Origin of the sequence: Blastopirellula retiformator (assembly GCF_007859755.1) — a bacterium.
GTDB classification, from domain to species: Bacteria; Planctomycetota; Planctomycetia; order Pirellulales; family Pirellulaceae; genus Blastopirellula; species Blastopirellula retiformator.
Genome location: NZ_SJPF01000002.1, coordinates 576,715 through 634,385, shown reverse-complemented (window position 1 = coordinate 634,385; position 57,671 = coordinate 576,715). Strand labels below are relative to the sequence as shown.

47 protein-coding genes, 1 tRNA gene and 1 other RNA gene (2 of these 49 only partly in view) are annotated in these 57,671 nt (G+C 58.7%); 34 read left to right on the top strand and 15 right to left on the bottom strand.

Features of this window, described 5'->3' with window-relative positions; genetic code table 11:
• The 5 genes from Enr8_RS09930 to fliG form a co-directional block, all read left to right on the top strand.
• On the top strand, positions 1 to 629 hold the 3' portion of the coding sequence (locus Enr8_RS09930; protein WP_146430969.1) for an alpha/beta fold hydrolase. The gene continues 253 nt to the left of window position 1, outside the view; the window shows 629 of its 882 coding nt (coding positions 254-882); its start codon lies beyond the left edge, outside the window; its stop codon occupies positions 627 to 629.
• Positions 626 to 1,507: a triphosphoribosyl-dephospho-CoA synthase gene (locus Enr8_RS09925; RefSeq protein WP_146430967.1), complete on the top strand. Its 882-nt coding sequence runs from the start codon at positions 626 to 628 to the stop codon at positions 1,505 to 1,507. The genes Enr8_RS09930 and Enr8_RS09925 overlap by 4 nt, the downstream gene beginning before the upstream one ends.
• Before the next feature lie 24 nt (positions 1,508 to 1,531).
• Entirely contained in the window at positions 1,532 to 2,023 is a 492-nt protein-coding gene (locus Enr8_RS09920) for a 6-pyruvoyl trahydropterin synthase family protein (RefSeq protein ID WP_146430965.1), read from the top strand.
• A 213-nt stretch (positions 2,024 to 2,236) separates the two neighbouring features.
• Entirely contained in the window at positions 2,237 to 2,716 is a 480-nt protein-coding gene (locus tag Enr8_RS09915) for a chemotaxis protein CheX (protein WP_146430964.1), read from the top strand.
• A 98-nt stretch (positions 2,717 to 2,814) separates the two neighbouring features.
• Positions 2,815 to 3,843 carry a flagellar motor switch protein FliG gene (fliG, locus tag Enr8_RS09910; protein ID WP_146430963.1) on the top strand — a complete coding sequence of 343 codons (1,029 nt, stop codon included), beginning with the start codon at positions 2,815 to 2,817 and terminating at the stop codon, positions 3,841 to 3,843.
• Here fliG and Enr8_RS26605 read toward each other — a convergent pair.
• The 3 genes from Enr8_RS26605 to Enr8_RS09895 all read right to left on the bottom strand — a co-directional run bounded on the left by Enr8_RS26605 (position 3,725) and on the right by Enr8_RS09895 (position 7,051).
• The gene (locus Enr8_RS26605; protein ID WP_390620171.1) at positions 3,725 to 4,009 is read right to left on the bottom strand and encodes a hypothetical protein; all 285 of its coding nucleotides are present in this window, start codon (positions 4,007 to 4,009) and stop codon (positions 3,725 to 3,727) included. The genes fliG and Enr8_RS26605 overlap by 119 nt on opposite strands.
• A gap of 197 nt (positions 4,010 to 4,206) precedes the next feature.
• A complete protein-coding gene (locus Enr8_RS09900) occupies positions 4,207 to 5,244 on the bottom strand; it encodes an HAD family hydrolase (RefSeq protein WP_146430960.1) in 1,038 nt (345 codons plus the stop codon).
• 163 nt (positions 5,245 to 5,407) lie between these two features.
• Complete coding sequence (locus Enr8_RS09895) at positions 5,408 to 7,051, bottom strand: arylsulfatase (RefSeq protein ID WP_146430958.1); 1,644 nt, start codon at positions 7,049 to 7,051, stop codon at positions 5,408 to 5,410.
• A 427-nt stretch (positions 7,052 to 7,478) separates the two neighbouring features.
• On the opposite strand from Enr8_RS09895, the gene Enr8_RS09890 reads away from it, so the two are divergent.
• On the top strand, positions 7,479 to 7,841 hold the full coding sequence (locus tag Enr8_RS09890) for a SpoIIAA family protein (RefSeq protein ID WP_146430957.1): 363 nt from the start codon (positions 7,479 to 7,481) through the stop codon (positions 7,839 to 7,841).
• Between the two features lie 268 nt (positions 7,842 to 8,109).
• Positions 8,110 to 9,234: a hypothetical protein gene (locus Enr8_RS09885; RefSeq protein WP_146430955.1), complete on the top strand. Its 1,125-nt coding sequence runs from the start codon at positions 8,110 to 8,112 to the stop codon at positions 9,232 to 9,234.
• Between the two features lie 13 nt (positions 9,235 to 9,247).
• Here Enr8_RS09885 and Enr8_RS09880 read toward each other — a convergent pair whose 3' ends face one another.
• A complete protein-coding gene (locus Enr8_RS09880) occupies positions 9,248 to 10,261 on the bottom strand; it encodes a hypothetical protein (protein ID WP_146430954.1) in 1,014 nt (337 codons plus the stop codon).
• A gap of 77 nt (positions 10,262 to 10,338) precedes the next feature.
• Here Enr8_RS09880 and ffs point away from each other — a divergent pair.
• The 5 genes from ffs (at position 10,339) to rpoN (ending at position 15,027) form a co-directional block, all read left to right on the top strand.
• An RNA gene (gene ffs, locus Enr8_RS09875) (signal recognition particle sRNA small type) lies at positions 10,339 to 10,435 on the top strand.
• A 186-nt stretch (positions 10,436 to 10,621) separates the two neighbouring features.
• A complete protein-coding gene (dnaX, locus tag Enr8_RS09870) occupies positions 10,622 to 12,451 on the top strand; it encodes a DNA polymerase III subunit gamma/tau (protein ID WP_146430952.1) in 1,830 nt (609 codons plus the stop codon).
• A gap of 52 nt (positions 12,452 to 12,503) precedes the next feature.
• On the top strand, positions 12,504 to 12,869 hold the full coding sequence (locus Enr8_RS09865) for a YbaB/EbfC family nucleoid-associated protein (protein ID WP_146430950.1): 366 nt from the start codon (positions 12,504 to 12,506) through the stop codon (positions 12,867 to 12,869).
• Between the two features lie 31 nt (positions 12,870 to 12,900).
• Positions 12,901 to 13,500 (top strand): recombination mediator RecR, encoded by a 600-nt coding sequence (recR, locus tag Enr8_RS09860; RefSeq protein ID WP_146430948.1) that lies wholly within the window; start codon positions 12,901 to 12,903, stop codon positions 13,498 to 13,500.
• A gap of 42 nt (positions 13,501 to 13,542) precedes the next feature.
• Entirely contained in the window at positions 13,543 to 15,027 is a 1,485-nt protein-coding gene (gene rpoN / locus Enr8_RS09855) for an RNA polymerase factor sigma-54 (protein ID WP_146430945.1), read from the top strand.
• An 827-nt stretch (positions 15,028 to 15,854) separates the two neighbouring features.
• On the opposite strand, the gene Enr8_RS09850 is transcribed toward rpoN, so the two are convergent.
• Positions 15,855 to 16,940, bottom strand: coding sequence for a glycosyltransferase family 2 protein (locus Enr8_RS09850; RefSeq protein WP_146430943.1), 1,086 nt, complete (start codon positions 16,938 to 16,940; stop codon positions 15,855 to 15,857).
• A gap of 234 nt (positions 16,941 to 17,174) precedes the next feature.
• Here Enr8_RS09850 and rfbB point away from each other — a divergent pair, with 234 nt between their 5' ends.
• The 3 genes from rfbB to rfbC are packed head-to-tail and all read left to right on the top strand — an operon-like array spanning position 17,175 to position 19,740.
• The gene (gene rfbB / locus Enr8_RS09845; RefSeq protein WP_146430941.1) at positions 17,175 to 18,245 is read left to right on the top strand and encodes a dTDP-glucose 4,6-dehydratase; all 1,071 of its coding nucleotides are present in this window, start codon (positions 17,175 to 17,177) and stop codon (positions 18,243 to 18,245) included.
• 20 nt (positions 18,246 to 18,265) lie between these two features.
• Complete coding sequence (gene rfbA / locus Enr8_RS09840) at positions 18,266 to 19,195, top strand: glucose-1-phosphate thymidylyltransferase RfbA (protein WP_146430939.1); 930 nt, start codon at positions 18,266 to 18,268, stop codon at positions 19,193 to 19,195.
• Positions 19,192 to 19,740 carry a dTDP-4-dehydrorhamnose 3,5-epimerase gene (rfbC, locus tag Enr8_RS09835; RefSeq protein WP_146430937.1) on the top strand — a complete coding sequence of 183 codons (549 nt, stop codon included), beginning with the start codon at positions 19,192 to 19,194 and terminating at the stop codon, positions 19,738 to 19,740. The genes rfbA and rfbC overlap by 4 nt, the downstream gene beginning before the upstream one ends.
• On the opposite strand, the gene rfbD is transcribed toward rfbC, so the two are convergent.
• Positions 19,737 to 20,591, bottom strand: a complete 855-nt coding sequence (gene rfbD / locus Enr8_RS09830) for a dTDP-4-dehydrorhamnose reductase (protein WP_146430935.1) — start codon at positions 20,589 to 20,591, stop codon at positions 19,737 to 19,739. The two genes, rfbC and rfbD, sit on opposite strands and share 4 nt — an antisense overlap.
• Before the next feature lie 264 nt (positions 20,592 to 20,855).
• On the opposite strand from rfbD, the gene Enr8_RS09825 reads away from it, so the two are divergent.
• The 10 genes from Enr8_RS09825 to Enr8_RS09780 all read left to right on the top strand — a co-directional run bounded on the left by Enr8_RS09825 (position 20,856) and on the right by Enr8_RS09780 (position 33,127).
• Positions 20,856 to 21,827 (top strand): ABC transporter permease, encoded by a 972-nt coding sequence (locus tag Enr8_RS09825; protein WP_146430933.1) that lies wholly within the window; start codon positions 20,856 to 20,858, stop codon positions 21,825 to 21,827.
• 4 nt (positions 21,828 to 21,831) lie between these two features.
• The gene (locus tag Enr8_RS09820; RefSeq protein ID WP_146430931.1) at positions 21,832 to 23,196 is read left to right on the top strand and encodes an ABC transporter ATP-binding protein; all 1,365 of its coding nucleotides are present in this window, start codon (positions 21,832 to 21,834) and stop codon (positions 23,194 to 23,196) included.
• A 2-nt stretch (positions 23,197 to 23,198) separates the two neighbouring features.
• The gene (locus Enr8_RS09815; protein ID WP_146430929.1) at positions 23,199 to 24,365 is read left to right on the top strand and encodes a DegT/DnrJ/EryC1/StrS family aminotransferase; all 1,167 of its coding nucleotides are present in this window, start codon (positions 23,199 to 23,201) and stop codon (positions 24,363 to 24,365) included.
• On the top strand, positions 24,362 to 25,432 hold the full coding sequence (locus Enr8_RS09810) for a methionyl-tRNA formyltransferase (RefSeq protein ID WP_146430927.1): 1,071 nt from the start codon (positions 24,362 to 24,364) through the stop codon (positions 25,430 to 25,432). The genes Enr8_RS09815 and Enr8_RS09810 overlap by 4 nt, the downstream gene beginning before the upstream one ends.
• Positions 25,433 to 25,483: 51 nt before the next feature.
• Positions 25,484 to 26,524, top strand: coding sequence for a Gfo/Idh/MocA family protein (locus tag Enr8_RS09805; protein WP_146430925.1), 1,041 nt, complete (start codon positions 25,484 to 25,486; stop codon positions 26,522 to 26,524).
• A 682-nt stretch (positions 26,525 to 27,206) separates the two neighbouring features.
• On the top strand, positions 27,207 to 27,458 hold the full coding sequence (locus Enr8_RS09800) for a hypothetical protein (protein WP_146430923.1): 252 nt from the start codon (positions 27,207 to 27,209) through the stop codon (positions 27,456 to 27,458).
• 98 nt (positions 27,459 to 27,556) lie between these two features.
• A complete protein-coding gene (locus tag Enr8_RS09795; RefSeq protein ID WP_146430921.1) occupies positions 27,557 to 28,324 on the top strand; it encodes a class I SAM-dependent methyltransferase in 768 nt (255 codons plus the stop codon).
• On the top strand, positions 28,317 to 29,462 hold the full coding sequence (locus tag Enr8_RS09790) for a glycosyltransferase (RefSeq protein WP_146430919.1): 1,146 nt from the start codon (positions 28,317 to 28,319) through the stop codon (positions 29,460 to 29,462). Before Enr8_RS09795 ends, Enr8_RS09790 begins: the two co-directional genes overlap by 8 nt.
• Positions 29,463 to 29,562: 100 nt before the next feature.
• Complete coding sequence (locus Enr8_RS09785) at positions 29,563 to 30,921, top strand: glycosyltransferase family 4 protein (protein WP_146430917.1); 1,359 nt, start codon at positions 29,563 to 29,565, stop codon at positions 30,919 to 30,921.
• A 43-nt stretch (positions 30,922 to 30,964) separates the two neighbouring features.
• Positions 30,965 to 33,127, top strand: coding sequence for a glycosyltransferase family 2 protein (locus Enr8_RS09780; protein ID WP_146430915.1), 2,163 nt, complete (start codon positions 30,965 to 30,967; stop codon positions 33,125 to 33,127).
• A gap of 22 nt (positions 33,128 to 33,149) precedes the next feature.
• Here the strand turns inward: Enr8_RS09780 and Enr8_RS09775 are convergent, their stop codons facing one another.
• The 5 genes from Enr8_RS09775 to clcA form a co-directional block, all read right to left on the bottom strand.
• Positions 33,150 to 33,596, bottom strand: a complete 447-nt coding sequence (locus Enr8_RS09775) for an RpiB/LacA/LacB family sugar-phosphate isomerase (RefSeq protein ID WP_146430913.1) — start codon at positions 33,594 to 33,596, stop codon at positions 33,150 to 33,152.
• A gap of 4 nt (positions 33,597 to 33,600) precedes the next feature.
• Entirely contained in the window at positions 33,601 to 34,293 is a 693-nt protein-coding gene (gene rpe / locus Enr8_RS09770; protein ID WP_146430911.1) for a ribulose-phosphate 3-epimerase, read from the bottom strand.
• 49 nt (positions 34,294 to 34,342) lie between these two features.
• On the bottom strand, positions 34,343 to 35,884 hold the full coding sequence (gene malQ, locus Enr8_RS09765; protein WP_246120053.1) for a 4-alpha-glucanotransferase: 1,542 nt from the start codon (positions 35,882 to 35,884) through the stop codon (positions 34,343 to 34,345).
• 135 nt (positions 35,885 to 36,019) lie between these two features.
• A complete protein-coding gene (pgm, locus tag Enr8_RS09760) occupies positions 36,020 to 37,666 on the bottom strand; it encodes a phosphoglucomutase (alpha-D-glucose-1,6-bisphosphate-dependent) (RefSeq protein ID WP_146430909.1) in 1,647 nt (548 codons plus the stop codon).
• A 122-nt stretch (positions 37,667 to 37,788) separates the two neighbouring features.
• The gene (gene clcA, locus Enr8_RS09755) at positions 37,789 to 39,180 is read right to left on the bottom strand and encodes a H(+)/Cl(-) exchange transporter ClcA (RefSeq protein ID WP_146430907.1); all 1,392 of its coding nucleotides are present in this window, start codon (positions 39,178 to 39,180) and stop codon (positions 37,789 to 37,791) included.
• Between the two features lie 314 nt (positions 39,181 to 39,494).
• Between clcA and Enr8_RS09750 the strand changes: the two genes are divergently transcribed.
• Positions 39,495 to 39,827, top strand: a complete 333-nt coding sequence (locus Enr8_RS09750) for a hypothetical protein (RefSeq protein WP_146430905.1) — start codon at positions 39,495 to 39,497, stop codon at positions 39,825 to 39,827.
• Positions 39,828 to 40,046: 219 nt separating this feature from the next.
• Complete coding sequence (locus Enr8_RS09745) at positions 40,047 to 41,081, top strand: alpha/beta hydrolase family protein (protein WP_146430903.1); 1,035 nt, start codon at positions 40,047 to 40,049, stop codon at positions 41,079 to 41,081.
• A 143-nt stretch (positions 41,082 to 41,224) separates the two neighbouring features.
• Here Enr8_RS09745 and Enr8_RS09740 read toward each other — a convergent pair.
• Positions 41,225 to 41,299 (bottom strand) — tRNA-Pro (locus Enr8_RS09740).
• 265 nt (positions 41,300 to 41,564) lie between these two features.
• Between Enr8_RS09740 and Enr8_RS09735 the strand changes: the two genes are divergently transcribed.
• Positions 41,565 to 45,371, top strand: a complete 3,807-nt coding sequence (locus tag Enr8_RS09735) for a hydantoinase B/oxoprolinase family protein (protein WP_146430900.1) — start codon at positions 41,565 to 41,567, stop codon at positions 45,369 to 45,371.
• A 2-nt stretch (positions 45,372 to 45,373) separates the two neighbouring features.
• On the opposite strand, the gene Enr8_RS09730 is transcribed toward Enr8_RS09735, so the two are convergent.
• Complete coding sequence (locus Enr8_RS09730) at positions 45,374 to 45,700, bottom strand: ArsR/SmtB family transcription factor (protein ID WP_146430898.1); 327 nt, start codon at positions 45,698 to 45,700, stop codon at positions 45,374 to 45,376.
• Between the two features lie 825 nt (positions 45,701 to 46,525).
• Here Enr8_RS09730 and Enr8_RS09725 point away from each other — a divergent pair.
• Together Enr8_RS09725 and Enr8_RS09720 are read left to right on the top strand one after the other, a co-directional pair.
• Positions 46,526 to 49,600, top strand: a complete 3,075-nt coding sequence (locus tag Enr8_RS09725) for a DUF1553 domain-containing protein (protein WP_146430896.1) — start codon at positions 46,526 to 46,528, stop codon at positions 49,598 to 49,600.
• 32 nt (positions 49,601 to 49,632) lie between these two features.
• Entirely contained in the window at positions 49,633 to 51,033 is a 1,401-nt protein-coding gene (locus Enr8_RS09720) for a DUF1501 domain-containing protein (protein ID WP_146431648.1), read from the top strand.
• A gap of 201 nt (positions 51,034 to 51,234) precedes the next feature.
• Here Enr8_RS09720 and Enr8_RS25355 read toward each other — a convergent pair whose 3' ends face one another.
• The gene (locus Enr8_RS25355; RefSeq protein ID WP_186767544.1) at positions 51,235 to 52,203 is read right to left on the bottom strand and encodes a redoxin domain-containing protein; all 969 of its coding nucleotides are present in this window, start codon (positions 52,201 to 52,203) and stop codon (positions 51,235 to 51,237) included.
• Between the two features lie 96 nt (positions 52,204 to 52,299).
• Entirely contained in the window at positions 52,300 to 53,163 is an 864-nt protein-coding gene (locus tag Enr8_RS09710) for a sigma-70 family RNA polymerase sigma factor (protein WP_146430893.1), read from the bottom strand.
• 200 nt (positions 53,164 to 53,363) lie between these two features.
• On the opposite strand from Enr8_RS09710, the gene Enr8_RS09705 reads away from it, so the two are divergent.
• The 4 genes in view from Enr8_RS09705 to Enr8_RS09690 are tightly spaced (at most 18 nt apart) and all read left to right on the top strand, a layout consistent with a single transcriptional unit that may run on beyond the window.
• Complete coding sequence (locus Enr8_RS09705; protein ID WP_146430891.1) at positions 53,364 to 54,692, top strand: NAD(P)/FAD-dependent oxidoreductase; 1,329 nt, start codon at positions 53,364 to 53,366, stop codon at positions 54,690 to 54,692.
• A complete protein-coding gene (locus Enr8_RS09700; protein WP_222434837.1) occupies positions 54,689 to 55,531 on the top strand; it encodes a DUF1365 domain-containing protein in 843 nt (280 codons plus the stop codon). Before Enr8_RS09705 ends, Enr8_RS09700 begins: the two co-directional genes overlap by 4 nt.
• Before the next feature lie 18 nt (positions 55,532 to 55,549).
• On the top strand, positions 55,550 to 56,827 hold the full coding sequence (locus Enr8_RS09695) for an SAM-dependent methyltransferase (protein WP_146430889.1): 1,278 nt from the start codon (positions 55,550 to 55,552) through the stop codon (positions 56,825 to 56,827).
• Positions 56,752 to 57,671: the 5' portion of an SAM-dependent methyltransferase gene (locus tag Enr8_RS09690; protein ID WP_246120023.1), read on the top strand. 208 nt of this gene lie beyond the right edge of the window; the window shows 920 of its 1,128 coding nt (coding positions 1-920); it begins with the start codon at positions 56,752 to 56,754; the stop codon falls past the right edge of the window. Before Enr8_RS09695 ends, Enr8_RS09690 begins: the two co-directional genes overlap by 76 nt.

Here is a 57,671-nt window from a genome sequence, read left to right as displayed (position 1 = left end):
AGCATATCGACAACCTGACCCGGTTTATCGAGCGGCTCGACCTGCAGCACATCACGCTGGCGGTGCATGACTGGGGCGGCGCGATCGGCCTGGGAGCTGCGGTTCGTCAGCCCGAGCGATTTGAGCGGCTGGTGTTGTTTAACACCGGCGCCTTTCCGCCGCCGTATGTGCCGTGGCGGATTGCGGCGCTGCGGTTTCCGATATTGGGCGAAGCGGCGATGCGGGGGCTGAATGCTTTCGCGCGGCCGGCGATTTCGATGGCGACCGAAAAGCCGGAACGGATGACGCCGGAAGTGGCGGCCGGTTTGCTGGCGCCGTACGACAGCTGGAAGAATCGGGTGGCGATCGCGCGGTTCGTGCAAGACATTCCGCTGACGGCCAAACATCCAACGCACGCGACGCTGCAGCAGATCGAGCATCAACTGCCGAGCCTGGCGAACAAGCCGATCCAGATGATCTGGGGGGCGAGGGACTGGTGTTTTACGCTGGAGTGCATGCGGCGGTTCCAAAGCTATTGGCCCGACGCCGAGTCGCACTCGCTAGAAGACGCCGGGCATTATGTGATCGAAGACGCGCACGAGCGGATCATTCCGCTGATGGAATCCTTTCTAGAACGAACCGCAACATGAGCGAGCACGACATGTCCGACCAGCGGTGGTCCGAGATGACGATCGGCCAGATGGCGACGCTGGCCTGCCTGTTGGAAGTGAACGCCCCGAAGCCGGGCAATGTGCATCGGGGCGCCGACTTCGCCGACTTGGGGTTAAACGACTTTGCCGCCAGCGCGGTGGCGATTGGGCCGGCGTTTGACTTGGCCGGCCGCAGCCGGATTGGCCGCACAATCTTGACGGCGGTGCGCGCGACGCGGCGGTTTGTCGACTCGAATACGAACCTCGGCCTGGTGATGCTGCTCGCGCCGCTGGCGACGGTGTCGGTCAAAGAACTGAACCCGGCCGGAGTCGGCAAATGCCTGGCCGACTTGGACGAAGAGGACGCCGCCGACGTTTACCAGGCAATCGCCATCGCGCGGCCGGGCGGACTAGGAACGGTCGACCAGATGGACGCCGCCGGACCGCCGCCGGCCGATCTGTTGGCGGCGATGAAGCTGGCCGAAGAGCGCGATTTGGTCGCCCGGCAGTATGGCAATGGCTGTGAGCAGGTCTTCGCCGCGGTCCGTTTTCTGACCGATCCGGCGATCGCCAGCTTGCCGCTATCGGACCGCATCGTGCACGCCTATGTTCAGCAAATGGCCGCCTTTCCTGACAGCCTGATCGGGCGGAAATGTGGCGCAGAGGATGCCAAGAAGAGTCAGCTGACGGCAAGCCGTGTGTTGGACGCGGGCTCGCCGATCGACGAAGAGTATTTTCAAGAGCTGCGGAATCTCGACTTCTGGCTGCGGGCCGATGGACATCGCCGCAACCCAGGGACTTCGGCCGACATCATTGGAGCGGCGATCTTCGTCGCGCTGCGTCAGCGGAAAGTCGCGCTGCCGCTACGATCGTCATAACCCACCGCTGCGGAAATCATCGCCATGTCGGAAACCTACTGGGTACGGATCGCCAAAGACAACTTGGTCTTCAGCGCTGGGCACTTCATTACGTTTGGCGGCGGCACGTGCGAACGCGTGCATGGGCATAACTATCGGGTCGAGGCCGAGATCTTCGGCCCGCTGGATGAGAACCACTATGTGGTCGACTTTATCGCCGCTCGCGACGCGCTGGGCGAGATCATCGGCGAGTTGGATCACCGCATGCTGCTGCCGACCGAGCATCCGCAGATCAAGGTCGTCGCGGATGGCAAGGAAGTGACGGCGACTTTTGAGGATCGCCGCTGGGTATTTCCAGAATGCGAATGCGTGTTGCTGCCGGTACCGAATACCACCACCGAACTGCTGGCCCGCTACGTGGGGAGGCGGCTCTTGGATCTGCTGGCAGCCAAAACCGGCGCCCGGCCGCAGCACATTCGGATCGCCATCGACGAGAACTATGGTCAGTGGGGCGTGTGCGAGTTGCGCGGAGAGTAGCGATTATTTCGCGCCGTGAGAGCCGCGGGAGCCTCTACCTACTTGGTGCGGTTGATTGCGGGTAACACGGCGCAACCCCAATTACGGCCATTTCTCGCTTGACGCCGCGTTAGCCGGACCTAGGATTGCTTGGCGCAGATAGGCGTCGAGGCGACACATCCTTCTCGTTGTATCGAGACATTCACGCTCTTCGGTTCGGTAGGAAACCCGACAATGCAGGTCGAATATATTAACCCGTTCATTCGGTCGATGACCAAAACCTTCGACACGATGCTCGGCTGCGAGATCAAGCGCGGCTCCTTGATTCTGGCCTCCGATTTCAAGGCGAACTACGACATCTGCGGCGTGATCGGGCTCTCGGGTCGGGCACAAGGCGTCGTCGTCGTCAATCTATCGCGGGACGTCGCCATGCAGGCGGCCGCCACGATGTTGATGATGGATCCATCGGAAGTGACCGACTTGAACGAAGACGTCATCGACGCAGTGGGCGAAATCGCCAACATGGTCGCCGGCGCCGCCAAGGCCGAACTGGACGAGTTCGAGCTGTCGATCAGCCTGCCGAACGTCGTTGTCGGCGCTCCGCCGGACATTCGCTTCCCGTCGGAAGTGCACGCGATCGCGATCCCGTTTGAGTGCCCCTGGGGCGCGATGTCGATCAAGGTCGGCTTCACCCCGTGCAGCGTGCCGGCATAGCTAGCGTGAGCCGGCGGTTGGCGCGGCACAGTTTTCCTCATCGTTACGATCCGCCGCGACGATAAAAGAGAGCAAGCGCTTTTATCGTAGGGAAGGGCATGCCAAAAGTTCGCGACAACGGGTCTCACCAGACCAACCCCAATCTGCGCAAAGCGGCCATCGTCTTGATGAGCCTGCCGGAGGACGATGCGGCTCAATTGATGGGCCGGATGACTCCCAGCGAAGTCGAGTCGGTCTGTATCGAGATCGCCCATCTCGACCGCCTGACCGGAACCGACCAAGAAGCGGCGATCCTCTCCTTCGCCGAACAGAACCCCAATCAACTTGCTGGCGCCGGCGGCGGTATTGGCCTGGCCAAGAATCTAGTCACCCGGGCGCTGGGCAAAGGCGCCAACGAGACGCTCGACAACGTTCGCCAGTCGGTCGAGTCGATTCCGTTCGGCTTTTTGCGGAAAGTCGACAGCCAGAACTTGCTGACCTTTATCGTCGACGAGCATCCACAGACGATCGCCCTGATCTTGTCCCACTTGCCGGCGTCGTACGGCGCCGAGATCATCTCCGGCCTACCGGCTGACCGCCAACTGTCGGTTATCCGCCGGATCGCCAACATGGGGCAGACCAACCCCGAGGTGATCGAGGAAGTGGAGAAGGGGCTCGAAACGCGGATGGCGAGCGTGATGAGCCAATCGTTTGAGAACGCCGGCGGCGTCCCTACCGTCGCCGAGATCTTGAACGTGACCGATCGTGCGACCGAGCGGGCCTTGCTCGAGCATCTGGCCCAGGAAGATCCCGACCTGGTCGAAGAGATTCGCCGCTTGATGTTCGTCTTCGACGACATCCAGAAGCTGGCCGACAAAGACATGCAATCGGTGCTCAAGAACGTCGAGAGTTCGCAGTGGGCGATGGCTCTCAAGGGCGCCAGCCAAGAGCTGCGAGACAAGGTGGTCGGCAACATGTCGAAGCGGGCCGCCGATATGCTGCTGGAAGAAATGGACTTCCTGGGCGCCGTCAAAGTGTCGGAAGTCGAAGGTGTGCAGCAGCAGATCGTCGATATCGTTCGCCGCCTGGAAGATGCCGGTGAAATCGCCCTATCGGCCGGAGACGAGGAAGAGCAATTGGTGCAGTAGCCGCGCACGCAAGAAAGACGCCGTCGCCCCTGGCGTCTTTCTTGCGTCGCTTGACGGCTGCTTCTTGCTTGTCGAGTTTGACCTTCAGTCGCGGCCACCGTTTTTCGAGGCTCTTGGCGCCTTCTTTGGTGACATTGGTGCTGGAGACGTCCAGGCTCGTGAGCATGAAGATCTCGGTAAAGCCTTCCAGGCCTTGGTCCGAAACCTGCGTGCCGTTCAGGTTCAAGTCGAACAAGAACCCGTGAATCTTCGTGTCGTTGATCTTTGCGATCATCGCATCGTTGAAGTTGGTATTGCTCAAGTCGAGACTCGAAATGCGGTTAACAGTCCGTCGAGAAAATCAACGGACTGTTAAGGGTGGGGCTACTCCTCAAACGTAAAAATCGTCTCCCAATCATCCTTCATGCTGATCACCACCCAGCCGCTTTGCTCCGCTTCTTCCATCAGATCCTGCGGAAAGGCGCCGAACTTGGTGTCGGGCAGGCCGTTGGCCGGGCCGTAGGCGTATTCTCGTTTGGCGTCGTCGTGAAAGACGAGCATCTTCAGGCTCAGCCCTTCGCCGGCGCTGGTCCACTGCAGCATCTCGCGATCGCCGCCGGAGTTGCCGAACGAGGCGATCGGGCGTTTGCCGATGAACTGGTTAATGCCGACCGGTTTACCATCGTGGTCATCAATAAAGTTGATTTCGGGAAGACGCATCAAGACCGGTTTGCCATCTTGCATCTCGAACCTGGTTTTGATCGTCGTTCCGACAACTTGTTCAGGCGGAATGCCATAGCAGTCGAGCGTGATCGGCCGCATGAACTCGATTCCGCCGCCGGAAACGATGAAGGTCCTAAAGCCGTTTGCCCGCAGGTACGCAAGCAATTCGACCATCGGCTTGTAGGTGCATTGCGTGTAAGGCTGATCAAAGCGGGGATGACGATGGGTGGCGAACCACTCTTTGACGACCGCTTCGAAGTCGGTGGTCGTGATGTCGGTATGCGAGGCGAGAATCAACTCGACTAACCCTTTTTTGCCCGATTCGCCCAGGGCCTGCAGGTCGTTCTCCAGTACCGCCTTGTAGGGTTGCTGGTCTTTCCAATCGGGATGCTTGGACGCGAGCGTTTTGACTCGATCGATCGCAAACGCCATTTGCGTGTACATCGGATGCTCGGTCCATAACGTTCCATCGTTGTCGAACGTGGCGATCCGATCGGCCGCCGGCACGAAGTCGGGCGAATGGGGATCGGTCACTTTGGCGACAAAGTCGATAATCGCCTGGCGAGCGGGGGTGTGGTTCCAGGAGGGCAATAAGTGATCTTTTTCGGCGGCTCGCGTGGTCGCCGAACACAGCAGCGTCAGCAAGGCCGCGGCGAACCACGAAAGACGCGAAACGGACGGGGCGTTTCCTCGGATCATCGGTCGTCTCCTCGTACGCAGGCAGGCAGGGCTTGGGGGCAATTACCCAACGAAAACGCCAAAAAGGAACCGTCAGGCCGATCCAGTTGATCGGGCCTGACGGCTGAATCATCATTGTGCGCTTGCTCAACGCAAAACGCACGGAGTTTTTCCGCTGCGGCGACTAGTTGCCGGTCGGCAGCGGGATCGAAATCCCTTGCTTCTGCAGCTTTTCGCGCACGAACTCCAGGTTCTGGTATTCCGAGATCGTGATTGGGCCGGTGTAGACCTCGCTCTGCAGCTTGCGAGGCGGATACTTCGCGTAGGTCTTCATCAGTTTCGAGATCTCTTCGTTGAACGTCACCAACGTCCAGGTCCGTTCGGTGTAGTTGTTCATGAAGACGTCGTACCGCTCTTGCGGATCTTGCCACAGGTCAAATACTTGCGGAACGGTCGCGACGTACTTTTCGGCGCCCTTCCAACCCAGGTTGGTGTCGACCGCCAGTCCGCCGGTCGCCTGGCCGTCGTCGCCGCGAAGGTTGAAGACCGCTTTGTAATTGCCGCTGCGAGCCGCGCCAGGCGTCAGTTCATTTTCGGTGAAATAGAACCACGACTTGCGCGCGCTTTTGCCAGTCCCGGTCAATAGCGGCGTCATATCGTAGCTGTCGAAGTAGATCGGTTTTCCATCACGATCGTTTTCGGGCAGTTTGACGTCGGCCACCGCGGCGAAGGTCGCCATCAGGTCCAATCCGCCGACAATGTCATGGTTTCGGACGCCGGGCTCAATCTTTCCGGGCCAGACGGCGATCGCCGGAACGCGGTTTCCACCTTCTCGGACGGTTCCCTTCGTGCCGCGAAACGGCGTGTAGCCGGAGTCGGGATAGACGTCTTGCCACGCGCCATTGTCGGTGGTGTAAAAAACGAGCGTGTCTTGGTCGAGGTTCAGCTCTTTCAGCTTGTCCATGACATGGCCGATGCGGGCGTCAAGCTCAACAATCGAGTCGGCGTACTTCGACTTCGAGAGCGACTTGTGCTTGTACTCGGGCGCCGGCATATTCGGCTGATGATTCTTCATGAAGTTAATGTTGATGAAGAAGGGCGTGTCGGGGTTCTTGGCCGCATCTTCCAGAAATTTCAGGCCCGACTCTTCGACATACTTGTCCAAAAACGGAATACCGACGACCCCTTTCTCGGGCGTGTCGACATATTGACCGTTGACTTTCCAGTCCTGCTTCGGCGCTTCGCCCGCTTTGCCTGACATCGAACCCTTGGTCACCTTGTTGAACATCTCACGCAGCTCGGCCGGCATGTCGGGGAACCAGGTTGGATCGCCATAAGTGTAGGCGTTGCAGTGATAGAGGAAGCAATGCTCCATCACGTCGTAACCTTGCGCGTTGGGCAATGCGTAGTCCGACTCGCCCAGGTGCCATTTGCCGGTGAAATAGGTCTTGTAGCCAGCTGATTTGAGCACCGATCCAAGCGTCCATTCGGCGGCCGGCAAGCCTCCACCTTGCCCTTGAAACGCGACGGTGGTCATGCCGCTACGATTGGGGATGCGGCCGGTTTGCATCGCCGCACGGCCGGGCGTGCAACTTGGCTGGGCGTAGTACGAAAAGAAGGTCATCCCCTGGGCGGCCATCTTGTCGATGTTGGGCGTCGGCATGCCGCGTCCAACGCCGCCGCCATAGGGGCCAAGATCGCCATAGCCGGTATCGTCCGAGACGATCAACAGAATGTTGGGAGTTTTGGCCTGGACGACGCCTGCGCTTACTACGCATACGGCGAGCAGGGCGAAAAAGATGCGTGACAATGACTGGGGGGTTTTCATATCGATCGATCGCCTCTTGGGAGTGAGGAATGAGAGCAAGGAACCGGAGATTAACGCTAACGCCAGGGAGTCGACTGCACCAAGTTGGGAAAGGTGGCAGCAGGTAGCGGCACAGGCGTCAAAGCTGGTATACCCCGCAATTCGTTGGGAAGCAAACGATCGCTTCGCGATCACCGCAAAAAGCCGATGAAGATTAACGGCAATTGGCCAATCAGACGGGGCATCGGCTTTATTGCGACGCCGCGGCCGGCCGACCCGGGGCTTCGACTGCGCGTTTCCAGCGGAATCGTTCTCGCGCTTGACAACTTCGATTCGTCTGAAGATTCGCGCGGTCATTGACACCGGGCGCTCCGAAGCTGGACAATCAATCGTCAGTTATGTCAAACCTGGAGCGCGGCCGCATTCTTTTTGATCTAGGAGACGGAGCATGGAAAACACATTGGATATCGTCGAAGTCGGCAAACTGGTGCATGTCAAAGCGACCGGCAAGCTGACCAAAGAGTCGTACGAAACGTTCGTGCCGGTGCTCGAACAGCAGATCGCCGAGTTTGGCAAGTTGCGGGTATTGTTCGAGATGCATGACTTCCATGGCTGGACGATGAGCGCCATGTGGGAAGACATGAAGTTCGACTACAAGCACTTCAAAGATATCGAACGCTTGGCGATCGTCGGCGAATCGAAGTGGCAAGAAGGGATGGCGACGTTCTGCAAGCCGTTCACCGCCGCCAAGATCGAATACTTCGACCACACGAAGCTGGAAGAAGCGAAAGCCTGGCTGGCCGAAGACTAACTGCCTGTTGAAAAATGCCATCGTGGCATTTTCCAGCCTCGCCAGGCTCAGAGCATAGCTCTTCGCGGCTCGCAAAATAACGACTTACGTCGTTATTATGGGATCGCATCCGTGCGATCACGCAGTCCGTCGAGAAAATCAACGGACTGCTAAGCGCGTTAGGCAACAGCGCGTAGGGCAGGCCGCGGAGGCCGAGAGCTAGCCGGAACGACCTCAACTGCCGTAGGGTCCGCTGTGCGGACCAAGATCGGCAAATGGATCAGCACCCATGAGAAAGCTGCTCGCCGCCACAGTGACGCCGTTGGCGTCGATCTTCGGCAGCGGCTTTTTGGTGATTGTGCCGATCCTCAGCGGAGCCGTCGGCAGTTACGCGCTGCCGGCGATGGCGATCGTTTGCGTGGTCGCCTATGGCGTTGGCGCGGTGATTCGCTACAACATCGCCAACGCCGAGCCGCAGTTGGAAAAAGGAACCGCGCCGGAGATCACGCGGCGCCTAGAACAGGCGTCCGACCTGGCGCTGGTCGGCGCCTATATCATCTCAGTCTGCTTGTACATCAATATTCTCGCCTCGTTCCTGCTCGGCGGAATCGACGAGCGTTACGATACGCCGCTCAATAATCACCTTATCTCGGTGGCGTTCATCGTCGCGATCGGCGCCATCGGCTATTTCAAAGGCTTAGCGGCGCTGGCGAAACTGGAAAAGCTGGCGCTGGGCGTCACGTTATTGATCATCGTGGCGTTGTTCGTTGGGTTTGGGCTTTGCGATCTGCGAGCGCTTTCCAGTGGGATCACCTGGCCCGATGCGCCGCAGCATAGCTGGTGGGAGATCGTCACCATCGTCGGCGGCACGCTGATCGTCGTGCAGGGATTTGAAACGTCCCGCTATCTGGAAGACCTGTACGACGCGCCGACTCGCATCGCCAGTTGCCGACTGTCGCAGGTCATCTCCACCGTCGTCTATTTGATCTTTATCGCCCTGGCGACGCCGCTGATGCACTTTCTGGGAGATACGGTCAAAGACAATGACCTGATCTTGCTGGCCGGCAAAGCGTCGATGCTGTTACCGCTTCCGGTGGTGATCGCGGCGGTGCTGAGCCAATTTAGCGCCGCGGTCGCCGATACCTTTGGCGGCGCCGGCAATGCCGAAGAAGCGACGCATGGCCACGTCGACTTGAAGCATGCCACGGTGCTGATCTGCGGCGGAGCGATTATTCTCTGCTTTACGCCCACACTGACGATCCTGGCGCTGGCGTCGCGGGCATTTGCGTTTTATTACTGCTTGCAGTGTCTGGTGGCGACCAGCGTCAGTAAGTCGCTGCCGCAGCGGGCTTTCTTTGTGGCGATGGCGGTGGTTTTGGCGTTGATTACGTTGTTTGCCGAGCCGGCAGGGTAGACCTATTGAATTTCTACCGCCTCAGTTCATTCAATTTAGTTCGTATCTTCGCGATCGAAGCGTACCACAACTCTTTGATCTTTGCTTTGCAATCACTCTGCTCAACCAAGAACGCCGTTCGGTTCACGCCGGCCAGCGCCAGTTCGACAATCTCTGGCGGGCATTTTCCGCGAAGCTTTACCACCGCAAACGCCAGTGCGATGATCGATTCGTTGGCGACGTCTAGTCCGATAGGATCGCTGCTCCCCATAGCGTTCACCATCGCGGGATCGGTTACCGTCCAGTCAATCGGCTGAAAGCCCCACTCGTCGAGCAGTCGATCGAGAAAACGCAGGGGATCGGTCGTCCGGTTGCGCTTGTTCCACTTAAGGAAGCTATGCAGCAGATCGGCGCCGGTGTCGTTGCCATGCGGCGCCGTATCGTCGGTGCAGGACCAATAGAACGGATCGTCCAAGATCTCACGGGCACTCGGGTGATAATCATCCCAGTCGATGTCTAGCAATTCCCACGGACTCATCTTGGCCAATTCGGCCCGCCGCTTCTCGTTCGACTCTTGTTCGATCTGCCGCCACTCGTCGACCGAGCCCAGGCCTTCGCAAAGTAAGCGATTGGCGTCTTCCAGAAATCGGACGACATCAAAGTCGTCCGTCTTCTTAAGTCGCTTTTTGATGAGCGGCAGGAACTGGGCGACTTCAGCCGCGGCGTCGTTTAGCATCTGGGCGGCCGGATCTTGCCGCTGGTCCCCGGCAAAGAAGCGGCTGCTGGGAAAAGAGAGTTCAAATCGGTTCGATTTGCGGCGGAACGTCATCCGCGGCAACGTCTTGATCTCCTTATGAAACTCGTCAAAGGATCGCTCTAAGGTCGGGCGAAACATGCGGGTGCGACTCGGAAGCCAGGTAAGCAGATCGAGTTCGTCGATCGCCGGGCCGTAGTCGCCCAGTCGGAGAGACAGCAGCGCCGCAATCGGCGAAAACAGCTTGCTATACCCATAGCTGTCGTACGTTCTGACCAAGATAGTGACTTGCACGAAAAATCCTTTCGGCATTCCCCCCTTTGACTTGCCGGCCCTTTCGCCGTAAGCTGATACGTTCCTCTTCACTGTCGAAGAGTGACCCTCGCAGAGGGGAACCGGGAACCTGGTCAGGCCTTAACTGGAGCAGCCATAACCGGGGTACTCTGGTGCGGGGGTCTCTCCTCGACAGTGTTTTTTTATGGCTGGTTTTTTTATAGCTGGGTTTTCTATTTCCGGGGCAAGGACAGTCTACGGAAGTGGTGGATCGAACCAGCGGTCAGATGGTACCATGCTGGCACTTCTATCGCATGGACATTTTGGCGGCCAAGCGGGGCCGCCTAGCGATTCTCCCCCCTCGAAACCGGCCGCGAGACGATGACGGAAGAAGGAATCGAAAACCCCGAACCTTCTGGCGCCCATGACCAGTATGTGGTCGTCGCCCGCCGCTACCGTCCCCAGTCGTTTGAAGAGCTGGTCGGTCAGCACCAGGTAGCCCAGGCCCTGAAGAACGCCATCGAGCGGGGCCGCGTCGGGCACGCCTACCTATTCACCGGGGCTCGCGGGGTCGGCAAGACTTCGTCGGCCCGTATCTTGGCCAAGGCGCTCAACTGCAAAAAGGGGCCGACGGCGACTCCCTGTAACGAGTGCGATATTTGCCGCAGCGTGACGGTCGGCGAGGATGTCGACGTGCTGGAGATCGATGGCGCTAGCAATCGCGGTATCGAAGAAATCCGACAGTTGCGGTCGAACGTCAATATTCGCCCCAGCCGGTCTCGCTTCAAGATTTACATCATCGACGAAGTTCACATGTTCACCAAAGAGGCCTTCAACGCCCTGTTGAAGACCTTGGAAGAACCGCCCGAGCATGTGAAGTTCATCTTCTGCACGACTGATCCCGAGAAGATCCCGATCACCGTCCTGTCTCGCTGCCAGCGGTTCGACTTCGGCGGCATTCGGATGGACGAAATCGTCGGCCGCTTGGCGTACATCGTCCAGAACGAAGGGGTCAAAGCCGAGCAAGAAGCGCTGCGACTGTTGGCCCGCAAAGCGAACGGCTCGATGCGCGACAGTCAGTCGCTGCTCGAACAGTTGCTCGCCTTTGGCGGAAAAGAGATCACCGTTGCCGATGTCAATCAAATGCTGGGGGCAGCCGGCAGCGAGCAGATCGCCGTCATTATGAACGGCCTGGCTGCCCGCGATGGCGCCGCCGTGCTGGGGCAATTTGATCACGCTTTGACCCGCGGGATCGACCCCGGCCAGCTGATCGAACAATTGCTCGGCTATTTCCGCGACATGATGACCCTGGCGGTTGGCGCCGACGCATCGATTTTGCAAACGGTCTTGCCAGCCGATGCCAAGCAAGAGACCGCCGTCGCCAATAGCTACGGCCTGGCAAATGTCATGGCGGCGGTGCAGATTCTGGATGACGCCCTGGTCCGGATGCAGCGTTCGGCCCATGCCCGGATTTTGGCCGAGATGGCGCTGGTGCGGGTCTGCCAGCTCGAAGATCTGCAGAGCGTCGCCGATCTGGTGGAGACCATCCGCTCGGGAAAGCCGGTGCCGGCTCGGCCGGCAATTCAGGTCGCCGCGGCTAGTCCCGCGTTGCCGACCACGGCAAATTCGGCCGCTGGAGTGGTCGCCCAGCGACCAGCTGAGCCGACCGTCAGCGAAGTTCCGGCCAGTACGCCTGCTCCCGCAGTATTGGCAGTGGCGACCGAGGAGGCGCCGCCGGCGGAAATGCACTCGCGGCAAGAAGAGCCCGCCGAAGCCCCAAAAACAAAGGGTGGGATCGCGTTAACCGATTCGACTGCGAAGAATATCTGGGACCGAGTTCTGTCAGATATGTCGGATCTAGTAGGGGAGTATGCTCGCCCTTACAAATCAGTAGCAACTTCTGGGCCAAACCGGCTAGTCGTTTCATTTTCTGCAGCGTATAATACGCAGGTCGAGTTCTTACGACGGCCAGCGGCGAAGTCGCGGCTGGAAGGATTGCTGACCGATGTGGTCGGCGATACCGTCGTACTGGAGTTCCGCGTGCTGGACGATGTTCCGGTCGCGGCCGCCAAAGAACCGCCGAAAAGAAGTGGGCCCTCATCAGGGCAGATGATTCGAAAAGTGCAGCAGAACCAGTTGGTTCAGCAGGCGATTGAGATGTTCGGAGCGGAAGTCACCAGCGTCCGAGCGCCCGAATCGGGAGGATCTTAGCCGCCTGCCTGACTGAACGCTGCAGCACTTTCCCCCATCAAGGAGAAAAGCGGTGTTCAATCTCGGCAATCTCGGCAACATCGCGGGCATGCTTCGCAGCGCCCAGGAAATGGGCGCCAAGGTCCAAGGTTTGCAAGAGGAGCTGCGTGCGAAGCGGGTCACCGGTTCGGCCGGCGGCGGCATGGTCGAGGTCGAAATGACCGGTACCGGCGAAATGCTCTCGCTGCGGATCGACCCCGATCTTATCGCCCGCGGCGAACAGGAAATCATCGAAGACCTGGTCCCGGCGGCCGTCAATCAGGCCAGCGCCAAGGCGAAGCAGATGCACGCCGATATGATGAAGGCCCTGACCAGCGGGATGAACGTCCCCGGTTTGGACGACGCCCTGGCCAAGATGACCGGCGGGGAAAACCAGTAGAAATAGACGCCTAGGTGAACGGACGCCCCGCATGGTTCAAACGACAGACTCCGTAACGCGATTGGTGGAGGAATTCGCCAAACTTCCCGGCATCGGCCGCAAAAGCGCCGAACGGCTCGCGTACCACATTTTGCGCGTGCACGAGTCGGAAGCGCTGGCGCTGTCCGACGCGATTCGCACGGTCAAGCAAAACGTTCGCTACTGCTCCCAATGTTTTAACCTGGCCGAGTCCGAACTTTGCTCGGTCTGTCAAGACTCGCGACGCGACAAGACGTTGCTCTGCATCGTCGAGCAGCCGCGCGACTTGATGGCGATCGAGCAATCGGGCATGTACCCCGGTTTGTATCACGTACTGTTAGGACGCATCGCTCCGCTGGAAGGCATCGGCCCCGATCAATTGACGATTGACGCGCTGGTCGATCGCGTGCGGGAGGGGACGTTCCGCGAGATCATCATGGCGACCAATCCCACCACCGAAGGAGACGGGACGGCGCTGCATATCTCGAACCTTTTGTCCGAGCTGCCCGTAACGTTAACGCGGCTTGCCCGCGGAATCACCACCGGCAGCATCCTGGAGTTTACGAACAAAGAGATCTTGGCCGACGCGCTTTCAGGGCGTCAAAAGCTATAATTCCCGTTGTTCTTCCGATACTCTTGAAACCTAGAAATTCCTATGCGACTTTCGCTTGGTTTAGAACAGAAGCTGGTCCAGAAGCAAGTTCTGGCGCCCAGGATGATCCAGTCGATGGAGATCCTGCAGCTGCCGGTGATGGCGCTGCAAGAGAAGATCGAACAGGAGATGAACGAAAATCCGTTGCTCGAGGTTCAAGAAGTCGAGCCGGACGGAACCGACGATCCGGTCGAAAAAACAGATAACGATTCGATTGCCGAGACCGAAAAAGAATTCGTCGTTGACGAAAACAAAGACAACGCCGACGATTTTGAGCGTCTGCTCGATCTCAACAACGAGTATCCCGATACGTTTGATGATCGCCCGCAACGTTCGCTCAACCAGATGGAAGACGACGCCAATCGCAAGCATGATGCGCTGGCCAACGTCGCATCGCGCGTCGAAACGCTGCAGGACCATCTTGATACCCAGCTGGGCGAGCTGAATATCGAGCCGGAGCTGCTAGAGCTGGCGATGCGGATCATTTCGTCGCTCGACTCCAACGGCTATCTGACCACGTCGCTGGAAGATTTGCTGCCGCCCGATTCAAGCGAAGAGATGGTGGCCCATGCCCGCGAAGCGCTGGCGATTGTGCAAGCGCTTGACCCGGCCGGCGTCGGCGCACGCGATCTGCGCGAATGCTTGCTGCTGCAGCTGGAGCCGGCGCAACCTTACTTCGACGAACTGCGGACCTTGATCAGCAATCATCTCGAAGACCTCTGCGAGAACCGTCTGCCGCTGATTCAGAAGAAGACCGGTTACACGATCGAACTGATTCAGGACGCCTGGTCGGAACTTCGCAAGCTGAACCCCAAGCCGGGCTCCGCCTACAAAGAAGACTTTGTCCCGAACGTTGTGCCTGACCTGACGCTGGAGATTAGCGATGACGGCGAGTATGGCGTGAAGACCGAAGATGGCGAAGTGCCGCAGCTGCGGATCAGCAACTATTATCGCAAACGCCTGATGGACCCGACGGCGACGGTCGAAGAGAAGGATTTCATCAAGCGGAAGATCAACGCCGCCCAGTGGCTGATCGATTCGATCAACCAACGCAAAAACACGCTGGCCCGCGTCGCTCAGGCGATCGTCGATCACCAGCACGACTTCATCGAAAAGGGGCCGGAGTATATCGAGCCCCTCAAGATGCAGCAGATCGCCGACAAGGTAGGCGTCCACGTGACGACCGTCAGCCGGGCGGTCGACGACAAGTGGATTCAAACTCCCCGCGGCATCTTCCCGCTCAAACGATTCTTCGCCGGCGGCACCACCAACGAAGCTGGTGATGAAGTGACCTGGGATGCGATTCGCCTGAAGCTGCAAGAGATCATCGACAGCGAAGACAAGGCGAAACCGCACAGCGACGACGAACTGGTCACGCTGCTGAAAAACGAAGGCCTGAACGTCGCCCGCCGCACGGTCACCAAGTACCGCAAAAAGATGGGCATCCCCAGCTCGCGGCAACGCCGAGATTGGTCGAAAAAAGGCTGATCGTCGTCGGGGATACAGAGCCAAAAGGGAGCGTGAAACGCTCCCTTTTTTTGTTTGGTAGGGTGCGTCTGGACGCACCACGAACCAGCCGTTCGGGCGGCTTGGCAACGCAACCAGCGCTGCATTTTTGCGTTACCACGCAACAGGCGAAACGTGCGGTTGGGCAGGATCCCGGTGCGTCCCAACGCACCCTACCTGGAAAAAAATTGCTTGCCGAATTGCCTCGATGTTTGGTATAAACATGTACAGGCATGCCGTGGAGATGTTCCATGCGCGTTTCTCAAGGATCGTAGTGACGCCGGCGCGTGGAGACGCGCTGAGATCTTGCCGCCCTGCCGACTTTTCCCCGCATCAGGAAGGGGCAAAAGTCGGTCGCAAGAATCGCGCGAAAACCTTCGCGAGAGAGCGAAGAACGTACGCGCGGTGGCAACCCATGGCGAGACCGCCAGGTTATTGCTGGCGATAGTGGTAAGGAAAACGCCCCACGCATCGCAGCCCGCTGCGAGTGCGCTATCGGTGCGCGCGGATCGGCCATTTCGGGCCCCAAAAGAAAATTCGTCGCGGTCCAGTCCACTACGTTCCGCAAAAAAACAATTCCGACTGGTCCAGTTTTGGGGACGGAGGAAAAAAACGCAACGGTCCAGTCCGAGTAGGGTGCGTCTGGACGCACCACGAACCTGCCACGTGGCTGGTTGGGCGACTCGCGTGGTAACGCAATTTGCGCCGCCACGCGAAAGGCGAAATGAAACGTTGGGGCAGGTTCCCGGTGCGTCCTGACGCACCCTACCCGGAAATAATGAAACGGTCCGGTCCGGCGGTCCAGTCCATCATCGCCGCCGGTTCGACCCGCGCATCAATTCCAGCAACTGTTCCGCATATTGCTCGACCCGGGCGATCACGTCCGCAGCCGGATTGCTGCGTGAAAGAAACAGCCGGCGGTAGATCGGCATCAGCGGCGTCGCCGCCAGTTGCACGGTGCGCTTCGGCGTCCAACCGGCAATTTGCGCGGTTTGGCGGATCAAGCGGGCGCCGAGACGCAATTGGCCAAAGGCGGCGACATTCCAGCCTGACTCGATAATCCGCCAGGCCAAGGCCTCGCGCAGATCCGAATCGGCCAGCAATTCCGGCTGCGGCTGCAGTTGTTCGGCGATGGCCTGCAGCACTTCGGCGAAGCCTAACGTGCTGCGGTGCGACAGATTCTGCCCATGGACGCGGCGCTGGTACAGCGGTTGATCGATCACCACCAGATCGGACCGCGCGGCCAACGAGAGGAGAAAGTGAAAATCGGAGGCGACGACAAACGATTCGCGAACTCCGCCAATCGCCTGCCAGGCGTCGCGGCGAAACGCGAGCCCTGGATAGCCGGCCGCAAACATCCCATGACGTACGCAACTGGCGACCGCGCGGCGACTGGGAAGCGGGTAGACGTCGTCGGCCAACGGTTGCTGACGCCAATGGTGATCGCGGAGGAATCGACCTTGCCCGATCGTGGCCGGATCGTTGGGGGCATGCAGCAAACTGCCCAGCGAAACGATGCACTCGGCCTGGGGCGACAGACGGATCGCTGCGGCGGCTCGCTGCAAGCGGTCGACATGAAAAAGATCGTCCTGGTCGAGCACGGCGATCCAGGGACTGTTGGCAGCTGCGATCGCCAGGTTGGTTGGTCGCGAAGGCCCGCCGCTGTTCGATTCGGTCGAGAGAATCCGGAGCGGCGAGCCATGCGACTCGTTCCAGTCGCGGATTTGAGCGAGCGAGTCGTCGGAGGAGTGATCATCGACGACGATGATTTCTGCGGCGGGGTACGACTGAGCGCGGATCGAATCGAGCGTTTCAAGAACATACGGCGCCCCGTTATAATGCGGCACGATGACCGTGATCGGAATCTCTGCAGCAGTAACGTGTTGCTCAGGCATGCCGAAACGTTCGAGAAGAGTTGAAATGTTATCAAAGAGTTAAGTCGGAATGAATTCTGACGCTTTTGCCGCGGCATCGCTGGGCGAACATGCTCGCGGATCGGCAGGGCTGAGTATACTCAATCGTTTTTGAGCGGCGGTCGTAGTTCAGCAGAACTTCCAGAAAACTTTCCCGCGTTTCGATAGACGCAAAGTTACGAAAACCGACCGGCTAGCAAAGGCGGCCTCACGACTATGAGCAACACGGTACTGGTCACCGGCGGAGCAGGATTCATCGGCAGCTGCCTGGTTCGGCAGTTGGTGCGGGAAGATGGCTTGCAGGTGATCAACCTCGACAAGCTGACCTACGCCGGCAACTTGGATTCGCTCGCCGATCTACAGGAGGACGCCCTGCACTTGCTGGTCGAAGGAGACATCGGCGACGCCGAGCTGGTCACGCGGTTGCTGCGCGAGTATCGGCCGAGTGCAATTTTGAACCTGGCGGCCGAGTCGCACGTCGATCGCTCGATTGATGGCCCGGCCGAATTTGTCGCCACCAACGTCGTCGGCACGTTCACGCTGCTGGAAGCGGCTCGCCAATATTGGAACGAACTCTCCGAGTCGGAAGCGGCCGCGTTCCGCTTTCTGCATGTGTCGACTGATGAGGTGTACGGCTCGCTCGGTAAGACTGGGCTATTTACCGAAACGACGCCTTATTCGCCCAACTCTCCCTACTCGGCGTCGAAAGCGGCGTCCGATCATTTTGTGCGGGCCTACTTTCACACCTATGGGCTGCCGACGCTGACGACCAATTGTTCGAACAACTACGGCCCGCGGCAGTTTCCTGAGAAGCTGATCCCGGTGATGATCCTCAATGCGCTGGAAGGAAAGCCGCTGCCGATCTACGGCGACGGACAGAACGTCCGCGATTGGCTGTACGTCGAAGATCACTGCCGGGCGATTCGCCGCGTCCTGGCGGCCGGCCAAACTGGTGAGGTTTACAACATTGGCGGAAACTGCGAACGGACCAACTTGCAAATCGTCGAGGCGATCTGTGCGGCGCTCGATCGACTTCGCCCTGATCTTCCCCATCGGCCTTGCAAAGATCTGATTACGTATGTGAAGGATCGCCCTGGGCATGATCGACGTTACGCGATTGACGCGGGCAAGATGAAGTCGCAGCTTGGCTGGAGCCCGGCCGAATCGTTTGAAACCGGTCTGGAGAAGACGATTGCGTGGTACTTGGACAATGCGACATGGCTTGAGCGGATCGCCACCGGCGGATATCGCCGTGAGCGGCTCGGCCTGCGTGAGCTGCAGAGTTAGACATAAGCGAAAGTTTGGCGATGGCTGCAAGCGTACATCAAAAGGGGATCATTCTGGCCGGCGGATCGGGCACGCGGCTCTATCCGATCACTCGCGCCGTCAGCAAACAACTGCTGCCGGTCTACGACAAGCCAATGATCTTCTACCCGCTGACGACGTTGATGCTGGCCGGCATTCGCGAGATTCTGGTGATCAGCACGCCGGAGGATATCGGTGGATTCGAACGGTTGCTGGGAGACGGCTCGGAGTGGGGACTGCAAATTCAATATGCTATCCAGCCGAAACCGGAAGGGCTGGCTCAAGCCTTCGTGATCGGACGCGAGTTTGTCGGCGACGATCCCGTAGCGATGGTCCTGGGAGATAACCTGTTTTACGGGCAAGGCTTTCAGCAGATCTTGGCTACGGCAGCCAACCGTGCGGAAGGGGCGACCGTGTTCGGCTATCCGGTTCGTGATCCCCAGCGCTACGGCGTGGTCGAATTTGACGAAGCGGGCCGGGTCATGTCGCTCGAAGAAAAGCCGCAGCGACCCAAGTCGAACTACGCGGTGCCGGGGCTCTATTTCTACGACAATCAAATTGTCGAGATCGCCGCCAATCTGAAACCATCGGCCCGCGGCGAACTGGAAATCACCGACGTGAACCTGGAATACTTGCGGCGGGGGCAGCTGCATGTCGAGTGCTTCTCACGCGGCTTCGCCTGGCTCGATACCGGCACGCACGCTTCGCTAATGGAAGCGTCGAACTTTGTGCAGACGGTGGAGAATCGACAAGGGCTGAAGATCGCCTGCGTTGAAGAGGTCGCCTACAACAAGGGTTTCATTTCGGCCGAGCAGTTGCGGGTCCTGGCGAGTCGCCTGAAAGGGGAGTACGCCAGCTATTTGCTTCATCTGCTGGAGCCGATGATCGGCGGCCGGAAGGTGCAACATGCCAAAGGAGATTGGGCGTCATGAAGATTACCGCCACGGCGATACCCGAGGTCAAGCTGATCGAGCCGCGCGTCTTTCGCGACGAACGGGGCGAGTTCTTCGAGACGTTCCGGGCTGATCGCTATCGCGAAGTGACTTCGGTCGACTTTATGCAAGACAACTGTTCGCGGTCGAAACGGGGCGTGCTGCGGGGGCTGCATTACCAGATCGAAAATCCGCAGGCCAAGCTGGTGACGGTGTTGCACGGCGAGATCTACGATGTGGCGGTCGATATTCGCCAAGGCTCGCCGACGTTTGGCCAGTGGGTCGCCGAGTATCTGAGCGACGAGAACCGCAAGCAGCTTTATCTGCCGGTTGGTTTCGCCCACGGCTTTTGCGTCGTCAGCGAGCGGGCCGAAGTGATCTACAAATGCTCCGACTTCTACAACCCGCAAGGGGAGCGGACGATTCAGTGGGACGACCCGCAATTGGCCGTTGAGTGGCCGATCGGCTCGCCGATCCTCTCGCCGAAAGACGCAGTCGCGCTGTCGTTCGCCGAGGCGCCTTACTTTGAAATGAACGTCGTTTAGCTTTCCAGGCGATCTTGCAGATAGCGCTGTAGCGCATCGCGCCAAGAGGGCATCTCGCTGCCGGTCGTCTGCTGGAATTTATCGAGGCTCAAGACGCTGTAAGCCGGGCGAGGCGCCGCGGCGCCATACTCGGCAGTGGTGATTGGCTCGACATGGACCGAGCGCTGGGTCAGCTGGAAGATGGTGCTGGCCAGCTCTCGCCAAGTGACGCTCTCGCCGTTGGTCACATGAAAGAGCCCGGTCGCTTCACGCTCGACCAACTGCAGAATGGCGGCCGCCACATCGCGGCAATAGCTGGGCGTGCAGTGCTGATCATTGACGACCCGCAGCTCGGATTTGGTCTCGGCCAGGCGGAGCATTGTCTCGACAAAGTTCCGCATCGACGGACCGCCGCCATACAAACCGCAAGTTCGCACGATCAGGTGGCTGGACACGGTCGCCGCGGCTTGCTCGCCTTGTAGCTTTGACTGGGCATAGATGCCGCGGGGCGTCGCCGGCGTTTGCTCGGTTAGCGGTACGCAGGGGCCAGCGTAGCTGTCGAAGACATAGTCGGTACTGATCTGTACCAAACGGGTATTGAACTGACGACAGACGTCGGCGATGGTCGCGACCGCGGCGGCATTGACCTGGAAGCAGACGTTGGCTTCCGCCTCGGCCTTGTCGACCGCGGTATAGGCGGCGCAGTGGACGAGCACGTCCGCGCGAATGTCGGACAGCACGCGGCGAATGGCGTCGTCGTCGGTCAGTTCCATGTCGGACTGGATCAAGGCGACGGCGTCGCCACCGAGCTGCCGCAAGAGCTCGCTGCCGAGTTGGCCGTCGGCGCCGGTAATTGCGATGGTTGATTTCATGCAGCGTACTGTAGCAACTTCCTGGCTGGTAAGGGATATAAGGGAAAGGCGTACGGGGACGCATCGACAGCTCTTCCCGTTAAGAAGCTGTTAAAGCGGTAGCCGCCGCCGTTTGTTGCCCTGGTCTTCGTCAAAACTTCACAGTTATGCGAGTAGAATACGACCTTTCCTTAAGAACTCTTTCCGACATTTGGTGATAGCGCCCTTCCGCCGAAAGCGAAATTGGGGCCGCCAGATTCGGAGGCGACTTCCCTTTTTGCGGCAATGCACAAAGCTCTCGACATCACCGTTTCCCGCGATGACGAAGGGACAATTGAGGACTCTGCGGAAACGAAGAGTTCGATGGTCGCTTCGTCGGACGAGACGCTGGACGCTTCGCCACCGAGCGACGATTCCAAAATCGCAGATGTGGAAGGCCTGGTCTACTTCACGCCTCCCTCGGGTTGGCGGCTGCTCGGCCTGCAAGAGCTGTGGAACTACCGCGAGCTGATCTGGACGCTGGCGGCCCGCGACCTGCAGGTTCGCTATCGCCAGACAGCGGTCGGGGTGATCTGGGCCCTGCTGCAGCCGCTGGCGATGATGACGATCTTTACGGTGATGTTTCGCCTGATGGGCCGCGAGCCGGTCGAGGAGGGCGTTCCGTATGTGGTCGCCGTCTTGTGCGGGCTGCTTCCGTGGCAGTTGTTCGCTTCGACGCTCAGTAGCGCTAGCGGAAGTCTTGTCGCCCACCAAAATTTGATCACTAAGGTTTACTTTCCACGAGCCGTGTTGCCAATCGCCTCGATGGCAGGCGGCGTGGTCGACTTTGCCATCGGGTTTAGCCTGCTGGTGCTGGCGATTGCCTGGTATGGCATCACGCCAAGCTGGACGATGTTGTTGATTCCCGCCTTCAGTTTGCTGGCGCTGATCGCCGCGCTGGCCGCCGGCTTCTGGCTATCGGCGTTGAACGCGATTTATCGGGACATCGGCTACGTGGTGCCGTTTGTGCTGCAGGTTGGGTTCTTCGTCAGCCCGGTCGTTTACGAAACGGACGCGTTGATTCCGCCGTCCTACCGTTTGGTCTACTCGTTGAATCCGATGGTCGGCGTAATCGACGGCCTGCGCTGGGCGGCGCTGGGACACGCGCCGCCGGCAGTGCTGCCGATGTTGATTTCCCTTGGCTGTTTAACCCTTGTGCTATTGGGCGGCCTGGCCTATTTCCGCCAAGTGGAGCGGCATCTCGCCGATCGGATCTAACGCCATGAGCAACATCGCCATCCGAGTCGAGAATCTCGGCAAGCGCTACCGTCGCGGCGCCGACGCCCCGTATCACCGGTTCTCGGAACTGTTGCAGCGTATCCCGTCTGCCGCCATTGGCGCCGCGCGGGGAGTGTTTCAACCTAACAACAAGTCGGGGGCGATTGCCACAGCCGACCGCAGCAACGAGTTCTGGGCCCTCAAGGACGTTTCCTTCGACGTGCAAGAAGGGGAAGTGCTAGGTGTGATCGGCCGCAACGGCGCCGGCAAGAGCACGCTACTGAAGATCCTCTCCCGCATCACCGAACCAACCACCGGCCGCTTCGGCGTCCGCGGCCGTTTAGCGAGCCTGCTGGAAGTCGGCACCGGCTTTCACCCCGAACTAACCGGCCGAGAAAACATCTACCTCAGCGGCACGATCCTCGGCATGAGCCGCGCCGAGATCAAACGCCACTTCGACGAGATCGTCGTCTTCGCGGAGATTGAAGAAGCGCTAGACACCCCGGTAAAACGCTACTCGAGCGGCATGTACGTTCGGCTGGGCTTCGCCATCGCGGCGCATTTGCAGCCGGAGATCTTGATTGTTGACGAAGTGTTGGCGGTGGGTGACGCGGCGTTTCAGAAGAAGTGTCTGGGGAAGATGGGAGACATCGCTCGAACTGGCCAGACGGTCATCTTTGTCAGTCACCTTCTGCCAACCATCCGACAGCTGACAAACCGATGTCTGTTGTTGGAAAGGGGGCGGCTTGTATTCTGCGGCAACACAAGCCAGGCGATTGACCGCTACGTAGAGGGATCGCAGCAGGCGAGCGTCGACACGAACCATCGCAATTCTGAATTCGCTATCTATCGCAGAGATGATCAATGCGGCTTCGAGGTGAGAATCACCTCCGTTGGTATTAGAAAAGTGGGCGGGGATCAAACGGCTATTACGCCCGTCCTCGAATTCGGTGAAGATTTCGAGTTCGTGTGCGAAATTGAGAGTCAAATCGAAACCAAAGCGCGACTTGGATTTAGCATCGCTCGGTCCGACGGTTCCCAAGTTACGCTTGTTTGGTCCCAGGACGCAAACTTTGAACTATCGCTTTGCGCGGGACGGCAAACGGTCTCTTGCCGAGTTAAGGGGCTGCCCCTGGCGCCGGGGAAATATCTTTCGCAGATAGGAATTGCCGATACGGCGATAGGGCGCACCTACGACGTCCTGGTGGACTATCCCTTGTTGGATATTCATTGGCACGCCATTCAGGACGGTTCACTGCACTATCCAAATCGAAGCTGGGGAGGGATTCAATGGTCTGACGTCGAGTGGTCCATTCAAGAAGCAATGCGATGCGACCAGGACGCCGACTGTACAGAAAGTTCTTGCTGATCATGCCCCAACGTGACTACATCGTCTTCGGCCAACCGATACTCGGCGAAGCGGAACTCGCCGAGGTAACCGAAACGCTACGTAGCTGTTGGATCGGCACTGGTCCCCGCACTGCTCGGTTCGAGGCGCAGTTTGCGGAGTATGTCGGGGCGCGTTATGCCGTCGCCGTCAATAGTTGCACGGCGGCCTTGCACCTATCGTTGTTAGCGGCCGGAGTAGGACCTGGCGATGAAGTGATTACTACTCCGCTCACTTTCGCGTCTACCGCGAACGTCATCATTCACTGCGGCGCTACGCCGGTTTTCGTCGATGTCGAACGTTCTACGATGAATATCGACCCCGGCCAAATCGAAAAGGCTATTACGCCGCACACCAAAGCGATTTTGCCGGTTCATTTTGCGGGCAGACCCTGCGACATGTCCGCAATTCGAGAAATAGCGGGTCGCCATGGGGTAACGGTTATTGAGGACGCGGCCCACTGTATCGAAGGCCGATATCGCGATCAAAAGGTTGGATCGATCAGCCCCCTCACATGCTTTAGCTTCTACGTCACGAAGAACATGACGACCGCTGAAGGGGGAATGATCACGACCGACGACGAGCAGTTGGCGGCGACGCTCAAGATGCAAGCGCTCCACGGTCTGTCTCGCGACGCTTGGCGAAGGTTTAGTGACGATGGATATCAACACTACGAGGTAACTTGCCCCGGATATAAGTACAACATGACGGACCTTCAGGCGGCGATCGGGTTGTGCCAACTTCCGAGATTGGAGCCTTGGTTACTGCGTCGCGAGGAAATCTGGCGGCAGTACGATGAAGCGTTCATGAAGCTTCCCTGCCATACACCGGCGCCTGCGGCAGACCACGTCCGTCATGCGCGACACCTGTATACGTTAGTTATCGATACGGAGCGGCTGGGAAAGACCCGGGATCAGGTGATCGCTGATCTTCATCTGCAAGGAATCGGAGTGGGGGTACATTATCGAGCCGTCCATCTGCACCAGTACTATCGCGCACGATTCGGCTACTTGCCCGATCAATTTCCGAATGCAAACTGGATCAGCGAACGGACGGTCTCCTTGCCGTTGTCGGCCAAGCTTTCCAGTGATAGCGTTTCGCGGATTATTAACGCGGTCGCCGAAATATTTGGTGATGAGAGATCGCTATGAATTTGGTACATTCCACAGAAGGATTGCGCTACGTATTGTATGTTAATGATCGCTCTTTGTTCGGAGCGAGCCATCTGCTTCCGATGTTGCAGATGAACTCCGGTCGCCTCGTTGGCGTCTTCCTGCCATCCAAAAAGCGGATGCAGATTTTCAATAACGTTGGCCAGACGATGGCTCCTCAGTCTCGTGGGGTGGTTGATAGAATACGCAATCGGATTTCACTAGTGTTAAGGAAACGGCCGCAAGACGCTCCCAAGCCTCGCATCATGGCGCCAGGTCGGTTCGACGTTGTGACGGTCTGCGAACAGTTCGGAATTCCCGTTCATATAGAGGATGATGTCAATAGCCGATCGTCGTTGAAGACCCTTGCGGCATTGCGTCCCGATGTGGTCGTTTCCGGGGGATACATTCAAGTCTTTTCGGAAGAACTCTTGGGCATTCCGGAACGATTGTCCGTTAATTGTCACCCATCGAGTCTGCCCCGGTACCGCGGCCGCCATCCCCATTATTGGGCGCTTTGGCATGGCGAAGCGTCGACGGGGATTACAGCTCATGTAATGGATGCTCGCGTTGACGCTGGACCAATTGTGCATCATCAGCCGATCAAAATCTTAGACAGCGACTACTACGAACACCTCTACATCAAAATAAATGCGGCGGTGCCAAGCGTCATTCGGGCAATCGACTCCTTTGTTTCCGAATCAAAGGTGGCGCAAGAGGAAGCGTCATCGGCTGATGAATCGTATTTCAGCGAGCCGACTGATGAGCACCGGCGACTGCGATGGCATGAGTTGGACGCTTCGGGAGCAAGGAATCGCATTCGGGCCGGAAGGGCGTTTGTTGAAGATGAAAGCCGACGCGTGTTCATTACCACAGCGAATCTGGACTTGGACGAGAGCACAAGTTCTCGCCCGGGTGAAATCGTAAGATGCGGTCGGAATATCGTGGTCGCGACGCAGAGCGGATGCTTGCAAATAACGGAACTGGAAGTCGATGGCCATCGACTTTTTGCGAGTGACGCGGCGCGTTTTTTGAATCTGCGACCGCAGGCTTGTTTCGGGATGTAGCAAGACGCTTCGTGGCTTCAAGAATGGAATTGGTCGGTTAGAGCGAGAGAAATGATTCGTGTTGGAATTGTAGGTTTCGGTGGGGCAGGTCGAGCTCACTTCTCACGATTGTCTTCCTTGAAGGGGGTCGTGGTCACTTCGGTTTTCGATCCCGAGATTGACACGGAGAAGCAGTCGGAGTTTCCTGAAGTGCATTTCGCGGCAGACTACTCATCCTTTCTCGACAATCTGGACGCGGTGAGCATCTGCTCTCCAGATCATCTGCACGCAGATTATGCCGTTACCTCCATCGGACGAGGAGTGGCGACCCTCGTCGAGAAGCCTATGGTGACGACCGCCTCGCAGATAGAGGCCATTGGTGCGGCCCTCGAGCAAAATCGTGTTACGTTCGGCGTTCATCATCAGATGCGCTTCGTCGAGTCGTTTGTCGCCGCCCGGAAATTGGTGCAATCGGGCGAGTTGGGTGAGATTCTTGCTATCCACGCAGACTACGTTCACGACATGCGTAAGCGCGCTACCAAGTTCCACAACTGGCGCGTTAACCCAAATTGCCCTCAGAACATCGTGCTTGGGGGACTTTCGCATACGCTTGACTTGATTCGCTGGATAATGGACGAACCGGTCGATTGCGTTTCTTCGTTTTCTTCCCAGAAAGGGTGGGACGACTATCCCGACGCCGTAACGACGCAGGTCACCCTGCGATTTCGCTCTGGAACGATAGCCAATACCTTTAAGACAATTGCAAGCGCAGGACCACAACGAAACACGCTGGCTATCTATGGCACCCAAGGTCAAATTCACAACAACTGGTTTCGTGATAAGAGCGGCGAGTTGCATGAGTTGGTCGGGCGACGGAATTTGGGGTTCGTAGGGAAGCTCCGCGACCGATTCATTGAGCGATCGTTGCGCCGCGATACGTCGGCAAGAGACTATCCATGGTCCAGCTATGAACATGAGCAGGGTTGTTTCTCTCTCTTGGGTGAATTTACCGATGCGGTCCGAGGATCGAGGCAGTTCTCAATTGGCTTCGACGAGGGGAAAGCGACGATCGAGTTATGTCTGCGATGCATCGATGCGCAGCAATTGGCGTAGCGAGGGGGGAGGTTGGTTGATCAAGCGGCCGAGTAGGCCGGTGTCGTTTAGGCTCTTCATTTTTATGAAGGAATTTCGGATGTTTCGTGGCCTTCTTCGACGCCTGTTTTCCAAGCAGGATTTGACGTTTCATGAATTTCGACAAAGGGTATCGTCGCGCCCGTTGTCAGACGAAATCTTGCAAGCGTGGCTGAGCGAACGACGCCTTTTTTTCGCATTGAGCGTTGGTCGAAGCGGAACGAAGTGGCTCGCGTCGATACTGCAAAATTGTGCCGGAGCGCACGTCTGTCACGAACCAATACCTGAAGAGAGTTGGGCTCAGCGCGAAGCGGCCGAAGATGCGGACCTCGCAGATCCGTACATTCGCGATTTTCGCCTGAAGGAAATATATTTCCGCATGAATTCGGTGGTAAGACCAGGTGATGTGTACGGGGAGAGCAATGGGTGTTTGCGGCGACATGCCGCTTCGATCAGGAAGTATGTTCCGAAGGCGCAAGTGTTTCACATTGTACGGGACGGAAGAGCAGTGGTTAGGTCGATTTGCTCACGAGGTACATACGGCGGAGGCCATCCGGTCTACGGAAACTACGTTCCCCGGCTAGTCGATTCACTGTCTAAAGACTGGTCGAGGCTCACTCCATTTCAAAAGACGTGCGCCGTCTGGAAGTGGGAGAACAGATTCTTGCGAGAGCAGATCGGAGAGTCGATCCGTTTTGAGGATTTGCTAACTTCCTATTGGGCGTTTTCGGATTCGATTCTCAAGCCTCTTGGCCTTATGCTGTCGGAGGAGCAATGGAGGGTCGCCTCGGAGAGTCCGATCAACGAGACGCGTGGTGAGAAGGCGGCCGAATATGAGGAATGGTCCAAGCAGGACAAAGATTTTTTTTGGGAGGTCTGTGGAGAGGAAATGACTCTCTATGGATACTCCACTTAACCGGCGTTTTCTCAGATTTTGGACCGCCGTTTAGTTCAATCGATCCCGAATCGCTTTTCGGCATCGTTGGATTTGGCTACTTGTACTAGAAGTAGATTATGAATTCCCAATCAGTTGCGGTTTCTGATTCTGGCAAAGAAACGTTGCCAAGGAAGATCGTTTCCAGCCATAACTGGCTGGTACACAAGATCATCGCAGAGAATATTCGGGTCTTCTCGCGGTTGTACGCGAAGGGACGTTTGGTTGATATCGGCTGCGGCCGGAAGCCTTGGTTGTCCTTTTTCGAACCGTATGTCGATGAGTACATCGGCGTCGACCATGCGGAGACTCTGCATGACGTTAACGCGGCGGATATTGTGGCCGACGCCTACAACACGACGCTTCCAGACGAATTTGCGGACACGGTTGTCTCGCTGGCCGTCTTGGAGCATCTTGAAGATCCAGGCGGCGCCATAACCGAGATGGCCCGGCTGCTAAAACCAAGCGGTTATCTGATTCTAACCGCCCCGATGTTCTGGCACGAGCACGAAGCTCCTCGGGACTTCTTTCGATATACCCAATACGGGCTCAAGCACTTGCTCGAATCCGCCAATCTCGAGGTCCTGCAGATTAAACCCTTGTCCGGATTTTATGTGACCTTCATTCAAGAATATTGTTATATCTTGCAGCCGCATTCGCAAAGGTGGGGCATCGGGGGCCTCGTGAAGTTCTTGATCTATCTGCTTCAGCGTGTGGCTTACGCTTGTCGTCATTGGGATCGGAAAACTGGATTTGCGTGGATGCACCTCGCGGTCGCTATGAAGCCAAGTTCCCAGGAGTGCCGAGGTGACGAGTTTCTGAGCGAGGTCGCGGCGACCAATGAATAGCACCTGTCATCCACCTTGTGTCGCTCATTTCGTTCACTCCGCATTTGAGCTTACCGAGACGTTCGTATTTGACTTCGTACGTTCTCCAAGACGTTACGAGAGTTGGGCCTACGCCGCTACCCGCATCAATCAAGACCAATTCCCAATCGAGCATGTGCTACTTCGCGAAATGCCGGCTGCTGGAGTAGGAAGACTTGTTTCGCGGTTCGTCAAACGCGTTTTCTCGCGATCGCGGATAGGTCCGGCGGAGTTTGTGCGGCAAGTTCAACCTACCGTTGTCCATGCTCACTTCGGTCCCCGTGGATGGGAAGCGTTGGCCATGTGCGAACGGCATAAACTACCTCTTGTGACGAGCTTTTATGGACGCGATGCGTCAGCAATTCCGAACGAGGAGGGTTGGAGAGCGAGGTACAAGTTGCTGTTTCAAAGTGGCGACGCGTTCATCGTTGAGGGGCCCGCGATGCGAGAGCGACTTGTCGCGTTGGAGTGTCCACCGGAGAAGATTCATATTGTGCCCCTGATCTTCGACGGCGCCTATAAATTTCGGGAGCGCCAACTGGTGGAAGGCGAAGAGTTGAAGCTCGTTTTTGTTGGCCGTTTCGTGGATAAGAAAGGGCTGCCGATCCTTCTTCGCGCACTGGGAGTGTCCCAGGATAAAATCGGTCCTTTTCGGTTGTCTGTCATTGGCGATGGACCTTGCCGAGAGGAAATGGAGCATTTGGCGAACGAATTGGGAATCGCGAATCGCGTCGTTTTTTGCGGGTACTGCTCGCGCGACGCCATGAAGTCGGAACTGGAGGCCTCCCACATCTTGGTCGCTCCGAGTCGAACGGCGGCGGATGGCGACACCGAAGGGGGCGCCCCGACGATCCTAGTCGAGGCGATGGCGATGGGGCTTCCCATAGCCAGTACGACGCATGCCGATATTCCTTTTGTCTGTAGCGCGTACGTCGATTTCCTAGCTGAGGAGGATGATGTTCCTGATCTTGCCGATAAGATCGTTCGATTAAGGGAATCGCACCGCCAATGGCCTCAGTTGGCTCAATCGGCTTTGCGCCACGTCCAAACGCAGCATAGTTTAGAGAATATTGAAAAACTTGAAGACGTCTACGACCTAGTATCCCGCGCTCGATTATGATCGCTATTCGTAGTGTGCCGCGACTCTCGGGTGTAGTTCACGCGACGTTTGCGACGCCGGCGATGAATACCCTCGTTGACGCAACTCTTATTGAAACCGAATGAAGAATTCTCCGCTACGAGTTCTGCTATTTTCGCACAGTGCGACGTTAACGCATGGGGGAGGTCGTTCTTTTTCCGAGCTACTGGCGGAGCTTTGTCCTCAAGCGGATATCGAAGTCTCCGTCGTCGTTCCTGAATGCGGGCCATTGGAGCAGTCGGCGAAACATCTGGGGGCGGCGGTATTTAACTTTTCGGAGCTAGTTCCCAACGTCGAATTTTCGGAATTGTGGTGGTGTGGGAGCTCTCTAGACGCTTCGCGAAGAATCTGGGATGGACAGCGAATGATCGATTGCGTTGGTCGCCTGGCAGACGCAATTGGCTGCACCTTTGACGTCGTTTATTCAAACACGAGCGTTTGCCCATGGGGCGCATTCTTTGCAGCCAAAGCTGGACTTCCCCATGTTTGGCATTTGCGAGAGTTGGTCGATCGTGATTTTGGCTGGATGTTCTACGCGGGAAAACAATTTACCTACGCGGTTGTTGAATCTCTATCGGAAGAGGTAATCGTCAACTCGGACTTTCTGGCCGCGGCAGTCGCTCCATATATGCCCAATTGTTCCGTCGTTCCCATTCCAAACGGACCGCTCGCGGAGGGATGGTTAGAGGATCCGCCCTCTGGCGTTATCGTAGGGGACGGACCGCTGAAATTGGCATTGGTTGGACGGATGAATCCGCATAAAGGGCAACTTGACGCGGTCGTTGCTCTGGCCCACCTGCGAAATCGCCACATTGACTGTGAATTGCATCTCTTTGGTGAGGCCGATCGAGAGTACGAGCGATTGCTTATCAGGCGTTCACGGCGTCTGGGGATCTCCGACGCAGTCAAGTTTCGCGGTATCAGTGATGATCCGCGGAGCGCGTTTTGCGAATGCCATATCGCCCTCGTCTGTTCTCACTTTGAGGCGTTTGGACGCGTAACCGTCGAGGCGATGGCGACTGCGCGCCCGATCGTTGCCGCAGACGGGGGCGCGACGGGCGACTTGATTGACAACGAAGAGACAGGGCTACTTTACGACGTTGGCGATTCGGTCGCATTGGCGGATTGCGTCCAGCGGCTCTCCAACGATCCTGAACTTCGCTCCAAACTAGCGACCAAGGCCAGAGAGGAGGCTCTGGGCCGCTATTCGAGGGCGAAGTACGGGCGAAGCGTAGAGGATGTGCTGCGACGAGCGGCCACCAACAAGGCTCGAAAAACATGCGCGCAAGTCTTGGGCGCACATTTGGATTTGGTTGCCGACTGGATATATCGGAGTATCGAACATCAGGCGACGATCGAGCGGATGAAAGTCTTGGAACGCACTTGGTCCGAATTCTTTTCGAAGGTCGCGGGGCGAATCCTTCGTGGAATCAGGCCATGAGTTTCGATTGATGGTCAAAGAGAAGATTTAGAGAACCAGCGCCATGTTGACACTGCTATGCCTCGCACGCCAGTTGATGAGAGTCCCCTATCTCGCCGTGCGCAATCTGGCTACGATTTGGCACTTGCCCAGGTATTCGCTCTCGCTGTTGTATCACTACCTTTCCTTCTGCTTGCTACCAGCGGCTCAAAAGACCCGTGCGAAGGAAGAGTTCGACGAAGCTTTTTATCGGGAGGCTTATTTTCGTTCGACTGACACGGCACTCTCGCCGTTTGAGCATTACATGATTGCCGGATGGCGGCGGGGGTATTCCCCTTTTGCTGGCTTCGATGGTCCTTTCTATACGGAGAGTTACGTCGACTGCAGTAGGATCCGGCCTCCCTTGCTGCACTATTGCGAAAAGGGGAGAAGGCTTGGACTTGCGATCAACCAGGGGCAGAGCAAGCGGATGGGGCGTTCGCGCAACATCAATCTTATGGCGCAGCGGCGAGACGAAGACATCAGGAAGTGGACATGTAGGTCGGCGTCGGAATTCGATCCGCCGGCAATAGACGTGAGCATCGTAACGTATAACAGCGCGTCGTGGCTGGACCGCTTTTTTGCGTCGTTGCTGGTTCAGGCATACCCGCTAGAAAGGATGGCGATCCATGTGCGGGACAATGGATCGAGCGATGCGACGGTCGAGAAACTGGAAGCGTTTCGGAAGAGCGAAGGAAGCGCGTTCGCGGATTTCGTAGTTTCCTGTGGCGCGAATGTTGGGTTTGGGAGAGGTCATGACGCCGCCATCGCCGGGGGGAGAGGGGAGTTCGTCTTGGTGACGAACGTCGACCTGGAGTTTGAGCGGGATTCTATTGTGCGAGCGGTTGAGACCGCAGTGTCCGATCGAGGTTCGAACTTCGCCTGTTGGGAGTTGCGCCAGCGTCCGTTTGAGCATCCCAAGTATTACGATCCAGTCACATTGGAGGCGAATTGGTGCTCCCATGCTTGTATTTTGTTGCAACGCAACGCGTATGCGGATGTTGGCGGATACGATCCGGACATCTTCATGTATGGCGAAGATGTCGAGCTCAGTTTTCGATTTCGGAGAAGCGGTTACCGCTTGAAATATGTTCCGAACGCGACCGTCGTACATCACACGCGGGCCAAGTCGGCATCGGGCAAGAACCGGGAGTTTATGGGGATCTTGTATGCGAACGCCTGGCTACGTTTGAAATACGGGACATTGCACGATATTGGTGAAATATTCTTGCTCTATCGGAAGCTCTTGAACTCTTGGAGCATCCTGGCTTGGCGAAACAAACGCCGCCTTATTGCTCAAACGGAGGAGCTTGCTTATCGCATGCCGGACGTTCTGAAGCAACGTGGTGAATTGCCGCAAGAGGAAGGGGATTTTGCGTTTGAGAGCTGGGACTATGATCTAAGGAGAAATATCGATTCGGATTCGCTGGACGATCCCAATACTGGCGCGCCGCTTGTTTCGATCGTCGTTCGGACGGTGGACGGCCGGCAACTCCTTTTGAAGCAAGCGCTAACCTGTCTAGTTAACCAGACCTATTTGAATATCGAAGTCATCGTCGTCGAGGATGGTGGCGAGGCGAGCCGTTCTCTAGTAGATGATTTTGAGCCGCGGCTGGCGAAAGCGGACAAACGGATTTGCTATTTGCCGCTCGAACGCGTTGGTCGCAGCGTAGCGGGCAATCGTGGGCTTGAGGCGGCGACGGGCGAATACGTGATGTTCTATGACGATGATGACCTTCTTTTCGCAGATCATGTCGAAACGTTGGTTGCGCGAATGGTCGAGGAGCCTCGCGCGGCGGCGGTTTTCGCAGATTCGTTCATTGTGGAAACGCGATTCCACAAGGATGATCAAAACGTCGTTCGCTCCTACGAAGAATTGTCGCACTATCCTCATGAGAATCTGGTCAACAGATTCAATCGAGGGGCGCTTCTGAGAACGAATTTGTTTCCGATCCAGGCGGTGCTCTTCCGGCGTCACTGCTTTGAGAAATTGGGAGGGTTTGATCCAACCCTCGATGCCCTGGAAGATTGGATCCTCTGGTGTCGATATAGTCAGTTGGGAGGATTTATCCGAGTACCGAAGACGACGTCTCTTTACCGAATTCCGGCGAGTGTCGAAGAGAAGCATAAGCGAAGCAAACATTTTTCCGCCTACCAGTCGCTGGCCGACGAATTGAGTGCTCGGTAGTCGATAGAACGCTGCCGTTCTACTAACCTCCTTCCAGCCCCGCCACCTTCGCCAATCGTCGCAGATGCCGTTCGTCTTGGCTATACTCGGCATCCAGAAACGTTTGCACCAGATCCCAAGCAACGGCGGGGCCGACGGTGCGGCCTCCCATGCAGAGGATGTTCATGTGGTCATCTTCGACGCCTTGCTTGGCCGAGAAGTGATCGTGGATCAGGGCGGCTCGGATGCCAGGGATCTTGTTGGCGCAGACCGACGCGCCAACCCCACTGCCGCAGATCGCGACGCCTCGATCAACCTGACCGGCGACGACCGCCTGGGCCAGCGGCGTAACGAAATCGGGATAGTCGTCGCCTGATTCAAGCGAGTAGGCGCCAAAGTCGGTGACCTCGTGCCCGGCGGCGCGGAGGTTGGCGACCAGTTCTTCTTTCAGCGCGAAGCCACCATGATCGGTGGCGATGCCGACGTGCATGACGCTAACTTTCGTACGGTTCCGATTGTTCGATCGCCTGACGAAGATGTTTCATTCCGGCTTCGGCGCCTTGCGAGGCGCCAAAGATCGCGGTGCCTGCGACCAGCACGTTGGCGCCGGCCGCGACGCCCAGGGGAGCCGTTTCGGCATTCACGCCGCCGTCGATCTCCAGGTCGCATTGGGGATGGCGACGGTCGATCATTTCTCGCACGCGGCCGATCTTGGCGAGGGTGGTGTTGATGAACGTTTGATGGCCGAAGCCTGGGTTGACGGTCATCACCAAGACTTGATCGACGTCGACCAGGATCTCTTCCAGCACGCTGGCCGGCGTCGCCGGATTGATGGCGACGCCGATTCCCTTGTTCAAGTGCCTGGCACGCTGAATCGTGCGATGGAGATTGGCGTTCCCTTCCCAGTGGACCAGAAACGAGTCGGCCCCAGCGGCGACGAAATCGTCGAAGTAGTCGTCAGGGTTGGTGATCATCAAATGAAGTTCAAGCGGCAATGACGTCGTGCGACGCACCGCTTCGACCACAACTGCTCCAAACGAGATGTTGGGAACGAAGTGGCCGTCCATCACGTCAAGGTGAATGCGATCGGCGCCTGCTTGCTCGGCGGCGGCGACTTCCTCGCCCAGCCGCGCAAAATCGGCGGAAAGAATCGACGGGGCGAACTTCACGACGCGGGCGTTATTCAACGAAGACTCCTCTAAAGGCGTCGCGACAACGCCGCACTGCTTAATCGGCTTAATCGGCCAGGCGATTGGCGTGCTGCGTCATGTCGAGCAGGCGTTCCCAATAGGGACTGGCGAACATCTCATCGGTGCATCGCCAAGCCCAGTTGCCGTCGGCGCGGCCCGGGACGTTCATGCGGGCTTCCTTACCTAAGCTCAGAATGTCTTGCAGCGGAACGATCGACAGGGCGGCTTGCGACTCCCAGGCAAGTCGAATGAGCGCCCATGAGATGTCCTGCGCCTCGAGCGTCGGGGCGTTCAAGTGCCAGCGAACGTGCTTGCGGGCGTCTCCCGGCAACTCTTCAAACCACTCGCGACTGGTCGCGTTGTCGTGGGTGCCGGTATAGACGACCGTGTTGGAGATGTAGTTTTCAGGCAGGTACGGGTTGTCTGGCTGGCCGTCAAAGGCGAACTGCAAGACCCGTGAGCCGGGAAGTTGGAACTTGTCGCGCAGTTCGTAGACGTCCGGCGTAATCGTTCCCAGGTCTTCCGCAAAAAAGGGAAGGGCGCCCAAATCGGACTCGATCGCTTGAAACAAATCGGCGTCGGGGCCGGTCGTCCACTCGCCAACTTTGGCGGTCGTTTCGCCAGCCGGCACATACCAGGCAGCGGCAAAACCACGGAAGTGATCGAGCCGAACCGAATCGACGAACTCCAGCACCGCTTGCAGGCGATTGATGAACCAGCGATAGCCGGTCTGGCGATGCGCTTCCCAGTCGTAGACCGGGTTGCCCCACAACTGGCCGTCGGCGCTGAAGTAGTCGGGCGGAACGCCGCCGACAAACTGCGGATGGCGGCGCTGGTCGAGCAGGAACAACTCGGGATTGGCCCAAACGTCGCTTGAGTCAGGCGAGACGAAGAAGGGCAAATCGCCGATGATGCGAACGCCTTTGGAGGCGGCGTGCGCCTTCAGTCGAGCCGCCTGACGAAAGAGCACAAACTGCACGAAGCGGTATTCTTCGATCTCGGGAGCCAACATGCGCTTGGCCGCGGCCAGCGCCTCAGGCTGACGTTCGACCAGTTCGGCCGGCCAATGCAAATAGTAGGCGCCGTCGTGCGCGTCTTTCAGCGCCCGGAACAAGGCGTAGTCGTCGAGCCAGTGGGCGTGATCGACGCAAAATTTTTCAAAAGGCGCTTTCAGGGACGGGCTGCTGCCGGCGCGAAAATTTTTCAGCGCGGTCGCCAACAGTCGTCGCTTGAACGCGATTGTCTTGTCAAAGTCGACCCAGCTTGCCGAGTCCCACATCGCGTCGCAGTCGCTCGCCTTCAGCAGGTCGTCTTCGATCAGCCAATCGGGGCTAACCAGCAGTTCATTCCCAGCGAAGGACGAGAGCGGTTGGTACGGCGAGTTGCCATAACCGGTTGGCCCTAGCGGCAGCAGTTGCCACCAATGTTGCCCAGAATCATGCAGTCGATCGATCCAACGCACCGCCGTCGGCCCAACATCCCCAATTCCATACGGAGAAGGGAGCGACGTCACGTGCAGCAGGACTCCGGAGGAACGATATCGCTCCGGAAACGGCGGCAGACTCGAGAACTTGGTTTCGGCGATCATGGACAAGGTAAGAGGTTCCTGCTATTTCCCTGTTGGAAGGGCGTCAATTCTTCAACGATCCCTTCATTGCGTATCATGCATCCCTTTCGGCATGAACCACTTTATCCGTTACCTAACGTTTGGCGTCAATGGAATTTAGTGAGAACTCGCGAGCGAGGCGTCGACGATCTCTTGCGCTTCGTTGACGATCGTGTCGAGGTGATCCGGACCTTGGAAACTCTCGGCGTAGATCTTATAGATGTTTTCGGTGCCGGAGGGGCGTGCGGCGAACCAGCCGTTGTCGGTCACTACCTTCAAGCCGCCGATCGGCGCGTCGTTGCCGGGGGCTTTCGTTAGCTTGGCGGTGATGGCGTCCCCCGCCAGCGTCGGCGCGGCGACCGCCTCTGCCGACAGGTTCTTTAACTTCTGCTTTTGCTCGGGCGTCGCGGCGGCGTCGATGCGGGTATAGCAAGGGCTGCCGAACTCCGCTTCCAACTCTTGGTAATGCACGCCAGGGTCTTTCTCGGTCTTGGCCAAGATTTCGGCCGCCAACAGGTCCATGATCGGACCATCTTTGTCGGTCGACCAGACCGAACCGTCGAACCGCAGGAAACTGGCGCCGGCGCTCTCTTCGCCGCCAAAGCAGAACGACCCATCGTACAGACCTGACACAAACCACTTAAAACCAACCGGCACTTCGCACAAGCGGCGACCCAGTTTGCCCACGACGCGGTCGATCATGCTGCTGCTGACCAACGTCTTGCCGACGGCGACGTCCGCTTTCCAATCACGATTGGTGAGCAGATAACGAATCGCGACGGCCAGGAAATGGTTCGGGTTCATCAGCCCGCTCGACGGAGCGACGATGCCGTGGCGATCGGCGTCGGGGTCGTTGGCGAAGGCGAGTTGAAACTGATCCTTCAGGCTTAATAGGCCCGCCATCGCGTACGGGCTGGAGGGATCCATCCGGATCTTGCCGTCATGATCGACGGTCATGAACGAAAACGTCGGATCGATCTTCTTGTTGACCACCTTGATGTCGAGGCCGTAGACCGAGTTGATCGGGTCCCAGTAAGGCTCGGCGGCGCCCCCCAGCGGATCAACGCCCAGACTCAGCCCGGCCGCTTTAATCGCCTCCATGTCGACGATGTTCTTTAGATCCTGCACATACGGCAGCACCAGATCTTCTTCGTGGGTGGTTGCCGCTTTCAGGGCCGACTCAAACGGGATTCGTTTCACGTCGGCATTGTCGCCGCGAAGCAGGTCGTTGGCCCGCTTCTGAATCCAATTGGTGACGTCGACGTCGGCCGGACCGCCGTTGGTCGGGTTGTATTTGAAACCGCCGTCGGTCGGCGGGTTGTGGGACGGCGTGATGACGATGCCGTCGGCCAGGTGCTCGGTTCGGCCTTGGTTATAGACCAGGATCGCGCGAGAGATCACCGGCGTTGGGGTAACGCCATCCTCTTTTTGGATGATCGTCTCGACTTCATTGGCCGCCAACACTTCCAGGGCGGTCCGCTGAGCAGGCGCCGAGAGGGCGTGGGTGTCTTTGCCCATGTAGACAGGGCCATCGATTCCTTGCTGTTTGCGATACTCGCAGATCGCTTGCGTTACGGCCAGGATGTGGGCTTCGGTGAACGTGTTTTGCGACGGCGTTCCTCGGTGACCGCTGGTGCCAAAGCTGACCAGTTCGTTGGGATCTTCGAGATTGGGACGACGCTCATAATACAGCCACTCCAATTCGGCCAGATCGACCAACATCTCTTGCGGGGCTGGCTTGCCTGCGAGGGGAGAAATCGCCATGACTCAATCCTTTGTAGTTGCGCTGCGTCGAAAGTCAGTCGGCTGTGGTACCGGTCGAAGCTTGCCGCTGGTCTTGTTCGGTAATCGTATTCTAGCGGTTTTTCGTTGGTTCGTCGTGGTCGCTATTCGACCACGGCGTCGCCTGCGACATCCGGCTCTTTCGCCGCCTCTTCTTTTCTCTCAGCCGCCGTCAGGGTGCGATCGAGCAGCGAATCATAGATCGGCCGGCTGCCCAGCAGTTGCGCTGTGATGCTGGCGACGATGCAGGTGATAATCAACACCCCCAGCAGATCGAAACTGGCCGTCAACTCGGCGACCAGCACGATACCGGTCAGAGGCGCTCGCACCGTCGCCGCAAACAGGCCCCCCATCGCCGCCAACGCGAAGACGCCTGCGGGCAGCGTTACGTAAGGAATGTATTCGTTGGTGATTGTCCCAAAGCACATTCCCACGATCGCGCCGATCGCCAGCATCGGGGCGAAGACGCCGCCAGGCACGCCGCAACTGTAGCTGAGGAACGTCATGCCGGTTCGAATCACCAGCAGCGCCAACAGAATCTGCAGATTGGTCGTGTTGGCGAAGACATCTTGAACAAACGATCCACCGCCGCCGACCGAACCGGGCGATAACAACATCAACGCGCCGGCAACCCCACCCAGCGCCAAGGCGAACAAGAACCGGACGCCATAGCTCAAGCGGTCAAAAAAAGCGAGGCACTTCAACAGTGAAGCATTGAACGCTGCGCCGCAAACGCCGATCAAGATGCCAAGAATCAAATAGAGCGGAAACTGTTCGAGCATCAGCGTCGGGTCGGGGGCGATCTCGGCCATCGAGTCTTTCAGCGCGATTGGCAACAACGGCCCCACGCCAAACACCTGGTCATTCATCACCTTCGCCGCCAGCGAGGCGATTGCTACCGCATGGATCGCAATGAAGGAGAAGTGAAACCGCGTGCGCATCTCTTCCATGACGAACAAGATGCTGGCCAAAGGGGCGCCGAAAGCCGCGCTCAGTCCCGCTGCTGCGCCGGCGGCGAGCAGTGTGTTCATCGTTTCGGGATCGACCTTCGCCTTCTCGCCGATCCATTTGCCGACGCAGCCCCCCATGTGAACGGTCGGACCTTCTCGGCCCAGCACCAGGCCGGCGCCAATCGCCAACAGACCGCCAAGAAACTTGATGATCATCACCCGGACCCACCGCATCGGACGGAGACCCGCCATGGCGCCTTCGATCTCTTGAATGCCGCTTCCGCCGGCTTCGGGGGCGAACTGGGTCACCAGCCAAAACGAGGTGGCGGTCATCACCGCGCCGATCGAAGCGGCGACGACGATCGACAGGGCGGTGTCTCCCGCGAGATACGATGCAAACGCCGCGTGAAACGCGTACGACCGATCCAGGCAATAGTGGAATAGCGCACCCAGCGAGCCGCCGATCAAACCGACCGGCAAAGCTAAGACGTAAGCGCGCGGAAAACCGGTCAGGCGGCCCGCGTGTATCTCTGGGGTGTGTTTCATGATCGATTCCCTGGCGAGAAGCGGGCGAGTCGGCCAGGCGTTTGATGGGGCGCCGGTGGTGATTTAACTTGCTTCTCGACAGCTCTCCTGGTGATAATTCGTCCGTGTTCGCGTGAGACTTTCGCCTAATTTCGGGAAGTCTCCCCTCTGGAGCGGTTGTTCGGATGGTAACGATTCTATGTGCCGTTTGCCGCCTGACTGAAGGTCAATTGGCTGAAAAGCCTGCTCAGAATAGAGATGCGAATCGGAACGCCTTCCAGTTAAAATCGAGGATATCGCGGTGGAGTTCGCCACCGGCGCCAGGAACCGTTTGCATGTCAATCCTTGTCGAAGAGTTTGAAGGACGCGACATCGTGTTGCTGACGCCGTCCCAGGAGACGCTGACCGTCAGCGTGATCGAGACGATTCAGACCCTGGTCGAGACCTATTCATCCCGGCGAGTCGTGCTCGACTTGCGGCTGGTGCGATTCGTCGCCGCTGGCGATCTAGGGGATGACGCCGACTGGCAGGGATTGTGGCGAGATCTGGATTACGGTCTGCAGGCGGCGAGTCGCGAACTGGTGCTTTGCAACTTGCACCAAGAGCTGGCCGAAGCGCTGCAAGCGACTCGTAGCGATGCGGCGGTCGAACCTCGAGCAGGCCGTTGATTTTCTCGACGGACTGCGTGATCGCATGGATGCGAGCCGCGAAGAGCTATGCTCTGAGCCTGGCGAGGTTGGAAAATGCCACGATGGCATTTTTCAACAGGCAGTTAGCACAACGCACCGGTGTCGCTCTTCCCATCCACATTGGTGGAATTGGATGCGGAACGAAGCTACCATAGGCCTATTGCCACGCAATCTCCTTCCTCACTCCCCGCCAATATCATGTCACGACTTTCCCGCCGCTGCGTGTTAGCGATCTGCTTTACCGTACCTGTTTATGCCCTCGCCGAGAGTGGTGAAAAACAAGCCGCCACGAACGAAGGTTCTGCGGTCGCCGCCCAACACAAATATGTCGAAGCGAAGTTCGTCAGCTCGTTCGATGCGACGCAACAGCCGCTTCGCTATGTGCTGCCCCCTGGCGAAGCGAAAGAGCAGCGGCCGGTGTTGGTGTTTCTTCATTCCTGGAGCACCGACTATCATCTCAATCAACCGGCTTGGGTGTCGGCTGCCGTCGATCGAGGTTGGATTTTCGTCGAACCGAACTTTCGTGGTCCCAACAAGCAATCGCTGGCCTGTGGCTCGAAAGCGGCCCAGGCCGACATACTCGACAGCGTCGACTTTGCGCTTCAGAAGCTCAACGCCGATCCAAGCCGGGTCTACTTGGCCGGCGCCTCAGGCGGAGGCCACATGTCGCTGCTGATGGCGGGGCGGCATCCCGATCGCTTTACCGCGGTTTCAGCCTGGGTCGGGATCACCGACTTGGCGCGTTGGTATAACGAGCACACGGTCAACGGCGTTCCGCGCAACTATGCCAAGATGCTGGCCAAGTCGTGCGGCGGGGCGCCCGGCGACAGTCCTGAAGTCGACCAGCAATACCGCGATCGCTCGCCGCTGACCTGGATCGACCAGATTGGCGACTTGCCGGTCGACATTGCCGCCGGCGTGCATGACGGCCAGACAGGCTCGGTTCCCTTCCAGCATTCGATCCGCGCGTTCAACAAAATCGCCGACAAGCGGGGCGCTAAGACGGTTACCGAAGAAGAGATGCAGCAACTGTGGGGCAGCAGCCAGCTGACCAGCCCCCAGCCGCAAGATACCGAAGTCGACGCCACCTACGGCCGCGACCTGAAACTCCGCCGCCATGCCGGCAACGCCCGGCTTACGATCTTTGAAGGGGGACATGAAGGCTTGGCCGAAGCGGCCTGTGCCTGGCTTGAACAACACCAGCGACCGACGAAGGATGCTGCGGCAAAGTAGTCGTCGCCAGAGAGGCGAAAAAATCGCCGCGACGCTCGCCAAGAATTTCGAGTGCAGCGAGCAGCCGAACCGAGCGAAACGCAGGGAGAACCATCGGCGCACAACAAAGGCCGCAAATCCTTGCGGACTACGGCCTTGTGTAGTCGGGGTAACAGGATTCGAACCTGCGACCTTTTGACCCCCAGTCAAACGCGCTAACCAGGCTGCGCTATACCCCGTCTTCGCCAAGTGGTTTGACGAAACCGGCAATTTACACCGGGTTAATTTCTCTGACAAGGCCGGACCTGTTGTGGTTCGGGGGTATGGGGGCGAAATCGGGCGCAAATGGTTGGGTTTGCCGAGAATTTTGATTCTACTGGCGGCGATTTGCGCTCGGCGGCCTCGATTTCTTCTGTTGGCCCATCTACTCAAGTCGGCGAAATCGCTCGATACTCGATGGTTCCCAATGGCGATGCCTCTAGACTGCACAGCGAAGAGACGATGGTGAAGCGACCTGAATTTTGGATGGATGTTGGCGGAACGTTTACCGATTGCTTGATGCGCCGCGGTGCGGAAATTCGCCGCATCAAGGTTCTCAGCTCCGGCAAGTTGCAGGGGACCATCGGCGCCGGCAGCGACGCGGGCGCGATCGTTGACGAGACTCGCCGTCAGGACGGGCCCAACGTCTGGCGGGGCTATCGATTGCAGTTGCTGGGCGAACAAGGAGAGCCCTTGGCCGCGCGGCAAATCGTGGAGTTTGACGCGGCTGCCGGCAAGCTGACGCTTGATCGCCCCTTCGACGTCGCGCCCGCCCCAGGATCGCTCTACGTGCTGGAAGGGGACGAAGAGGCGCCGTTGGTTGGCATGCGGCGACTGTTGGGCTTGGCTCGGGACGAACCGATTCCGGCGGTCGACGTCCGGCTCGGCACGACCCGCGGCACTAACGCGCTGCTCACGCGAAGCGGCGCCGACGTTGGTCTCGTCACGACGGTCGGCTTTGGCGACATTCTGGAGATCGGCTATCAAAACCGTCCCCACCTGTTTCAGCTGAACATCCAGAAGTCGACGTCGCTGGTGAAGCGCGTGGTGGAACTGAACGAGCGGTTGGCCGCCGACGGTTCGGTCCTTCAACCGCTGGATGAACACGAAACCGAGCGGCAACTGCGACAGCTGTACGACGCCGGGATTCGCTCGTTGGCGATCGCGCTGTTGCATGGCTATCGCAATCCAGACCATGAACGACAGGTCGAAGCGATTGCCCGGCAGGTTGGCTTTACGGAAGTCAGCGCTTCGCACGAAGCGGCGCCGCTGATCAAGCTGGTCGCCCGGGGCGATACGACGGTGGTCGACGCCTATCTGAATCCAATCTTGCGCGACTATGTCGGCGCGATTCAACAGGCGCTTGGTGCAGGAAGCCGCTTGAGTCTGCTCACGTCGGCCGGCGGTTTGGTCGCGGCCGAAAAGTTCTCGGGCAAAGATAGCATCTTGTCGGGCCCAGCCGGCGGCGTTGTCGGATACGCGGCGGCTGCCCAGCAGGCCGGCTTCGGCAAAGCGATCGGGTTCGATATGGGGGGCACCAGCACCGACGTCTCCCGCTTCGACGGTTCGTTCGAACGGCAGTTCGAAACCGAAAAGGCAGGCGTGCGGATCGTGACGCCGATGATGGCGATCGAAACGGTCGCCGCCGGCGGCGGGTCGATCTGCGATTTTGACGGCGTCAAGCTGACGGTTGGTCCGGCCAGCGCTGGCGCCGATCCGGGGCCCGCCTGTTATGGCTGCGGCGGTCCGTTGACGGTGACCGACGTCAATCTGGCGCTGGGCAAATTGCAAGGGGCGCAGTTCCCCTTTGCGCTCGATCAGGCGGCCGTCGAGCGGCGGCTTTCGGAAATCGCCGCCAAGGTTGCCGCGGCGACCGGCCAGCAGATGACGCCGCACGAGTTGGCGGCCGGTTTTCTGCAGATCGCTAACGCCAACATCGCCAAGGCGATCCGCACCATCTCGGTCGCCAAGGGTTACGATCCTCGGGCCTACGTATTGGCGCCGTTTGGCGGCGCCGCCGGACAGCATGCGTGCGCGGTTGCCGATCTGCTGGGGATCGAAACGTTGATCTCCCATCCCGACGCCGGCATCCTGAGCGCCGTCGGCATCGGCGCCGCGGTCACCACACGTTACGCCACCCGCGGGCTCTATCGAGTGTTGGAAGGGAGCCTGGGTTGGCTCGATGCTATCTACGCCGAATTGCAGCAAGAGGCGATCGCCGACGTCGCGGCCGAAGGAATTGACGAAAGTACCATCGAATGTCGCGAAGAGGTCGAGCTGCGTTATCGCGGGCTCGAGGCGTCGCTGTCGATTCTGGCCCGGCCGCTTGCCGACCTGGCTGAGCGGTATCACCAAGAGCACGAGCGGCGATATGGTTATTGTCGCCGTCAACAGCAAATCGAATTGGTCGCGGCCCGCGTTGAAGCGATCGCGCAAGAGCGCCGCGACGACAAACTCAGTGAGCCGGGCGAGCGGACTTCGCCACAGCCAACCGGTGAGGTAACCGTCAGCTTCGCCGGCAAAGATTGGTCGACGCCCACCTATCAGCGCGAACAACTCGCTACGGGCGCAGTAATCGAAGGTCCGGCGCTGGTTGCCGAACGACTGGCGACCACGGTAATCGATCCAGGCTGGTCGGCCGAAGTCTGGAGCGGCGGCGAGTTGATCGTGCGTCGCAGCGCCGACGCTGGTTCGGAGGTCGCTGCAATTGACGCCGACGTCGCCGATCCAATCTTGCTGGAGATCATCAACAATCAGTTTGCGGCGATCGCCGAGCAAATGGGAGTCGCGCTGCAAAACACGTCGGTCAGCGTCAACGTCAAGGAGCGGCTCGACTTCAGCTGTGCGATTTTTACCGGCGACGGCGACCTGATCGCCAACGCGCCGCACATTCCGGTTCATCTCGGGGCGATGGGGGAAACGGTCAAAGCGACGATCGCCGCCAATCCGCAGATGAAGCCGGGCAGCGCCTACGTCACCAACAATCCGTACCGCGGCGGCTCGCATCTGCCCGACGTGACGGTGATTACGCCGGTCTACATTGGCGAAGCCGCCGAGCGGCCGCAGTTTTTCGCCGCCAGTCGCGCCCATCATGCCGAGATCGGCGGAATCGCGGCCGGCTCGATGCCTTCCGGCTCGCAGACCCTGGCCGAGGAGGGCGTCTTGATCGACAACTTCCGCCTGATGAGCGACGGCGTCGCCGATTGGGAAGGGTTCGAGTCGATCCTGCGCGACGCTCAATATCCGTCGCGGAACGTCGCTGACAACGTGGCCGACGTCGCCGCGCAGTTGGCCGCCAACAATCATGGCCGCATCGATCTCCAGGGGATGGTCGCCGGTTATGGACTGTCGGTGGTCGAGCGATACGCTCAGCATATTCAACACGCCGCCGCCACCAAAACGCGGGCAGCGCTGGCGAAGTTGACTTCGGGCAAACATCGGTTTGAAGATCATCTGGATGATGGCTCGCCATTGGTGGTCGAGATTGATATTTCCGGCGATCAAGCGGTGATCGATTTTCAAGGAACCGGCCCTGTCTTAGCTGGCAACTTGAACGCCAATCGGGCGATCGTGACGGCGGCGGTGATGTACTGTTTGCGCTCGATGCTCGACGAAGAGATTCCGCTGAACCAAGGAGTGCTGGAGCCGGTCGAGATCCGCTTGCCCGAGTGCTTCTTGAATCCTCCTTTCCTGGGTGAACCTGCCAAGTGCGCCGCCGTCGCCGCCGGCAACGTCGAGACTTCGCAGCGGGTGGTCGACGTCTTGCTGGGCGCATTGCAATTGGCGGCCGCCAGTCAGGGGACGATGAATAACTTCAGCTTTGGCGACGCAACGTTTGGCTATTACGAAACGATCTGCGGCGGCGCCGGCGCGACATCGACCGCCGCAGGCGCTTCGGCTGTTCACACGCATATGACCAACACCCGGATGACCGACGTCGAAGTGTTCGAACTGCGTTTTCCGGCTCGCGTGCGGCGGTTCGCCATTCGTCGCGGTTCCGGCGGCGCTGGCCAACATTGCGGCGGCGACGGCGTGATTCGGGAGATCGAGTTCCTGCGGCCGATGACTGGTTCGCTACTGACCCAGCGCCGCGGGCCTTATCCGCCGTACGGCCTGTCCGGCGGAGAGCCAGGCCAGTTGGGCGAGAATACGTTGATTCGGGCCGACGGTACGGTGGTCGAGCTGCCGGGGATCGTCAGTTTTGATCTACAGCCGGGCGACGTGATCGCGATTCATACGCCCGGCGGCGGCGGGTATGGCGCCCATGGCTGAAACTACTCCAAGTTTCGCAAGTCGAACTGGCAACAGCCGAAATCGAACGAGCTGGCCGCTTTGCTTTTTAGGAACGCCGGATTCACTTCGTAATAGACGAACTTCCCATCTTTGTGCGTCTTCACGATCTGGGCGTGATACAGCACCCGCAAGTGATGCGAGGCGTTGGCGATTTCCAGTTCCAAGAGCAGCGCGATGTCGCTGACGCTCATTGCCCCTTGTTGCAAGGCGCGAATGATCTGCAGCCGATGTGGGTCGGCCAGCGCCTTCAGGTAGTTGGCACAGGCGTCGGCGCCGGGGATTTCTGCAGGGTCTTGGGCGGATGACATCAGGCGTTGCGACTTGACGGAATAGGTAGAGGGGGCGCAGCGGCCCCATCTGGAGACTTCGATTATTGGCCGCACCTCCGGAAATCACAAGGCGAACTGTGCCAATTGCGGCGATGCGGCGAAAGTCGGCTGGACTGGACGGTTTTTGTTTTTTGGGCGCGCCCGTCGATCTGCGACTGGACCGCGGCGCGTTTTTTTTTTGTAGGGTGCGTCTGGACGCACCAGGAACCTGCCAAGTTGGCTTGTTCTTTGCCTGCGTGGCAACACAACCTCTTGGGGCCGTTGCGTTTCCACGCGATCTTGGTTTCTGCCGCAGAGCAGGTTCGCGGTGCGTCCCGACGCACCCTACGGATTAGTGGACTGGACGATTCGTTTTTTCTTTTTGGCGGCGGTTGATTGGGGCCGCATTCCCTCGGGTTAGTGTCGGACTGGACTGGACCGCGGCGCGTTTTTCTTGAGGCGGTTCGTCGGTGGTAGTCGTCGGCGCGCAGTGGTGTTGCTTCCGATTGGGGTTTTTCCAAAGCGGATTGGCGGCTCGGTGGCCAGAACCAAGTACGGCAGAACCTCAGTTCTGTTGGAAGAGCGCGCGTGGGCATTAGATAAGAGACCGCCAGTCGGTGATCAGGCGCTGGAGGCCGAGAACAACGGATCTTCCCAAAGATCGAGCAATTTGGCAAGCAAATCTATGGGGTAACAACTCGGTGAATTGCACGAGATTTCGTGGGCGATCTTTGGTACACTAAAGTAGACTAAAAAAGTCGGGAAAATTTCGATCCTGCCTCCTCATCTCTCCCTCGCTCCTCCCTGCAACAGGTCGCTCGACGGATGATTCGTGTTGTCGCACCCTTTCTTGTGTTCTCGCTGCTGGGCGGTTTGGCGGTCGCCGAAACGCCGGCGGTCGACTTTCAGCGTGATATCCGGCCGATCTTGTCGGATAACTGTTTTCAGTGTCACGGCCCAGATCCACTGCATCGCGAAGCCGATCTGCGGCTCGACACGGCCGAAGGCGCCCATGCGGCGGCGATCGTGCCGGGTGAGCCTGACGAGAGCGAATTGGTTGCCCGTATCGTTTCTGGCGACGCCGACCTGGCGATGCCGCCACACGAGTCGGGCAAGTCGTTGTCGGCCGAGCAGATCGAGTTGCTAAAACGCTGGATCGCCGCGGGCGGAAAATACGAAGCACATTGGGCCTTCACGCCGCCGACCCGGCCGCCGGTTCCGCAGGTGAAACAAGCGGCCGCAGTTTGCAATCCGATCGATGCGTTCGTCTTCCGGGGCTTGGAGGCGGAAGGCTTGGCGCCGTCTGCAGAAGCCGACCGGTCGATCTGGCTGCGTCGGCTCAGCTTGGACCTGATCGGTTTGCCGCCGTCGATTGCCGAAGTCGACGCTTTCGTCGCCGACAAAGAGCCCGGCGCCGAGCAGCGGCAGATCGAGCGGTTGCTCTCGTCGCCCCACTTTGGCGAACGCTGGGGGCGCGACTGGCTCGATGCGGCGCGGTATGCCGATTCCGACGGGTACGAAAAAGATTTGCCGCGGCAGAACTGGTTTTATCGCGATTGGGTTGTGGCGGCGCTCAATCGCGACTTGCCATACGACCAGTTTGTTGTGCAGCAGATTGCCGGCGACTTGTTGCCGCATCCCAATCAAGACCAACTGGTTGCGACTGGATTCTTGCGCAACTCGATGATCAACGAAGAAGGGGGCGCCGATCCGGAAGAGTTTCGGATGGCGGCGATGTTCGATCGCATCGATGCCGTCGGCAAGGCGGTGATGGGCCTGACGCTGCAGTGCGCCCAGTGCCACACGCACAAGTACGATCCGCTGACGCAGCGCGAATACTACGGAATGTTCGCCTTTCTCAACAGCACGCATGACGCGATCATCCCCACGTTCACGCCGGCCGAGGCCGAACAGATCGCTGCGATCCAACGCGAGATCGCCGAGATCGAGACCGAGCTAAAGCAGTCTGATCCAGCATGGCCCAAGCGGATGGAAGATTGGGAGCAAGCCGTGGCGGAGAAGACGGTGGCGTGGGAAGTCTTAACCCCCGGCGATCTGCCGTTTGAAGGGCAGAAGTTTCGCGTCCTCCCCGATCAGTCGATCCTGAGCGAAAGCTTTGCGCCGCATAGCTCGGCGCCGCAGTTTACGATGCGGACGACCGAGACCCAGATGATCACCGCCCTGCGCTTAGAACTGCTGACCCATCCGCAGCTTCCCTGTCACGGACCGGGGCGTTCGCTGCGAGGTACGGCGGCGCTGACCGAGTTTGATATCTTCGCCGCGCCCGCCAATAACCCCGGCAAGCGTACCAAAGTCAAACTGGTCGCGGCGACCGCCGATGTGAATCCAGCCGAAGCGCCGCAGCCTGACTACTTGATCAACATCAAGACTGCCGGTGGCGACAAACGGGTTACCGGAGGAATCGAATTTGCGATCGATGGCGACAGCAAGACTGCTTGGACGACCGACAACGGCCCCGGTCGCCGCAATCAACCGCGGAAGGCGGTGTTCGTGTTCGAGAAGCCGGTCGGTTACGAAGGGGGAACAATTTTGACCGTTCATCCGTCGATGCGGCATGGCGGCTGGAACAGCAACGATAAGCACAACTGCATCTTCGGGCGTTCGCGGTATTCGATCACCACGCATGGCGATCCCAAAGCCGATCCGCTGCCGCAGCAAGTTCGCGAGATCTTGGCGATTCCGGCCGCCGACCGAAGCGAAGCGGAACAGCAAGCGGTCTTCAGCTACTTTCGCACCACCGTGCCGGAGTGGGCTGAACAAAATGCCCGGATCGAGGCGCTGTGGACGTCGCATCCCGAAGGCGCCTCGCAGTTGGTGTTGGAAGAACGCGACAAGCCGCGAACCACTTCATTGCTCAACCGGGGCGACTTTCTCAGCCCGGTCGAAGAGGTGAAGCCGGGCGTGCCGGCATTTTTGCACGATATGCCCGCCGAAGCCGGTCAGTCGCGGCTCGCCTTTGCCAAATGGTTGGTCGATCGCGACGCACCGACCACCGCCCGCTCGATCGTCAATCGCATTTGGCAAGCCTACTTTGGCATCGGGCTGGTCGAAACGAGCGACGATCTTGGTTCGCAAAGTACGCCGCCGTCCCATCCAGAGCTGCTCGATTGGCTGGCGGTCGAACTGATGGAAAACGATTGGAGCCTGAAACATATTCACCGCCTGATCGTCTCTTCCTACGTCTATCGGCAATCGTCCCAAGTGACGCCGGAGAAACTGCAGCGCGATCCGTACAACCGGTTGCTGGCCCGCGGGCCAAGATTTCGCGTGCCGGCTGAGATTGTCCGCGACATTGGTCTGACCGCCAGCGGGCTGCTGAGCGACGAGATCGGTGGACCGCCCGTCTATCCGCCGGCGCCCGATTTCCTGTTTCAACCGCCGGCCAGTTACGGGCCCAAGACTTGGAACGAGGACGAAGGAGGCGATCGATATCGCCGCGCTCTCTATACGTTTCGCTTTCGGAGCGTTCCGTATCCGATGTTGGAAACGTTTGACGCCGAGCCGGGGAATGTCTCGTGCGTGCGACGGAATCGGTCGAACACGCCGCTGCAGGCGCTGTCGATGTTGAACGAGCCGATCTCGCTGGAATTTGCGACGGCGCTGGCTGCCCGCACGCTCCAAGACGGGGGCGACTCGGATGAAGATCGGTTGACCTTCGCGATGCGGTGCTGCATCGCCCGGATGCCGAAGGGGGAAGAAATTGCGCTATTGAAACAGATGCTCGACAAGCAGCGCGCCCGGATCGCAGCGGGCGAGTTGAAACCAGACGAGATCCTGCCAGGCGACAAGAGCGAAACGGAAAATGCCGCGGAGTTGGCGGCCTGGACGCTTGTGGCTCGCGTGGCGCTCAGCCTGGACGAAACCATCACCAAAGAATAGATCCACGCGGCGTGGAGAGGACGACGACGATGATGACAGGGAACGAGATTTCGCGACGTTGGTTCATGCGCGACTGCGGCGTCGGCCTGGGAGCGATCGCGCTGGCCGATCTGCTGCGCGGCGAGGCGTCGGCAGCGAACGATCCGCTGGCCGAGAAAAGGCCGCACTTTCCGGCGAAGGCGAAGAACGTCATTTACCTGTTCATGGCGGGCGCGCCGAGCCATTTGGAGATGTTCGACTACAAGCCGCAGCTGGCGAAGTTCGATGGCACGTTGCCGCCGGCCGAATTGTTGGACGGTTACCGGGCGGCGTTCATTAATCCCAATTCGAAGTTGCTGGGGCCGAAGTTTCCGTTCGCCAAGCATGGCCAGTGCGGCGCCGAGATCTCGGAACTGTTGCCGCACACGGCGAAGATCGCCGACGAGTTAACGATCGTCAAAGCGATGAAAACCGACGCATTCAACCATGCGCCGGCGCAGATCATGATGAATACCGGCTCGATGTTGTTTGGCAAACCGAGTTTGGGAGCTTGGACCTTATACGGGCTCGGTTCCGAATCGCGCAATTTGCCGGGCTTCGTCGTCTTTAGCTCCGGCAAGAAGGGGCCAAGCGGCGGTTCAAGCAATTGGGGAAGTGGGTATTTGCCGACGGTCTATCAAGGCGTTCAGCTGCGGAGCGTTGGCGATCCGGTTCTGTATCTTTCCAATCCAAACGGGATCGATCGCGGTGTGCAGCGCGATTCGCTGGATGCGATCAATCAGCTGAATCAAATGCGGCTAGAGACGACCGGCGATCCGGAAATTGCGACGCGGATCAACTCGTTCGAAATGGCCTATCGGATGCAGTCGAGCGGGCCGGAGCTGATGGATCTGTCGTCGGAGCCGCAGCATGTTTTGGATCTGTACGGTGTTGAGCCCGACAAACCGTCATTCGCCAAGAACTGTTTGCTGGCGCGGCGTCTGGTTGAGCGGGGAACGCGGTTTGTGCAACTGTTTCATGAAGCGTGGGACCAGCATGGCAACCTGACCAAAGATCTGCAGGCCAACTGCCAGGCGACCGATCAAGCGTGCGCGGCGCTGGTGCAAGATCTGAAGCGGCGCGGGATGCTGGACGACACGCTGATCATCTGGGGCGGCGAGTTTGGGCGAACGCCGATGGTGCAGGGAGGAGGCGATGACGGTCGCGATCATCATCCCAACGCGTTTACCGTCTGGATGGCCGGCGGCGGAACCAAACCAGGCGTCTCCTACGGTGAGACCGACCACTTTGGCTTCAACACGATCCGCGACGAAGTTCACGTCCGTGATCTACACGCGACGATTTTGCACTTGCTCGGCTTTGACCACAACCGATTGTCGGTCAAGTTCCAGGGGCTGAACCAGAAGCTGACGGGAGTCGAGCCGGCGCGGGTGGTGAAAGAGATTTTGGCTTAGCTGCCTGTTGAAAAATGCCATCGTGGCATTTTCCAACCTCGCCAGGCTCAGAGCATAGCTCTTCGCGGCTCGCAAAATAACGACTTACGTCGCTATTTTGGGATCGCATCCCTGCGATCCAGCAGCCCGTTGGGAAAATCAACGGACTGGTAGGTGGGCTGCCGCGGAAAAGAGTTGCGTGACGGGATATCACGCCTGAGCCTATCTGGCGACCGCCACATCGACCGGCGCCAGATTGCGGCGGACGAATTCAGTATAGAGCGGCCGGTCGGAGGCATGTTCGTGTTGGAAGCCGTCCAATATCTGGCCGCAATGATAGAGATAGATTCCGGGCATCTGGAAACTGTTCGCTCGCGTCAGCCCCAGGCCGTGGCCGCCGAAAATTCCGGCGATGATGCCCCGGGCCCAAACGCGAGCGCCGAACAACTGCGAAAAGGTGCCGATCTCGAGCCCGAACTGCCGGTACAGCCGACAGGAAGGATCGGAGATCCGGGGGAGGTCGTCGAGCCCGTACTTGCTGAAGAACTCGGGGTCGTCCTCTTGGCCGACATGCACCAGTACGATGCCGCATCCGGCCGCTTCGATCTCGCTTCGTTGTGCGCCAAGGTCTTGGGCCGCTTCGCGACAAAACGTACAACCGGCGTGCCGCAAAAAGACGATCAACTGCGGGCGATCGCTCGCCAGATCGTCCAACCGGCGTCCATCGTGGGTGCGCAGTTCGCGGATCGGATCGTCCGCCTCCGGCAATTCGTAGGCATTGTCGATCATGTGCAAATGACGAACGGCGCCCCACAAGATCATCACAAAAGGCGTCCACCAGATCAGGTCGTTGGTCAGGTTGAGCCAGCCGAAGCTGGACGGCAATGTGCCGGCCGACAGCGCAAACAAGAAACCAATCGGCCCGAGAATTTTGCCGATCAACCCCACCAGTACCAGCGGCCAATGCCGATATGGGTCGCTCGCCGCAATCAGGTAGCCGAAGCCATAGACGGCGACCAGCATGCCGATGCACTGCCAGAAGACGAGCGCCGGCTGCGTCGATTCGACCTGCAACCAGGCGAGCATCGCGGCGGGGGCGAGAATTGCCGCGGCGCCCCACACCAGGTTGTAACCGCCGGCGGCGAGCAAGACGTACTTCATCCACGGCGGCGGCTGATCAGGCTGGCTCATCGAAGCCCTCCCTGATGGATACGCTGGCGTGTTGCGTGGATGAAAGAAACCATGTCAGGCTCAAATTTGGTTTTGGTGATGCGCGGGGATGAAGGTTTAGGTCGAGGCGAATAAAGCTTCAAACGGTTTGGCGACTTCGGCCAGTTTCTCGATGCTGCGTTGGTATAACTGCCGGGCTCGTTCTTTGCTAATGCCAAGCTCGTCCCCAATCTCTCGCAGCGACTTCCCTTTGCCGAGATGGTCAAGGCCAAACCGCTCGCGGACGATGAACTGTTCGCGGTCATCCAGCGCGTCGCCGATACGGCTCATGATGGCGTCAAAGGCGAGTTGGACGTCCTGGTCGGTTGGCTGATCGGGATCGACCGACGGCGAGGCGGCGGTTTGAATCGCCACTTCCTCTGGAGTCTCCAGCTTGCGACGTTTGTTTCGTTTCTCGATCCAGCGGAAGAGATTCCGCTGGATCGCATGGGTGGCGTAGGTACTGAATCGGTAGCCGCGGGCATAGTCGAACTTGTCGATCGCGTTCAGCAGAATCGCGTTTGACTCGGCCAAAAACTCTTCAAACTCGTCCCGCGACTGGGCGTGCTTCTGCGAGATCGACGTCGCCAACCGCAAGTTGGCGTGGGCGATCTGCTCGCGAGTTTGCTCCGCTTCACACAGCAGGCGGGCGATTTCCGCATCGGTCTTCTTGGTGTTTCGACGATTCTTCAGGGTCGACTGCAGGGCGCTGGCGCGAAATCGCAAGAAGTTCAATCGCTTAAAGAGGAATTGCTCTCCCTCGAAGGTCAGCAGCCGGCTTTGCTCGACAGCGCAAAGTAGCGAAGAGACCGCGACCTTGGGATTATCCCCAGGAGGCCGGTCTTCGGCCGCGTACAATTCAACGTCGATCGCCTCAAAGTCCATCTCGGTGGTGGACTCGAATTCGTCATTCGGAATGAATTTGATTTCGGGGTTGGACAATCCTGTCCCCAGCGGTCGGAGCGGAAGGGTTACAGCTTTCGTTGCACTGCCTAGTTTCTAGAAAGATAGGCCGAAATGACCAGCCCTAAAAATGTCGGCGTCGTAAGTTCTCCCTATTTTTGGACTTTGGGCTGGTCAATTGACGCGGCTGCTCTAAAACCGATCTAGACGTCAGGAATACGTAACTGCGGGAGAGAGACATGCGAATTGCCGTAATCGGGTCAGGAATCTCTGGCCTCATTGCCGCTCGTTTGCTCTCTTACGAGCATGAAGTCGTCATTCTTGAGGCCGCCGATCGGATTGGGGGACACACCAATACGGTTACCGCCCACTGGCAGGGGGAAACCTGGCCGATCGACGCCGGATTTATCGTTTACAACGAGCGGACCTATCCGAATTTCACTCGGATCTTGGCCGATCTCGAGGTCGCAACCGCCCCGACGACGATGAGCTTCAGCGTCCGCTGCGACCAGACCGGGCTGGAGTACAACGGCGGATCGCTCGACGGCGTCTTCGCTCAGCGGTCCAACCTGTTTCGCCCTCGCTTTCTGCGGATGCTGGCCGATATCTTGCGGTTCAATCGGGACGGCGAGCGAGATCTGTTGTCCGTGCCGGCCGAGCAAACGGTGGGCGAGTACCTGGTCGAAAAGGGGTACTCGCAGCAATTCGCCCAGAAGTACCTGCTGCCAATGGGCGCCGCGATCTGGTCTTGTCCACTGGGGGACTTCGCACAGTTTCCGATTCGGTTCATTCTCGAGTTCTATGTGAACCATGGACTGCTGAGTTTGACCGACCGTCCGACCTGGCGGGTGATTCAAGGGGGATCGCAGCAATACGTCGATCGACTGGTCGCGCCGTTCCGCTCGCAGTTCCGATTGAGCTGTCCGGTTCAATCGGTGCGACGATCGGCCGACGACGTGTTGGTGGTGCATGCCGATGGGAGCGAGCGTTTTGACGAGGTGGTCTTCGCCTGTCATGCCGATCAAGCGCTCAAGTTGCTGGCCGATGCCGACGATGTCGAACGAGAAATGCTCTCCGCGTTTCCTTACTTCGCCAGTCGGGCCTGCTTGCATACCGATACGTCGGTCTTGCCAAAAAGTCGCCGCGCGTGGGCCAGTTGGAACTATCATTTGCCGGCGCAGGACGACTCGCGACCGACGCTGACCTACAACATGAACCTGCTGCAGAACATCGACTCGCAGCATACGTATTGCGTGACGCTGAACGAAGAGGCGGCGATCGATCCGGCGAAGGTGATCGCCCGATTCAACTACTCCCATCCGTTGTTCACGACGCGTCGCGCCGAGGTGCAGAGGCGTCATCCGCAACTGATCCGCCATCGGCGGACGTCGTATTGCGGCGCCTATTGGCGAAATGGTTTTCATGAGGATGGGGTGGTCAGCGCACTAGCCGTCTGTCGGCGATTTGCGATCGGGGACTGGTCGCTGGGACCGCGCAAGCCGGCGTCCCTGCAACCGCTGCATGGCCCGCACCACGCCGAAACCTCGCTGGCGGGAGAAGGGGCGTGATTCAAAAAGTAGCGACCAGGCGCGCCACGGATCGGTCGCAGGACAATCGCGAGCGGGCCTCCTGTCTGTATGTCGGCGCCGTGCGTCATCGTCGTTTCACGCCGATTCCGCATCAATTTCGTCGACCTCTGTTCTTGTTTTCGATCGATTTGGACGAGGTCGACTCGGTTTTTCGCTTTCCGTTACTCTGGTCAACGCAGCCGTACAGCTTGTTTCGCTTCTGTCGGTCCGACTACCTCGGGGCAGCGGACCGGCCGTTGGCCGAGTGCGTGCGTGACTTGGTTCACGAGAAACTGGGCCTGGCGCTGGATGGACCGATCCGCCTGCTGACGCAGATTCGCTGCCTGGGAATCGTCTTCAATCCGATCTCGCTGTTTTACTGCTATGACGCCGAGGAAAACCTACGCGCCATCGTCGCCGAAGTGACCAACACGCCCTGGGGCGAGCGGTATAGCTATGTGATTCCGTTTGCGGGCGAAGGACGGATCGGACGCTTCGCCAACCCGAAGGATTTTCACGTTTCTCCCTTCATGCCGATGGAGATGGAATATCGCTGGCGAGTCTCGCGGCCCGAGGATCGCCTGACGGTTCACCTGGAAAACATGCAAGGGGATGAAAAGGCGTTTGACGCAACGCTGGGCCTTTCGCGACGCGCGCTAAGCTTGCCGAACGTTTTGAAGACGGTCCTCTGGTTTCCCCTCATGTCGGCGCAAATGTTGGCCGCGATCTACTGGCAGGCGCTGCGCCTCTGGTGGAAGAAGGTTCCCTACCATCCCCACCCTCAAGCCGCCGCTGAGTCGACTCACCCCGAAACCGCCGCAGATTCGCTTTCGACGTAACGCCACGAAGGAACATCGATGACATCTAGTACGCTCCTCGCTTCTGATCCGCAAGCCGACCCGATCGCCGCCGAAGCTCGGCCGATGGCGACGGTGCGCCGAACCTGGTTGCAGCAACTGTCGCGGCGGAAATTGTTGCGGTGGCTGGAAGAAGTGGTCGGTGGAGAGATCCGATACGCCGACGCCAGCCGCACGTTGGACTGTGGAGAGCGGACGCCTGATCAACTGCAGGCCGCCTGGACGGTCAGTGACGATCGTTTCTTCTCTCGCCTGGCGACCGGCGGTAGCGTCGGCATCGCCGAGTCGTATCTGCAGGGAGAATGGCGCAGCGACGACCTGACGGCGCTATTGCAGATCTTATGTCGGAACATGGAAAGGACCAACGACGCCGACTCGGGCTTGGCGTCGGTAGCGAAACTGGCGCGACGCGTGCTGAGCTTCTTCGACGGTAACACTCGGGATGGCAGTCGCCGCCATATCGCCGCTCACTATGATCTGAGTAACGAGTTCTTCTCGCTGTTCCTGGACGATACCTGGATGTATTCGTCCGCCATCTTTGAACACGAAGCGATGACATTGGAGGAGGCCTCGGTGGCCAAGTTGCGGCGGATCGCCGACAAGCTTGACCTGCAGCCGAGCGATCGGTTGCTGGAGATTGGCGCCGGCTGGGGCGGTTTCGCGCTGCATGCCGCCGAGCGCGGCGTCCGCGACATCACCACGACGACGATCTCGCAAATGCAATACGAGAAGTCGCAAGAACGATTTCAAGCGGCCGGCGTCGCCGATCAGATTCAGCTGCTCAGCGCCGACTATCGTGACCTGGAAGGGCAATACGACAAGATCGTCTCGATCGAAATGGTCGAAGCGGTCGGCGAGAAATACCTGGACGACTACTTCCGCCAGTGTGCCCGACTGTTGAAGCCGGGCGGACGGTTGGTATTGCAGGCGATCGTGATGCCGGAAGAGCGGTACGACGCGTATCGCCGCGGCATCGATTTTATCCAGGCGTACATCTTTCCTGGGGGCTTTCTGCCGTCGGTTGCGGCGATGCAGGCCTCGATTGGGCGGACGTCCAACTTGCGTCTCGACTGCGTAGAAGACATTTCGCCCCACTATGCGACGACCTTACGGCATTGGCGAGAGCGGTTTTTCGATTCAATTGACGAAGTGAAGCGGCTTGGCTTTGACGATCGTTTCATCCGAATGTGGGAGTACTACCTGTGTTATTGCGAAGCGGCGTTTCGCGAGAAAGCGGTGAGAGTTGTCCAGATTGCCTGGGACAAGCCGAACTATTAGAAGATCGGCGCGTTTCCTGGTTTGGACTGCTGTTGGGTGCGGCCGAGAATGGCCGTTTGCCCGATGCGCTCATTCGGTTTGGCGTTCGTAGTTTGCTGAAGCAAGGGATGCGGCAGCGCGGCGATCGTCACGACGAGCATGCGCTGGAGAACTTCATTCGCGCCGCTCAAGCGGCGCCGATCGCCGTTGTGCCGCAAAAGGCGAACGAGCAGCACTATGAGGTGCCGGCCGCGTTCTTTAAGAAGGCGCTCGGCGCCCGGCTGAAGTACAGCTGTTGCTACTGGACGCCGCAGACCCGCACGTTGGACGAAGCGGAAGAGAATGCCCTGCGGATCACCTGCGAGCACGCCGAACTGGTCAACGGGTTAGATGTGCTAGAGCTGGGATGCGGCTGGGGCTCGCTGTCGCTGTGGATGGCCGAGCATTATCCGCAGAGCCGAATCACGTCGGTTTCCAACTCCAACTCGCAGCGAGAATTCATTCAGGCGCAGGCCAAAGAACGGGGACTGACGAACCTGACCGTCATCACCGCCGATATGAACGAGTTTGCGACCAGCGGGACATTTGACCGGGTCGTGTCGGTCGAGATGTTTGAGCATATGCGGAACCATCGTGAGTTGATGCGGCGGATCGACACCTGGCTGCGGCCTGGCGGAAAGTTGTTCGTCCATATTTTTTGCCAGAACGAGGCCCCCTACCTGTTCCAGTCCGAAGGAGAACGGAACTGGATGGGCCGCTATTTCTTCTCCGGCGGCATGATGCCGAGCGTCGATCTGTTGCCGAACTGCGGATCGCCTTTAGACCTGCAGTCGCATTGGATCTGGGAAGGAACTCACTATGCGAA

Coding starts and splice junctions, on each gene's coding strand:
- Enr8_RS09925 (WP_146430967.1), top strand. CDS start 626: ATGAGCGAGCACGACATGTCCGACCAGCGGTGGTCCGAGATGACGATC.
- Enr8_RS09920 (WP_146430965.1), top strand. CDS start 1,532: ATGTCGGAAACCTACTGGGTACGGATCGCCAAAGACAACTTGGTCTTC.
- Enr8_RS09915 (WP_146430964.1), top strand. CDS start 2,237: ATGCAGGTCGAATATATTAACCCGTTCATTCGGTCGATGACCAAAACC.
- fliG (WP_146430963.1), top strand. CDS start 2,815: ATGCCAAAAGTTCGCGACAACGGGTCTCACCAGACCAACCCCAATCTG.
- Enr8_RS26605 (WP_390620171.1), bottom strand. CDS start 4,009: ATGCTCACGAGCCTGGACGTCTCCAGCACCAATGTCACCAAAGAAGGC.
- Enr8_RS09900 (WP_146430960.1), bottom strand. CDS start 5,244: ATGATCCGAGGAAACGCCCCGTCCGTTTCGCGTCTTTCGTGGTTCGCC.
- Enr8_RS09895 (WP_146430958.1), bottom strand. CDS start 7,051: ATGAAAACCCCCCAGTCATTGTCACGCATCTTTTTCGCCCTGCTCGCC.
- Enr8_RS09890 (WP_146430957.1), top strand. CDS start 7,479: ATGGAAAACACATTGGATATCGTCGAAGTCGGCAAACTGGTGCATGTC.
- Enr8_RS09885 (WP_146430955.1), top strand. CDS start 8,110: ATGAGAAAGCTGCTCGCCGCCACAGTGACGCCGTTGGCGTCGATCTTC.
- dnaX (WP_146430952.1), top strand. CDS start 10,622: ATGACGGAAGAAGGAATCGAAAACCCCGAACCTTCTGGCGCCCATGAC.
- recR (WP_146430948.1), top strand. CDS start 12,901: ATGGTTCAAACGACAGACTCCGTAACGCGATTGGTGGAGGAATTCGCC.
- rpoN (WP_146430945.1), top strand. CDS start 13,543: ATGCGACTTTCGCTTGGTTTAGAACAGAAGCTGGTCCAGAAGCAAGTT.
- Enr8_RS09850 (WP_146430943.1), bottom strand. CDS start 16,940: ATGCCTGAGCAACACGTTACTGCTGCAGAGATTCCGATCACGGTCATC.
- rfbB (WP_146430941.1), top strand. CDS start 17,175: ATGAGCAACACGGTACTGGTCACCGGCGGAGCAGGATTCATCGGCAGC.
- rfbA (WP_146430939.1), top strand. CDS start 18,266: ATGGCTGCAAGCGTACATCAAAAGGGGATCATTCTGGCCGGCGGATCG.
- rfbC (WP_146430937.1), top strand. CDS start 19,192: ATGAAGATTACCGCCACGGCGATACCCGAGGTCAAGCTGATCGAGCCG.
- rfbD (WP_146430935.1), bottom strand. CDS start 20,591: ATGAAATCAACCATCGCAATTACCGGCGCCGACGGCCAACTCGGCAGC.
- Enr8_RS09825 (WP_146430933.1), top strand. CDS start 20,856: ATGCACAAAGCTCTCGACATCACCGTTTCCCGCGATGACGAAGGGACA.
- Enr8_RS09820 (WP_146430931.1), top strand. CDS start 21,832: ATGAGCAACATCGCCATCCGAGTCGAGAATCTCGGCAAGCGCTACCGT.
- Enr8_RS09815 (WP_146430929.1), top strand. CDS start 23,199: ATGCCCCAACGTGACTACATCGTCTTCGGCCAACCGATACTCGGCGAA.
- Enr8_RS09810 (WP_146430927.1), top strand. CDS start 24,362: ATGAATTTGGTACATTCCACAGAAGGATTGCGCTACGTATTGTATGTT.
- Enr8_RS09805 (WP_146430925.1), top strand. CDS start 25,484: ATGATTCGTGTTGGAATTGTAGGTTTCGGTGGGGCAGGTCGAGCTCAC.
- Enr8_RS09795 (WP_146430921.1), top strand. CDS start 27,557: ATGAATTCCCAATCAGTTGCGGTTTCTGATTCTGGCAAAGAAACGTTG.
- Enr8_RS09790 (WP_146430919.1), top strand. CDS start 28,317: ATGAATAGCACCTGTCATCCACCTTGTGTCGCTCATTTCGTTCACTCC.
- Enr8_RS09785 (WP_146430917.1), top strand. CDS start 29,563: ATGAAGAATTCTCCGCTACGAGTTCTGCTATTTTCGCACAGTGCGACG.
- Enr8_RS09780 (WP_146430915.1), top strand. CDS start 30,965: ATGTTGACACTGCTATGCCTCGCACGCCAGTTGATGAGAGTCCCCTAT.
- Enr8_RS09775 (WP_146430913.1), bottom strand. CDS start 33,596: ATGCACGTCGGCATCGCCACCGATCATGGTGGCTTCGCGCTGAAAGAA.
- malQ (WP_246120053.1), bottom strand. CDS start 35,884: ATGATCGCCGAAACCAAGTTCTCGAGTCTGCCGCCGTTTCCGGAGCGA.
- pgm (WP_146430909.1), bottom strand. CDS start 37,666: ATGGCGATTTCTCCCCTCGCAGGCAAGCCAGCCCCGCAAGAGATGTTG.
- clcA (WP_146430907.1), bottom strand. CDS start 39,180: ATGAAACACACCCCAGAGATACACGCGGGCCGCCTGACCGGTTTTCCG.
- Enr8_RS09750 (WP_146430905.1), top strand. CDS start 39,495: ATGTCAATCCTTGTCGAAGAGTTTGAAGGACGCGACATCGTGTTGCTG.
- Enr8_RS09745 (WP_146430903.1), top strand. CDS start 40,047: ATGTCACGACTTTCCCGCCGCTGCGTGTTAGCGATCTGCTTTACCGTA.
- Enr8_RS09730 (WP_146430898.1), bottom strand. CDS start 45,700: ATGTCATCCGCCCAAGACCCTGCAGAAATCCCCGGCGCCGACGCCTGT.
- Enr8_RS09725 (WP_146430896.1), top strand. CDS start 46,526: ATGATTCGTGTTGTCGCACCCTTTCTTGTGTTCTCGCTGCTGGGCGGT.
- Enr8_RS09720 (WP_146431648.1), top strand. CDS start 49,633: ATGACAGGGAACGAGATTTCGCGACGTTGGTTCATGCGCGACTGCGGC.
- Enr8_RS25355 (WP_186767544.1), bottom strand. CDS start 52,203: ATGAGCCAGCCTGATCAGCCGCCGCCGTGGATGAAGTACGTCTTGCTC.
- Enr8_RS09705 (WP_146430891.1), top strand. CDS start 53,364: ATGCGAATTGCCGTAATCGGGTCAGGAATCTCTGGCCTCATTGCCGCT.
- Enr8_RS09695 (WP_146430889.1), top strand. CDS start 55,550: ATGACATCTAGTACGCTCCTCGCTTCTGATCCGCAAGCCGACCCGATC.